Here is a 57,516-nt window from a genome sequence, read left to right on the forward strand (position 1 = left end):
GCGCGGCGGTCGTCTTCGACACCGACGCCGGCGGGCTCGGGATCCTCACCGAGCGCGACATCCTCAACTCCCTCGCCCGCGACCAGGACCCCGACCTCGAGACCGCCGGCTCCCACACCACCCGCGACGTCGTCTTCGCCGCGCCCACCTGGACGCTGGCGGAGGCGGCCGAGGCCATGACGCACGGCGGGTTCCGCCACCTGGTGGTCCTCGACGACCGGGGGCCCGTGGGCATCGTCTCCGTACGCGACATCATCCGCTGCTGGATCCCGGTGCACAGCGTCGCCGGGTGACCGGAACCGACCGCACGAGAGCGGGCCGGGTCTCCGTACGGAGATCCGGCCCGCTCTCTACCTACGACAAGCGCCGTCAGCCACGCAGGGCCTGGACCGCGGCCTCCAGCCGCTTGCCGAAGTCACCGTCCGCCTGGCGGAAGTTGTCGATCGCCCGCTCGGCGATGTCGTCCCGCGAGACCTTGGCGATGAAGCCCGCCAGGTTCCCGACGAGACGGCCCTTCTCGTCCTCCGACATGAGGCGGTAGAGGTTGCCCGCCTGGACGAAGTCGTCGTCCTCGGAGTGCGAGGGGGCGGCGTGGTCGCCGGTGACACCGGTGACGGCGGAGCCGGCCCACAGGGGGCGGTCGATCTGGTGCGGGCCACCGAAGCTGTTCGGCTCGTAGTTCTTCGCGCCCTTGTGGCGGCCGTCGTAGAGGTAGCCGTCACGCGAGTTGGTGCGCGCCTCGGTGGCGTGCGGGCGGTTCACCGGCAGGTGGTCGGCGTTGATGCCGACGCGGTAGCGGTGGGCGTCGCCGTACGCGAAGAGCCGGCCCTGGAGCATCTTGTCCGGGGAGGGGCCGATGCCCGGCACGAAGTGCGCGGGGCTGAAGATCGACTGCTCGACCTCGGCGAAGATGTTCTCCGGGTTGCGGTTGAGCTCCAGCTTGCCGATCTCGATCGGCGGGTAGTCCTCGTGCGGCCACACCTTGGTGAGGTCGAACGGGTTGAAGCGGTAGTTCGCCGCGTCGGCCGCGGGCATGATCTGGACCTGCACGGTCCAGCTCGGGAAGTCGCCGCGCTCGATGGCCTCGCGCAGGTCGCGCTGGTGCGAGTCCGGGTCCTCGCCGGCGAGGCGGTTGGCCTCGTCCTGGGTGAGGTTCTTGATGCCCTGGTCGGTCTTGAAGTGGTACTTGACCCAGAAGACCTCGCCGGCCTCGTTGTTCCACTGGAACGTGTGCGAGCCGTAGCCGTTCATGTGGCGGTACGAGGCGGGGATGCCGCGGTCGCCGAAGAGCCAGGTGACCTGGTGGGTCGACTCCGGGGAGAGGCCCCAGAAGTCCCAGACGTTGTCCGCCTCCTGCGAGCCCGAGTACGGGTCGCGCTTCTGGGTGTGGATGAAGTCGGGGAACTTGATGGCGTCCTTGATGAAGAACACCGGGGTGTTGTTGCCGACGAGGTCGTAGTTGCCCTCCTCGGTGTAGAACTTCAGCGCCCAGCCGCGGGGGTCGCGCACCGCGTCGGCCGCGCCGAGGTTGCCCGCGACGGTGGAGAAGCGGAGGAAGGTCTCGGTCTCCTTGCCGACCTCGGAGAGGAACTTCGCACGCGTCCACCGCGAGACGTCACGGGTGAGCGTGAAGGTGCCGTAGGCGCCCGCGCCGCGCGCGTGGACCACGCGCTCCGGGATGCGCTCACGGTTGAAGTGGGCGAGCTTCTCCAGGAGGAGCTGGTCCTGGACGAGGACCGGACCGCCGACGCCCGCGGTCTCGCTGTTCTGGTTGTCGGCGACCGGCGCGCCGGCCTCCGTGGTGAGCGGTCCCTGCGTCACGTACGCCTCCTGCGTCATTACTGCGAGTCCTGTCCGTCGGCCCGGACCCCTGACGAGGACCTTGGCCAATGCCGGTTTCGATCCTACAATAGACAATGTCTAAGTCAAGTGAACTTCCAAAGTCACACCCGTTCGGGACCCCGCTCCCCCGGCTGTTAGGCTGGCCCTCATGAGTGACCTGTTGGAACGACTGCGCGGACGCGGCTGGCGGATGACCGCGCAGCGGCGTGTCGTGGCCGAAGTCCTCGACGGGGACCATGTGCACCTGACCGCCGACGAGGTCCACGCGCGCGCGGTGACGAGGCTGCCCGAGATCTCGCGCGCGACCGTCTACAACACGCTGGGCGAGATGGTCACCCTCGGTGAGGTCATCGAGGTCGCGACCGACGGACGCGCCAAGCGCTACGACCCCAACGCCCACCGGCCGCACCAGCACCTGGTCTGCGGCCGCTGCGGCGCCATCCGCGACGTCCACCCGGCCGGCGACCCGATGGCCGACCTCCCGGACACCGAGCGCTTCGGCTTCACGATCTCCAACGTCGAGGTCACCTACCGGGGCATCTGCCCGAGCTGCGCCGCCACCGCCTGACCCGTACCCGAGAAGCCCCCGCCGCGGCGGGGGCTTCTTCGTACCCCGACGGGCACGCGGAACATGCGCACATACGACGAAGGCCCGGATCCGATGTGATCGGATCCGGGCCTTCGTTGCTACTGAGTAGCGGGGACAGGATTTGAACCTGCGACCTCTGGGTTATGAGCCCAGCGAGCTACCGAGCTGCTCCACCCCGCGTCGGTGAACCCAACCCTACGGGACCCTTCGGAGCAGGGCAAATCCATTAAGCGGTGAGCTCCTGGTGCAAGGCCTCGCTGAGCCGGGCCGCCCGCTCGGCGACCTCCGCGGGGCCCAGCTCCACCGCACGGGCGCACCAGTGGCGCCCCTCGGTGAGCTCGCCCCGGCGCGCCGCGAGCAGCGCGAGCCGGAGCGCGGCGCGGCCGTGACCGGCCCGGGCGGCCCGGGTCCACCAGAGGGCCGCCTCGCGCTCGCTGCCCTCGCGGGCGAGGAGCAGGCCGAGGTTGAAGGCGCCGTTGCGGCTGCCCGCCTCCGCCGCCTCGCGGTACCAGCGGTCGGCCTCGGCGAGGTCGCCGCGCCCGGCGGCGAGCATCCCGACCCGTACCTGGGCGCGCCGGTGCCCCTGCTGGGCGGCGCGCTCGTACCACTCCTCGCACTCGGACTTCTCCTCGCGGGGCGCGCCGAGCACGGCGGGACCGGGCTCGGGGCGACGCGCGTCGAGTACCGAGGCGAGCCGGAAGGCGGCCTCGGCGCTGCCGCCGCCGGCCGCGCACCGCAGGTGCCGCTCGGCGGTCCGCTCGTCGCCGTCCCGGAGCGCGGCGATGCCGACCTGGAGGGCGGCCTCGGTGTGCCCTGCGGCGGCGGCCCGCTCGTACCAGACCAGCGCCGTACGGTCGTCGTCCCGGCCCGCGTGGAGGATGCCCAGGTTGAAGGCGGCGTCGACGCTGCCGGCCTCGGCGGCCTTGGAGAACCAGGGCTCGGCGCCGTTGGCGTCGCCGGCCTGGAGCAGCAGGACGGCGAGCGCGTTGGCGGCCTCGCGATGGCCCGCGTAGGCGGCCCGGCGGTACCACTGCTCCGCCTGCGGGATGCGGTCCTGGGCGGCGCAGAGCAGTCCGAGGTTGTAGGCGCCGTTCACGTCGCCCGCGTCCATGGCGGCCCGGTACCAGCGCTCGGCGGTCTGCTGCTCGCCGCGGGCCGCGTGGAGGGCGCCCAGGGCGTTGGCGGCGTTGCCGTCGCCGTCCTGGGCGGCACGGAGCCACCACACGGCGGCGCTCTCCTCGTCGCCGGCGTCGCGGAGCAGGAAGCCGAGGGCGCAGGCGGCCTTGGCCTCGCCCTCCTTGGCGGAGCTGAGGTACCAGCGGCCGGCCTCCTTGAGCTCGCCGCGGTGCTCCAGGATCGCGCCGAGGTGGAGCGCGGCCCGCCGGTGTCCGCGCGCGGCGGCCTGGCGGAACCACTGCTCGGCCTCGTTCGGCTCTCCCCCGGGCTCGCCCGCGGCCGGACCGGCCGGCGGGGCACCCGCCACCGCGTCCCGGGTGCCCGCGGGCACCCGGAGACGGGTGCCGGTCTCGTGCGGGCCGCGGACGGTCTCGGTGGCGCGGCGCTCCAGGGCGAGCGCGAGCCGGTAGGCGGCCTCGCGGTGGCCCTGCTCGGCGGCGGCGCGCAGCCAGCGCTCGGCGCCGACGTCGCTGCGGTGCTCCAGGAGGTCCGCGAGGGCGTACGCGCCGAGGGCGTGGCCCTGTTCGGCGGCCTGGCGCAGCCAGTACTCGGCGGCCGGCTCGTCGCCGCGCTCGCGGTGGTGGCGGCCGAGCGCGTGGGCGGCGGGCGCGGAGCCGGCGACGGCGGCGACCCGCCACCAGCCCGCGGCCTCGTCGGCGTACCCGCGCTGGTGCAGCAGGACGCCGAGGTTGTTGGCGGCGGCCCGGTCCCCCTCGGCCGTGGCGCCGCGCAGGTAGGGCTCGGCGCCGTCGAGGTCGCCGCGGCGCAGCAGCAGCGCGCCGAGGGCGCTCATCGCGGCGAGGTCGCCGCGCTCGGCGGCACGCCGGTGCCGGGCCTCGACCTCGGTCTCGGTCTCGTTCTCGGTATCGGTGGCGCCGGTCGTGGCGGTGGTGTCGACGACCGCATCGACGGCCCCTGCTGCCTCGATGATCTCGTCTGCGGCATTTCTGGCGTGCCGCTGCACAAACCGCCCTGTCTCCAACAGAGTTGCCCTGTCCCCCATAAATACCATCGTCGCACCACCCGCAACCCGAGCACACCTGGTATAGCGCAGCCAGTGAGGTCACTCAGCGTTTTGTCGACATGCCCACAGAGAGACAAGTCAAACACGCCTCACCCCAACTCGCCCCTTCCCTACCGCTCTTCGGCACCCCCCGGCACGTCGACACACGACAAGGGCCCGGATCCTTATGGATCCGGGCCCTTGTCCTCTGAGTAGCGGGGACAGGATTTGAACCTGCGACCTCTGGGTTATGAGCCCAGCGAGCTACCGAGCTGCTCCACCCCGCGTCGGTGAACCAACAGTACCACGACGCGGAGTGGAAACCCTCAGGTCAGCCGCCCGACGGGCTCGTCTTGAGCTTCGCCCCGGCGTCCGCGGCCCGCTGGAGGGCCTTCTGGAGGTCCTCCTGGGCCTTGCCGTACGCGGTCCAGTCGCCCTTCTGCAGGGCGGCCTCGCCGGCGTCGTACGCCTTCTGGGCGTCGGAGATCGCCTGCTGGAGCGCGGCGTCGTTCGACGCGGGCGGCGGGGTCGTCCCGGGCGGCGGCGTGGTGCCCGGCGGGGTCGGCGGCGTGCTGGGCGCCTCCACCCCGAAGACCGCGTTCAGCGCCTTGGTGAGGTTGTCCTCGAACACCGTGGTGTCCTTGGTCGTGTCACCGTCCGGCTGGTCGGCGTCCACGTACGACACCGCGACCTTCTTCAGGAGCGGGTAGAGCGCGTTGCGACCCTGGGCGTACACCGGCTCCACGTACAGGAAGCCGCCGTCGAGCGGGACGGTCAGCAGGTTGCCGTACTGGATGTCCGAGTCGGCGCCCTTCATGTCCCGGACGAACTGGGCCACGGACGGCAGGCCGTTGAGCTTGCTCTGCACCTGCGCCGGGCCCGGCACGTCCTCGGTGACCCGCAGCAGTCTCAGCCGGCCGTACTCCTTGCTGGTGGCGTCGGCGTCGACCGCCATGAAGCCGCCCAGGTTGGGCCGCCCGTTCGGCGTGAACGTCGTCGTCAGCGAGAAGCGCTGCGCCGCGTCCCCGGGCATCTTCATGCTCAGGTAGTACGGCGGGACCGCGTTGCCGTCCTTGTTGGTCGGGTCGTCCGGCACCTGCCAGGCGTCCGAGCCGCTGTAGAACTGCGCGGGGTCGGTGACGTGGTAGCGGGTCAGCAGCTCGCGCTGGACCTTGAACATGTCCTGCGGGTAGCGCAGGTGCCCCATCAGGTCTGCCTTGATCTCGGACTTCGGCTTGACCGTGTCCGGGAAGGCCTTCATCCAGGTCTTGAGGACCGGGTCCTGGGTGTCCCACTCGTAGAGGGTCACCGTGCCGTCGTAGGCGTCGACGGTGGCCTTCACCGAGTTGCGGATGTAGTTGACCTGGTTCTGCTGGGCGACGACCGCGCGCTGCTGGTTGCCGACGGTCAGCGAGTCGGCCGTGGTGTCGCCGAGCGTGGTGCGCGAGGCGTACGGGTAGCCGTTGGTCGTCGTGTAGGCGTCGATGATCCACTGGATCCGGCCGTCGACGACCGCCGGGTAGGCGTCGCCGTCGATGGTCAGCCACGGCGCGACGGCCTCGACGCGCTCCTTGGGGGTGCGGTTGTAGAGGATCCGCGAACCCTCGCCGATGGCCCCCGAGTAGAGGATCTGCGGCTCGCTGAAGGCCACCGCGTATGCCGCGCGGTTGAAGGTGCTGGAGAGGCTGACGCCGCTCTTCTCCTTGTAGCTGGTGGTCTTCTCGCCGTTCTCCTCGTAGTCCAGCTCCTTCTGCGGGCCGCCCACGATCGAGTACTGGTCGGTCTTCTCGCCGTAGTAGATCCGCTGCTGGTACGTGCCGAGCGAACCGGTCGTCGGCAGTCCCGCCTCGGTGAAGACCGGGGAGCCGTTGGCGTCCGTCTGCGTGCCCGCGGCCATGATCGCGCCGTAGCCGTGGGTGTAGGTGAAGTGGTCGTTGATCCAGTTCCGCTTCGGGATGCCCTTGATGTTGAGCTCGCGCAGGCCGACGACGGTGTCCTTGCCGTCGTAGCGGTCCACGTCCAGGGTGGTCGGGAACTGGTAGTACTTCCGCTTCTGCTCCAGCTGCTGGAACGTCGGCGACACGATGTTCGGGTCGAGGATGCGGTAGGCGGCCGCCGTGTCGGCGTCCGAGCGGAGCTGGTCCTTGGCCTTGACCGTCGACTTGCCCGAGTAGTTCTCGGGCTTCGTCGAGTCGATCGCGTACGCCTTCCGGGTCGCGTCGATGTTCTTCTGGATGTACTCCGCTTCCTTGGCCTGCTCGTTCGGCTGGACCTGGAACTTCTGCACGATGGCCGGGTACAGGCCGCCGATCAGGATCGCGGAGAGCACCATCAGGCCGAAGCCGATCACCGGCAGCTGCCAGGTGCGGCGCCACAGCGTCGCGAAGAACAGCACGGCGCAGATCGCGGCGATGCAGAACAGGATCGTCTTCGCCGGCAGGTACGCGTTGGCGTCGACGTACCGCAGGCCCGTCCAGTTGCCGGTCGCCTTGAAGTCGCTGGACTTCACGGCCAGGCCGTACCGGTCGAGCCAGTACGCCACGGCCTTCAGCGACACGAAGACGCCGAGCAGCACCGAGAGGTGGCCGGTGGCGGCGGCGGTCGCGCGGGCACCGGGACTGGTGATCCGCAGTCCGCCGTAGAGGTAGTGGGTGAGCGCGGCGGCGATCAGCGACAGGACGGCGGCGGAGAAGCCGAAGGCGAGCAGGAAGCGGTACCAGGGCAGGTCGAACGCGTAGAACGCCACGTCGAGCCCGAACTGCGGGTCCTTCTGGCCGAACTTCACGCCGTTGACCCACATCAGCCAGGTCCGCCACTGCCCCGAGGCGGAGGCGCCGGCGATCAGCGCCACCAGGGTGGTGACCGCGAGCAGCACCCACTTCTTGAACGGGGCGAGACCCATCCGGTACCGGTCGAGGCTCTGCTGTTCCAGGGACATCGCGCTCAGCGGCGGCCGCAACCGGTACGCCAGCCAGATGTTCAGGCCGACGGTGATCCCCATCAGCAGGCCGAAGACCGCGAACAGGCCGATCTTGGTCCACAGCGTGGTCGTGAACACGGACGAGTACTTGACCGAGCGATACCAGAGCCAGTCCGTCCAGAACCCGGCGAACATCACGAACGCCATGGCCAGGACGGCCAGCACGCCGAGCGTCATGAGCAGGGTACGGGCCCGCCGGGACGGCCGGCCGACTCTCATCCTTGGCCCGGACGGGCTCCCGCCGCGGTCCGGCATCTGGAAAGCCAACGTGCGCCCCTCGATGTTGATGCGTCTGAAAGCAGGCCCCGCGATCGTAGAGCCCACTGATTCAACTTACTGAGGCTTTACCTAGTTCCCGTCTTCAGGGGAAGACGAGGCAGGATGTTGGTCATGTCCAACGTTTCCCCCTCCGGCCCGGCTATGGCCGCGAGCCCCCTCACCCGCGCGGTGCTCGAGATCGACGAGTACGCGTCGGGCCTCGGCTGGGATCAGCCGGCCCGCCTCTTCGCCCTGGTCGACACCGCACGGCTGCGCGCCCAGGAACCCAAGCTCGCCACCCAGCTCGGCCTGGGCGACGACGCCACCGCCTACACCCCCATCGAGCAGGACAAGCTGCCGCGCGGAAAGCCGCTCGACGACTTCCTCGGCACGATCGCCTGGCCCGACGCCGTCGTGGGCTGCGCCCTGACCGTGGAGCGGCTCATGCTGCCCCCGTCGGCGGAGGCCCAGGTACCGCAGGGCCTGAGCGAGAAGCAGCTCGCCAAGTGGGTGGCCGGCCACCCCGACCGCCAGGAGGTCCGGATGACCGTCGCGGTGCTGCGCGGCGGCGCCCGCGAGGCGGCGATCCGGCTGCGCGAGAAGGACACCGCGACCGAGGTCCTGACCGGCCCCGACCTGGTGCCCGGCCTCGCCGAGGCACTGGCGGCGACCTTCGAGTCCTGAGCCGCCCGACACGCCGAAGGGGCGCCCGTCCGTCGGACGGGCGCCCCTTCGGCGTAACGCCTGGCCCTCAGCCCTTGGAGCAGCTCGGGAGGGACGCCGTGTCGCCCTTGCGGAGCTTCTCCAGCGACTTCGTGGCGTCGTCGATGGTGTTCACCTTGACGAGGGTGAGGCCCGCGGGCGTGTCGGAGGCGGCGGCCTCGCAGTTGTCGGCCGGGGTGAGGAAGTACTCGGCGCCCGCCTCGCGCGCGCCGACCAGCTTCATCTCGATGCCGCCGATCGGTCCGACCTCGCCCTTGTCGTCGATGGTGCCGGTGCCGGCGACGAAACGGCCGCCGGTGAGGCTCTCCGGGGTCAGCTTGTCGACGATGCCGAGGGCGAACATCAGGCCGGCACTCGGGCCGCCGACGTCGGCGAGGTTGATGTCGATCGTGAACGGGAAGACGTGGTCGGTGCCGGCCTGGATGCCGACGACGGCCCGGTCGCCCTCCTCGGAGGTGGTGGTCGTGATGACGACCTTCTGGGTGACCTTCGGCTCCCGGCGCGCCTTCTCCGCGGCGGCGGCCTCCTTGGCGGGGACGATGGTGAACTCGACGTCCTGGCCGGGCTTGCGCTTCGTCACCTGCTTGGCGACGTCGGTCTGCTCCTTGACCGGCACGCCGTCGACGGCCTTGATCACGTCACCGGCGTGCAGCTTGCCCTCGGCCGGCGAGTCCTTGACGACGGTGGCGACGACGACACGGGCGACCACCGGGATCCCCAGCTCCCCGAGCGCGGCCACCTTGGCGCTCTCCTGGGACTGGCTGAACTCCTCGGCGTTCTCCTGGCTCGACTCCTCCTCCGTCTTCCCGTCGGGGTAGAGGGTGTCGTGCGGCACCACCACGTTGTCGTGGGCGAGCCATCCGTAGACGGCCTCGACGGCGTTCATCTTGTAGTCCGCGCTGGTGACGCGGACCGTCGTCATGTTGAGGTGCCCGTCGGTCGGGTAGGTCTTGCGTCCCGAGATCTGGAGGACCGGCTCTCCCCTGGCCTCGCCGAGGGTGTTGACCGTGGGGCCCGGGCTCATCTCCGCGTACGGCACCGGGATCAGAACGCCCGCGATGAGCAGACAGATCAGGACCAGGGTGGAGGCGAGCATCGTCGCGGTGCGGCGTGGCATGGAACGACAGTACGGGACTCGTCTGTGGGTGCACCCCTGGGGCGGGTCCGTACGAGGCGCCGGGCGTCAGCTCGACGGCGAGGTGCTGACACCACCGGCCGCGGCGGCCGGTTCGCGCTCTGCCGAAGCGGAAGCGGAGGTGGTGGGGTGGGCGCGTTCCATCGCGTCCCGGAAGCGTGCGTAGCCGGCGAGTTCGGCCACGTCACCTATGGTCTTGTTCCTCGAAGCCCAGCTTCCCCATATCGCCGCGCCGACGACTGCGAAAAGCGGAATCAGCAACCAGGCCAGCGCCGCCATCCCGTCCTCCCATCCCCAGTGAGTTGATCAGCAGACTGTCTCATCCGTGAGGTCAACGCTCGCGGCTGGGGGCCGGTTACGCAAATCGGGCGTTCGGCTACGCCCTGTCGGCGCGCCGCCTTGCCCGATCAGCAGGCGCCCACCCACTCCTCCGTGCCGTCCGAGAAGGTCTGGTGCTTCCAGATGGGGACTTCGTGCTTGAGGTCGTCGATGAGCTTGCGGCAGGCCTCGAAGGCCTCGCCGCGGTGGGGGCAGGAGACGGCGACGACGACCGCGATGTCGCCGACGCGCAGGTCGCCGACGCGGTGGACGGCGGCCAGGGCCCGGACCGGGTAGTTCGCGACGACCTTCTCCGCGACGCGGCGCAGCTCCGCCTCGGCGGTGGGGTGGCAGGAGTACCCCAGCGCGTCGACGTCCGCGCCCCCGTCGTGGTTGCGCACGGTGCCGACGAAGAGGGTCGTGCCGCCGGAGGCGTCGTCGCCGACGGCCCGGAAGACCTCGTCGACGGAGAGCGGGGTGTCACGGATCGCGAGCAGCTTGATCGGGTCGTCCGCCGCCTGCTCACCGGGGTGGTCGTGCTTCTGCGCCATGAGCCCATGGTGCCGTACGGCTCCGACATCCGGTAAGAGACCATTCGACCTGTGGACGGGACCCTCCGTAGGAGGGTCCTACAAGCCGCGCCGCTTCCTCATCTGGCGGACCAGCGCCGCCGTGCCGAGCAGGGCCACCGTCGCACCGGCCGCGCCCGCCGCCGTGGCGTCCTTGCGGCCCAGCCTGCGGCCGGCGACCGTGTGACGGCCCTCGGCCTCGGCCAGGAGCGCGGCGAGGACCTCCTCGTTGGTCCACTTCGGCCGCCAGCCGGCGTCGTGCAGCCGTCCGACGCTGACCACCCACGGGTGCATGGTGTACGCGAGGTCGCCCGCCGGGGACGGGGTGAGGCCGATCCGGTGGAGGCGGGCCGCGGCGCCGAGGGCCACGGCGGAGGGGAGCTCCATGCGCCGGATGCCGGAGAGCTCCTCGACCTCCTCCTGTTCCAGCCAGCCCTCGCAGCCGACGGCGAGCTCGCCGTCGACCTTCTCCAGGGCCGCGTACTCCAGGGCGCTCACCAGGTCCTCGACGTGGCAGAACTGCCAGGTCGGGCGGGATCCGGCGACGACGAGCAGTCGGGGCGACTCGAAGTAGCGGGTCAGCGCCGTGTCCGTACCGCCGACGAGGACCGCGGGGCGGACGACGGTGACGTTGAGCCCGGGGTGCGCGCGGGGGGCGCGCCGGCCGAGGCGCTCGATCTCCAGCATGTCGCCGACGCCGGTGGCCTCGGCGGTGGCCCGGAGCTCGGCGTCCTCCGAGAGAGGGATGTCGTTGTCGGGCAGGGCGCCGTAGACCATCGCGGAGGTGCACAGCACCACGCGGCGGACGCCGGCGGCCGCGGCGGCGGTGAGCACGGTCTGCGTGCCGCGCACGTTGTAGGCCGTTCGGGCGGCGGGGTCGGTCTCCAGGTCGAGGTCGACGGCCAGGTGTACGACGACGTCCGCGCCGCGCAGCTTCTCGGCGATGGCCGGATCGCGCACGTCGAGGATGTGCCACTGCGCCTCGTCGACCTCGCCCCGGCGCTCGTCGATGGCGACGACCCGCTTGACCTCGCCGGAGGCGACGAGGCTCCTGATCAGCAGGTCACCGACGCCGGCGGCGGCGCCGGTGACCGCGACGACGGGGCCGCGCGCGGCGGACCGGGTTGAGTGGTTTCGCGCTCCGCGAACCTGAGGATCTGGGGAACTCACCGGGCGTCTCCAGCGGTTGTCTTCAGTACGTACGCCGCATGACGCGTACGGACCAGGTGGCGTCCATCCTGCCGCAGGGCACGGCCCGGCGGAGCACCGAGCCCATTTCCGGCCCGGATGTCTACGCTGGTGGTGTGCGGGTCTGTCTGACAGGCCTGGTCGGGCAGTCGCCGTCGGCAGGAGGCCGGCGGCCCTACGAGCCGAGGAAACCTGTGAGTGACACCCCATTCGGATTCGGCCTTCCGCCGGAGGAGCCGGAGAACGGCGACGAGGGCAAGAAGAAGGACCCCGCCGGAGGTGGCCAGGGGTCCGGCGGCCAGGGCGGCAACCCGTTCGGGGCGAACCCGTTCGGCTTCGGCGGACTGCCGGGCATGGGCGGCCCCGGTGGCGCCGACAACCCGTTCGCCGCGATGTTCGGCTCGCTGAACCCCAACGACCTGGGGGCGGCCTTCCAGCAGCTCGGTCAGATGCTGAGCTACGAGGGCGGTCCCGTGAACTGGGACATGGCCAAGCAGATCGCGCGCCAGGTGGTCGCCCAGGGCACCGCCGACGGCACCAAGGACGCCAGCGTGGGCCCGGCCGAGAAGTCCGCGGTCGAGGAGGCCGTGCGGCTGGCCGACCTGTGGCTCGACCAGGTCACCTCGCTGCCCTCCGGGGCGAACACGGCGGTGGCGTGGAGCCGCGCCGAATGGGTCGAGGCGACGCTGCCGGCGTGGCAGCAGCTGGTGGACCCGGTCGCCGAGCGCGTCGGCTCGGCGATGGGCGACGTCCTGCCGCAGGAGATGCAGGCCATGGCCGGCCCCCTGATCGGCATGATGCGCTCGATGGGCGGCGCCATGTTCGGCCAGCAGATCGGGCAGGCCGTCGGCGCGCTCGCCGGCGAGGTCGTCGGTTCGACCGACGTCGGCCTGCCGCTCGGCCCCGCCGGGCGCGCGGCGCTGCTGCCGCTGAACATCGAGGCCTTCGGCAAGGACCTGGGCGTGCCCTCGGACGAGGTGCGGCTCTACCTGGCCCTGCGCGAGGCCGCCCACCAGCGGCTCTTCGCGCACGTGCCGTGGCTGCGGGCGCACCTGTTCGGCGCGGTCGAGGGGTACGCGCGGGGGATCAAGGTCGACACCTCGAAGCTGGAGGAGGCGGTCGGGCAGCTCGACCCGACGCACCCGGAGCAGCTGCAGGAGGCACTCCAGCAGGGCATGTTCCAGCCGGAGGACACCCCGGAGCAGAAGGCGGCCCTGGCCCGGCTGGAGACGGCGCTCGCGCTGGTCGAGGGCTGGGTGGACGCGGTGGTCCACGAGGCCGCGAAGTCCCGGCTGACCTCGGCGGACGCGCTGCGCGAGACGCTGCGCCGGCGCCGGGCGTCGGGCGGTCCCGCCGAGCAGACGTTCGCGACCCTGATCGGTCTCGAGCTGCGGCCGCGGCGGCTGCGGGACGCGGCGCGCCTGTGGGCCTCGCTGACCGACGCGCGCGGGGTCGACGGCCGGGACGGCCTGTGGGAGCACCCGGACATGCTGCCGACGGCGACGGACCTGGACGACCCCGACGGCTTCGTCCACCGCGAGCACCTCGACTTCTCGGAGCTGGACAAGATGCTCGGCGAGGCCGCCAAGGGTGAGCAGCCGGAGGACGGGGACGCCGAGAAGTGAGCCTGTACGACGACGCGGTCCACGTCCTGAAGGGGTACGAGGGCCAGCGGGAACTGCGCGATGTCTATCTGGACCATCTCGCCGAGCACCCGGACGGCATGTACAAGCCCTGCGAGGCCGGGCATCTGACGTCCAGCGCGCTGGTGATCGACCCCTCGCGGGGCCGGGTGCTGCTCACCCTGCACAAGAAGCTGAACATGTGGCTGCAGATGGGCGGCCACTGCGAGCCGGGTGACGCGACGGTGGAGGCGGCCGCGCTGCGCGAGGCGGCGGAGGAGTCCGGGATCCCGGGCCTGACACTGCTGCCGGGCGGTCCGGTGCGGCTGGACCGCCATCCGATCCCGGCGCCCTGCAACTGGCACCTGGACGTGCAGTACGCGGCGCTCGCGGCGCCGGACGCGGTGGCGGAGATCAGCGACGAGTCGCTGGACCTGCGCTGGTTCGCGTACGACGAGGTGGCGGACGTGGCGGACACGTCGGTGGTCGAGCTGCTGAAGGGCACGCTGGCGCGGCTGGCGTAGGACGGGCGAGGGGCGGCCTCCGGTGGAGGCCGCCCCTCGGCCGTGCGTGCTCGGTTCCGGTTGTCCTGGTCCGGAGCCGTGGGTGCTCAGTTCCAGGCGTTGTTCTGGTTCTGGGCGTGGGACCCGTGCTGTCCGGCGCCGAACTGGGCGGCGATGCCCTGCCCGATGCCGGCGTTCTGCGGGGGCATGACCTCGCTGGGCTGGACCAGGGCGAAGCCCTGGCCGAGGAAGCTGAGCTCCCAGCCCTCGCCGGTGTTGCCCCGGCGGCGCATGACGCTGGAGTTGGTCGTCTGGGCCTGCATCTGGACGCGCAGCCCGGTGGACCAGGCGACGATCGCGTCCGCGTCGACGCTGACGTACTTCTCGGGCGTGACCTGCATCATCAGCGGCTGCCCGGAGGTCATCAGGGCGACCTTCCCGCGACCGGAGATGTTGAGCTGGTACTTGCCGGAACCGGAGATGCCGTACTGGCTGTCGACGGCGATGACCTCGGTGTGGAGGGTCGAGTCGAGCGCCAGGACGTAGGCGCTGTCGACGGTGAGGCCCTCCTGCTCGACCTCGACGATGTGGACGTACTGGGCGAGGTTGGCGAGGTAGACCGTGCCCTGGCCGGAGCAGCGCATCAGGTCGAGGCCCTCGCCGGTGCGGGCCTGGGCCCGGCGCTGGCCGGGGGTCTTGTACTCGCCGTCGAAGTCGACGAGTCCCTGGTACGCGACCATGGCGCCCTTGCGGGCGAGGACGTCGTCCTGCCCGGTCAGGCTGACCCGCAGGAGCTGCGGGTTCTGGATGACGTACCGCTCCTGGCTCTGCTGTTCGGCGTGGTTGAAAAGCGGGCTCTGCATGATGTGTTCTCGCTCCCCCTCAGCCCCGGACCCGAAGGCGGTCGGTGCTGTCCTCGCTCGGCTGTACGACGACGATGCCCTGGCCCGAGAAGGCCATCTGCATGGCCTCGCCGCTGCCCCGCCCGATGAGGGAGGAGGCCTTGAAGCTGCGCTTGGCCTTGACCTTGAGCGCCGGCGACCAGGCGACGAGCGCGTCGGGGTCGACGTACGTCTCGTCCTCGCCGCGGCCGCAGTCGACCACGATCGGCGTGCCGCGCGAGGTGAGCGCGACCCAGCCGGTGCCGGCGATCTCCACGTTGAACAGGCCCTGTCCGGCGAACTTGGCGAGGCCCTTGACCCGCTCGACGCCCCACTGGAGGTGGGCGTCGAAGGCGAGCAGGTTGGTGCCGTTGACCGAGATCGAGTCGTTCTGGAGGTTGATGACGACCACGTCGGCGCCGTAGTCGGCGAGGTAGAGCAGGCCGTCGCCGGAGCACTTCATGATCGGCGCACCCTCGCCGGTGGCCCACTCCCTGGCGACCTGGCGGGCGGCGGGCGGGTTGGGCTCGTAGGTGATGAAGCCCTCGTAGGCGACCATCGAGCCGGCTCGGGCGTACAGGTCCTGGCCGGAGGCCATCGCGACCTTCAGCATGGTGCGGCCGTGGTTCTCCATCCGGGCCGCGACGGGGGTCGGGGCGTAGCCCGCGAGTTGCTGGTTCATGACTTCGGGCTCCCTCAGACCTCGTAGGGCTGGACGACGATGAAGTTGCCGGGGGCGCCCCGGAACTGGAGGTTCACGGTCTCGCCGCTGTGGCCGGGGTAGGCGTTGCGCCGGAGCCTGACCTGGCTGGAGAGGATGACCTGGGACGCGGACGACCAGGCGACGACCGCGTTGCAGTCGGCGAAGGTGGTCGGCGTGACCGGCAGGACGACGGGGACGCCGTGGGTCTTCACGACGACCGTGCCGGTGCCCTGGAACTGCATGGTGAACAGCGCGCCGCCGGGGATGCCGTGGCCCTCGATGCGACGGACCTCGTACTGGAGGGACTCGTCGAACGCGAGAACGCTCTCGGCGGAGACGCAGATGCCGTCGCCCTGGAGCTCGATCGGGTGCAGATGCGCGCCCTGCTCGGCGAGGAAGACCTGGCCGCGGCCGGTGCACTTCATGAGCTGCATCTCCTGGCCAGTGGCGTTGCCGACGATCCGGCCGGCGAAGCCCGCGCTCTTGTAGGAGAAGTCGACCTTGCCCTGGTACATGACCATCGAGCCCTGCCGGGCGAGCACGGGCACCCCGCCCATGGCCAGGTCGACCCGCATGAGTTGCTGGTTCTGCGGCGTCCAGCGGGCGCCGGTGGCGGTCTCCTTGTACGGCGCGAGCGCGGCGGCGAGTCCGGCGCCGGTCGCCGGCACGCCCTGCGGGACGCCGGCGGGCTGGCCGTACGCCGGGGGCTGCTGGCCGTAGGCAGGGGGCTGCTGCCCGTACGGGGCGGCCGGGGCCTGGCCGTACGGGGGCGCCTGGGGCGGCTGGCCCTGACCGGGGTACTGGCCGGGGGGCTGCCCCGGAACCTGACCCGGGTACTGCCCCGGAACCTGGCCGTACTGCGGCTGCTGCGGAGGCTGCCCGTAGGGGGCGGGGGCCGGCGCGGGCGGCGGGACGGGGGCGGGCGCCACCGGCGCCACCATCGTCGGCGCCGTGTGGACCGGCGGCACGGGGGCGGGCGGCACGGGCGCCTGCGGCGCGCCGAACGCGGGCGCCGGAGCCTGCGCGGGGGCACCGAAGGCCGGGGGCGCCGCCGCCTGCGGCGGCGGGGCGAAACCGGGGGCCGCGGCCTGCTGCTGCGGGGCGGCGGGCTGGTCCTCGGCGACCTCGCCGCCGAAGTTCCGCAGGAGCGCGTCCAGGCCGCCGTCGAAGCCCTGGCCGACGGCGGCGAAGCGCCAGACGTCCTTCAGGTAGAAGTCGCCGAGCATCACGGCCCGCTCGGTGGAGAACTCCGCGCCGGTGAACGCGTACCGGGCGACCTCCTCGCCGCCCGCCACGATCCGCAGGTGACCGGGGCCGACCTGGGACATCTGTCCCGCTCCGTCGATCGTCGCGGTGAACGACAGCTTGTGGATGTGCGCGGGGATGCGGTCGAGGGTGACGCGGAAGGACTCGGTGTCACCGGACTGCGCCCCGAGCAGCTGGACGGACTCCTCGGGCGTCTTCGGCTGGTTGAAGAACACGAAGTAGCGGTCGTCCGACAGCCGCTCGTCGGCGTCGAGGCCGAAGCAGCTGATGTCGAAGGTCAATCCGGGCGCCGCGATCTGCACGCCGACGTACAGATCGGTTCCCGCGGTCAGATCACTGATCTTGGCCTTGTGGCCGCGTTGGAATTCCCTGGCCATGCGTAACGACCGTCCCCCATCCCGAATGGCGAATGCTCGCGCCAGGCTAACGGCTGAGTGCGACATTGAGACAGGGCGGGTCGTTTTCGGTACGGAATCGGGAAACACCCTCACGGATGCGTGCCGGTGCCGTCACTCCTCGCGGGTTGCCGGGAGCTGCGGCAGCCGCGCGGCGGCGACGACGCCCTCCAGATAGCCGCGCGCCCGCTCGGTCCTCGGGTACGCCTCGAGGAGCCGCCAGAACCGCGGGCCGTGACCGGGGACGAGCAGATGGGCCAGCTCGTGGAGGAGGACGTAGTCGACGACGTACTCGGGCATGCCCTGGAGCCGGTGGGAGAGCCGGATGCTGCCCTCGGAGGGGGTGCAGGAGCCCCAGCGGGTGTTCTGGTTGGTCACCCAGCGGACCGATCCGGGGCGGGCACGGCCCTCGAAGTACTGCTCCGACAGACGCAGCGCCCGCTCGGTCAGCTCGCGGTCGCCGAGGACGCTCCGGTTCTCCTGGGCGGCGAGCTTGTCGAGCATCACGCCGACCCAGCGCCGCTCCTCCGCCTCCGACATCCGAGCCGGGATGAGCACGATCGTCCGGTCGCCCTCCCGGTACGCCGACACGGTTCTGCTCCGCCGCGGGCTTCTGCGGACCTCGACCGCGCTCGTCCCGGCACCGCGGGTCGGCTTGCTGGTCACGCTGCGCTGTGGGTCGGCGGGCACGGCCCCGACGTTACCCGCTGCCGCCCGGGGAAGTCCCGCCCCGGGAGTGGTTTCGGGAACGTTCCGACCCCACGGCGCACCATTTGAATGACTATTCCCCTGACCTGTGGACAACTTTCGGCGACCGTCACGGCGGCGGGGCATTCTCACCACGGGACGGCGAAAGGGCCGTTGTCGATCATGAATGCGATCACGGGCGGGGGCGGGGAAATGCATCCGATGGTGAAGCCGGCACTGCGCCGGGCCTGGCGGAGTCTCCAGTGCGTGCAGTTCGGGGTCGCCCCCGCGCACGCGGTGGTCCTCGGCCCCGTCGACCAGGACACGGGAGCGGTGCTCGGGCTGCTCGACGGCACCCGCGGGACCGAGCTGCTCCGGGCCGAGGCGCGCGCCCTCGGCCTCCCGGACGGCCGTCTCGAAGCGCTGCTCGGCCGGCTGGAGGCGGCCGGGCTCCTGGCGGACGCCACCACCGGACGGCCCGGCCTGACCGGACCGTCCGCCGGTGCCGTGGACCACGCCCTCGACCCGCTCCGCGCCGACCTGGCCTCCCTCTCGGTGGTCCACCCCGAGCCCGAGCGGGCGGCACGGGCACTGGACGCCCGGCGGTCCCTGCGCGTCCAGGTCAGAGGGGCGGGCCGGGTGGGGACGACGGTGGCGGCCCTCCTCTCCGCCGCCGGCGTGGGCCGGGTCGAGGTACTGGACTCCGGTCGCGTCGAACCCTGGGAGACGGCCCCCGGCGGCCTGCCCGCGGAAACGGTCGGCGAGCGCCGGGCGACGGCGGCCCGGCGCCTCGTCGGCCGCTGGGCCCGCGGTGCCCCCGGCCGACGGGGCGGGCCCGGCGGTTCCGACGGCCCGGGTGAGAGAGCCGGGGACGGCGGACTGTCACTCGTCGTGGTGACGCCGAGGGACGGCCTCGGGGCGTACGTCCCCGATCCGCTCCCCGCCGAGCAGTGGATCTCCACCGGCACCCCCCACCTGTACGCGGGGGTCCTGGAGGCGACCGGGACGGTCGGGCCGCTCGTACTGCCGGGCGGCACGGCCTGCGCGCGGTGCCTCCAGGAGGAGCGGACCGACCGGGAGCCGGTCTGGCCCCGGCTGCTCGCCCAGTGGCGCTCCGGCGCCCCGCATCCGCTGCCCGCCTGCGACCTGGGCCTCGCGACGGCCGTGGCGGGTCTCGCCGCCGCGCACGCGCTCGCCTTCCTGGACGGCGATCTCCCGGCGAGCACGGGCACCCGCTGGGAGACCTCGCTGCCCCTGTTGGAGTGGCGGGCGGAGCGATTGCACCCCCATCCGGCCTGTCCGTGCGGGGCGGCGCGCGGCGAACGGGGGGAGTGCGTCTCGGCAGCCGGAGACACGCACGACACAATGGCGGGGTAACGGCCCTGCGCGGCACGGCAGTCTGGGTTTTGGAGGGGCGTATGTCTGATCTTCCCCGGAAGGCGGTCACCCGGACCGCCAAGTTGGCCGCGTTGCCCCTGGGCTTCGCGGGCCGGGCCACCTGGGGCCTGGGCAAGCGGATCGGCGGGAGATCGGCGGAGATCGTCGCCCGCGAGCTCCAGCAGCGCACGGCCGAGCAGTTGTTCAAGGTGCTCGGCGAGCTCAAGGGCGGGGCCATGAAGTTCGGGCAGGCGCTGTCCGTCTTCGAGTCGGCCCTCCCGGAAGAGGTGGCCGGGCCCTACCGCGCCGCGCTGACGAAGCTTCAGGACGCCGCGCCGCCCATGCCGACCCGCACAGTGCACGCCGTCCTGGAGGAGCGGCTCGGCGCGGAGTGGCGGGAGCTTTTCCTGGAGTTCGAGGACAAGCCGGCGGCGGCCGCCTCCATCGGCCAGGTGCACCGGGCCGTGTGGCACGACGGGCGCGAGGTCGCGGTCAAGGTCCAGTACCCGGGCGCCGGCGAGGCACTGCTCTCGGACCTGGCGCAACTGAGCCGCTTCGCCCGGCTCCTCGGCCCGCTGGTCCCGGGGATGGACATCAAACCGCTCATCACGGAGATGCGGGACCGGGTCTCCGAGGAGCTGGACTACGCCCTGGAGGCGGAGGCCCAGCAGAAGCACGCGGAGGAGTTCGCCGACGACCCCGACGTGGTGGTGCCCGCCGTGGTGCACCGGGCCGAGCAGATCCTCGTCACCGAATGGATGGACGGCATCCCGCTCGCCGAGGTGATCGCGGACGGCACGGAGGCCCAGCGGAACCGGGCCGGTCAGCTCCTCGCCCGCTTCCTCTTCTCCGGCCCCGCCCGCACCGGACTGCTGCACGCCGACCCCCACCCCGGGAACTTCCGGCTGCTGCCCGGCGCCGCAGAGGACGACGACCCGGAGACCTGGCGCCTCGGGGTCCTCGACTTCGGCACCGTCGACCGGTTGCCCGGCGGGCTCCCGGAGACGATCGGCACGTGTCTGCGGATGACACTCGCCGGTGACGCCGAGACGGTCTACGAGCTGCTGCGCGCGGAGGGCTTCGTCAAGGAGTCCGTCACCCTCGATCCGGACGCGGTCCTCGCCTACCTGCTGCCGATCATCGAGCCGGCCGAGGTGGAGGCGTTCGAGTTCAGCCGGGGCTGGATGCGGGCGCAGGCCGCGCGCGTCGCCGACCCTCGCTCCCCCGCCCACCAGCTCGGCAAGCAGCTCAACCTTCCGCCCTCCTACCTGCTGATACACCGTGTGACGCTGAGCACCATCGGGGTGCTGTGCCAGCTCAACGCGACGGTTCGGCTCCGCGACGAACTCCACCACTGGCTCCCCGGCTTCCAACCCCCCACCTAGGGCCTCATCCGCCGGACAGGCCCCAACCCCCGCCTGCTCCTTGCGCCCGCTGCCGTGTGGCCTACGCCCGTGCGGACGTCGCTGCCCCCGCCGCGTGGGCCTGCGCCCGCCGCACCCCCGTGTGGGCCTTCGCCCCCGCCCCGTGCGGGCCCCCGCCCACCGCCCACCCCCGTGTGGGCAATCGTCCCGCTGGGGCGGGACGGGTGGGCACACGGGACGGCGCCCTTGGCGGCGCCTCCGCCCCTGTTGCCCTGACCCGCACCGGTACGGCGTCGCGCAAAGGGCGCGGGTTCAGGCGCGGAAGCCTGGGCCCGGCACGGGGCGCCGTCCGTCGTGCCCACCCGTTCCGCCCCAGCGGAACGACTGCCCACAACGCGGGGGCGGGGCGCGGCCCACAACGCGAGGGGCGCGGGCCCGCGGCCGGGGCGGGCGCAGGCCCACAACGGAGGGGGCGCGGCGCGCGGTGGGGTGGGTTACCACCAGTTGGGGTTGAGGCGGGCTTCGATGGCGCGGAGGTTGTCACGGGCGCATTCATCGCAGATGTACTCGCGGCGACCGTTCTCGACGGAGCAGGTCCAGGTCACGGGGAGAGGATCGGCGGTCCTGCCACAGCGGGCACAGGAGACGGGCTCCTCGGGGACACGTGCGTCGTTCACCCGGCGACGATAGCCCGGCGCACGGCCGCCGTGCAGCCAACGCACCGCGTCGGCCGGGCGGGCCGGCCCGGGGCGGACCCAGCGGCAGCCCGGCCGGGGCCAGGAGCCGTGAGGGACGCGTCGGCCGGCGGGCCGGGAAGGAGGGAACGGCCGCCGGGACCGGCCCGGTTGAACGGCCGCGGGGACCGGCCCGGTTGGAACAGCCGTGGGGGCCGGTTCGGGGGAACGGCCGCGGGGGCCGGTCCGGTTGGATCGGCCCCCGCGGGGAGGTGAGGCGGGCTCACCGGTACGGCACCGTCAGTGCATGACGGCCATGGCGAGCGCGCGACGGGCGCGGAGCGACACGCGCTCGGCGCGGCGCTGCATGCGCCGAGCGGCGACCAGGCGCACGGCCTGGCGTTCCGCGTCGGCCTCGCGATGGCGCTCGTGCATATGGGCACGGGCCAGGGCTTCTGGGATGAGTTGCATTTCACGGGTCCTGTTCTGACGCGCGGTGTGCGCGGCGGCGGGGGAGAAGACTGGGGTAGCGGAGCCGAACGGCTCACCTGCGGACGAGGTCATCGGGGCCTGCTTCTGGGGATCGTGCGTGAGAGGGCGGTCGATGGTTCCGGTGGCGCTCATGCCGCGACCGGGTTCTTGCGCGGACGGCCACGGGGCCGCTTGCGGGCCACGACCACGCCCTGGACGAAGAGCTCGCCACCCCAGACGCCCCAGGGCTCGCGCCGCTCCTTGGCGCCGGCCAGGCAGGCGGCGACCAGCGGACAGGTCTGGCAGAGGGACTTCGCGTACTCGACGTCGGCCGGGGACTCCGCGAAGAAGACCTCGGGGTCATAGGCGCGACAGGGAACCGGTACGCCGAGGTTCTCGATGGCGTCGTCGAGCGCAGTGAGCGCGGTGAGGGGGGTCAAAGCGGGGTCCTCCGTGAGGCCGGGCAGGGGGATCGAATCGGAATTCGGTACGGACGGGGCGTGCGCTTCGAGTTGCACGGTGGTCTTTCCTCGTCTGGTCGTTCCGGCCTGTTGGCCGGGTTTTCGGCTGGTACCGGGTGTTTCTGTCCCGAGGCCCCTTCGCTCCGTCATCCCCGTTCGGGGACAAACAGAAGGGCCGCGGATCCCGGGTGGGGTTCCGCGGCCCTGAAGGCGCCGGTCTGATGCTGGATCAGACTGGATCGCTCCAGGGTTCGAGCCCACGGAAGGCCCACATCGTGTGGTGGTGCATCGTCGTCTGCTGCTGCGTGCCGGCACCGGTCGCCGCAAAGCCATACGCCTTGGCCTTGCCTGCTGCTACTGCTCCCAGTGCCTTGGTCGGTCGCTCATTGCGCCGCTCGACGGCGACCATGCCGAGACCGGAAAGACCGGTGGCGGGCAGGGCGGCGACGGGCAGACCGGTGCCAATGAGAGCCGGGGTGGAGAAGCCGAGCGTGCAGGCGGAGACGACCGAGCGATCGGTCATTTTGGCCGTGCCGAAGATGGCGGCGGTGCTGACGAAGCTGGCGTTGCTGGTCTGAACGGTGCTGCTGATCACTGGAATCGCCTCCTCTCGGCGTCTCGGAGGGCTCGGGTGCGAGCCGGACCCTCGTATGTATTTGGACAAGTACAACACGAAGACAGGGCTTCGAAGAAGCCGCTGTTTCCGTGGTTAAGAACCTATGGGGCTTGACGGGGCAGGCGCAAACTATTTTTTCGACGAGTTTTCCTCAGAGCTCGTCGTCGCCCGCTCCTCCCTCCCCACCTGCGCAGATGGCCAGGACGTCGGCTCCGAAGCGGTCCAGCTTGCGGACGCCGACGCCGGAGATCGAGGAGAGCTCCCCGTCGGTGGTCGGGACCCGCTCGGCGATGGCCATGAGCGTCTTGTCGGTGAAGACGCAGTACGCGGGCTGGGCCAGCTCCCGCGCCTGCTCGGCGCGCCAGTCGCGCAGTCGCTCGTACAGCGCCTCGTCCATGTCCGAAGGGCAGTCCTCGCAGCGCATGAGCTTCATCGCGCCCGCTTCGGTGAGCGTCGCGCCGCAGACCCGGCAGAGCACGGGGCCGCGCACCTTGCGCCGGCCGCCAGGGCCGGCGCCCCGCTCGATGCCGCCGGTCCTGGCGGCCGACGAGGAGCCGAGCTGTCCCGAGCCGGGGCGCAGCCCCTTGAGGAAGTGGCTGGGGCGCCGGGAGGCGCGGCCGCCCGGGGAGCGGGAGAGCGCCCAGGAGAGCGTGAGGTGGAGCCGGGCGCGGGTGACGCCGACGTACAGCAGGCGGCGTTCCTCCTCGACCTGCTCGTCGGTCTTGGCGTAGGTGATCGGCATCATGCCCTCGGTGAGGCCGACGAGGAAGACGGCGTCCCATTCGAGGCCCTTCGCCGCGTGGAGCGAGGCGAGGGTGACGCCCTGGACGGTGGGGGCGTGCTGGGCGGCGGCCCGTTCGTCGAGCTCGGCGACCAGGTCGGAGAGGGTGGCGCCGGGCTTGGCGCGGGCGAAGTCCTCGGCGAGCCGGACGAGGGCGGCCAGCGACTCCCAGCGGTCGCGTGCGGCGCCGGAGCCCGCGGGCGGCTGGGTGGTCCAGCCCTTGGTGGACAGGACGGCCCTGACCTGGGCGGGCAGGTCCTCGGCGTCGTCGAGGAGGGGGTCGTTGCCCCCGGCGCGGGCCGCGCCGCGCAGGGCGACGCCCGCTTCCCGTACTTCCTGGCGCTCGAAGAAGCGCTCGGCGCCGCGGAGCTGGTAGGGCACTCCGGCGTCGGCGAGGGCCTGCTCGTACACCTCGGACTGGGCGTTGATCCGGTAGAGGACGGCGATCTCGCCGGCCGGTACGCCGGCGGCGATGAGGTCGCGGATGCGGCGGGCGGTGCCCTCGGCCTCGGCCGGCTCGTCGGCGTACTCCGTGTAGGCCGGCTCGGGGCCGGGGCCGCGCTGGGAGATCAGCTCCAGGCGGTGCTCGGCGGCCCGGCCGCGGGCCTGGCCGAGCAGGCCGTTGGCGAGGTGGACGACCTGGGGGGTGGAGCGGTAGTCGCGGACCAGTTTGACGACCGTGGCTCCCGGGTGGCGGGTGCGGAAGTTCAGCAGGTGGTCGGGGGTGGCGCCGGTGAAGGAGTAGATGGTCTGGCTGGCGTCGCCGACGACGCAGAGGTTGTCTCGGTCGCCGAGCCAGAGGTCGAGCAGGCGCTGCTGGAGCGGGGAGACGTCCTGGTACTCGTCGACGACGAAGTGCTGGTACTGGCGGCGGATCTGGTCGGCGATGTCGTGCCGGTCCTGGAGGATGCCGACGGTGAGCAGCAGCACGTCCTCGAAGTCGATCACCGAGCGGTCGCGCTTCAGCTGCTCGTACATGGCATAGATCTGGCCAATCTCGGCCGGGTCGCGGGGAGCGTCCCGGACGGATTTGGCGACGACGGCCGGGTAGTCGGCGGGGACCGTCTGGGTGACCTTGGCCCATTCGATCTCGCCGGTGACGTCCCTGAGCTCGTTCCTGTCGAGGCGGACGCGGCAGCGGGCCGCGGCCTCGGCGACGAGCTGGACCTTCCGCTCCAGGAGCCGGGGCAGGTCGCCACCGACCGCTTTCGGCCAGAAGAACTGGAGCTGGCGGAGGGCCGCGGAGTGGAAGGTGCGGGCCTGGACGCCGCCGGCGCCGAGCTGCCGGAGCCGGCCGCGCATCTCGCCCGCGGCCCGGTTGGTGAACGTGACGGCCAGCACACTGGCGGGCTGGAGTATGCCCGCCCGCACCCCGTACGCGATCCGGTGCGTGATGGCCCGCGTCTTGCCCGTGCCGGCGCCCGCGAGGACGCACACCGGACCGTTCAGGGCCAGCGCGACCTCGCGCTGCTCGGGGTCGAGCCCGTCGAGCACCGCGTCGGCCGTCTCCGGGACCTGCGGGAAGAGAGTGGAGTGCGTTGCTGCTGTCACTCCGCCATGCTGCCAGGTTCGGCGGGGTCGGTGCGGAGCACTGTCCACAGGCGGGTGGCTCCGGTCATACGAATTCCGGGAATGGGGCGGTCGGGGCGTACGTTCTCCTTCTCGGCACCCGTCAGCGAACAAGAGGAGCGCCTCGCCATGCAGGGCACTGTGACGATGTACAGCACCGAGTGGTGCGGCTACTGCCGTCGGCTGAAGAGCCAGATGGACCGCGAGGGCATCGCGTACACCGAGATCAACATCGAGCTGGACCCTGACTCGGCCGCGTTCGTCGAGAAGGCCAACGGTGGCAACCAGACCGTCCCGACCGTCCTCTTCCCGGACGGCTCGACGCTGACGAACCCCTCGCTCGCGCAGGTCAAGCAGAAGATCGGCGCCTGAGCACGGCTGCCCGCAGCGCATCCGAACCCCCGACCGGCGAACCGTCCGGCCGGGGGTTCGTCGTCCCACGGCCCCGCGGCCCGGCATGGTCCGGAAGGCGGGGCCCGGCGGTCAGGGGGCGGTGACGACCACCAGGTCGTAGCGCTCGTCGACGGGGACCGGACCGGTGGCGAGTTCGCGGCGGGCGTCGGCCGCCAGGTGGTGCAGCCCGTCCTCGAACTCCTCGGGGGTGAGGTGGCCGAACTTGGACTGGGGGCGGGTGATCAGCCGCGCGTGGTAGGTCCGCAGGTCCTCGGCGACCGGGCGGGCGAAGGACGTGACCTTCAGCACGGTGAAACCGGCGGCGGTGAAGTCCCCGAGGACGTCGTCCGCCGAGGGGAAGCGCTCCCGGTCGAGCTCGCGCAGCCGCGGCCAGTAGTCGTAGACCAGCGCGTCCAGGCGCTCCCGGAAGGTCGTACGGACGACCGCCGCTCCCCCGGGCCGCAGGACCCGGGCCAGTTCGCGGGCCGCACGGGGACGGTCGGGCAGGTGGTGGATCACCCGGGACAGCAGCGCGAGGTCGAAGGTGCCGGAGCGCACGGGCAGGGCCTCGGCGGCGCCGCGCACGTAGTGCACCCGGGGGTGGGCGTGGTGGCGCGCGGCCTCGGCGAGCATCGCCGCGGAGGGGTCGACCCCGACGACGGACGAAGGCGCGAGCCAGCGGGCCGCCGCGGCGCAGAACATGCCGGTGCCCGCGCCGACCTCCACGATCGCGGGGGCCGGCCGGTCCGCGAAGGAGCCGACCAGCCGGGTCCAGTCACGGAGCGACTCCTCGGGCATCTCGTTGCCCCGCTGGTAGGCGCCCGCGAGCCGCTCGTCGTCGTGCGCCCTGTCCCGCGTCATGTCCGGCATCGTGCCAGAGCCGTCAGACCACGTCACCGGGCTTGGGCAGCGGCTTGCCGTACCAGCGCTCGACCAGTCGGGAGGCGATCGAGATGCCGTACGGGGGCACCACCTCGCCCGACTCGAAGGCGGCGGTCAGGTCGTCGCGGGAGAACCAGCGGGCCTCGTGTATCTCCTCGCCGTCCACGTCGATCTCCGAGGAGGTGGCGCGGGCGAAGAAGCCCAGCATGAGGCTGGACGGGAACGGCCAGGGCTGGCTGGCGATGTACTCGACCTCGCCGATCGTGACGCCGGCCTCCTCGAAGACCTCGCGGACGACCGCCTGCTCGATGGACTCGCCGGGCTCGACGAAGCCGGCGAGGGTGGAGAAGCGCCCCTCGGGCCAGTGGACCTGGCGGCCGAGCAGGGCACGGTCCTGGTCGTCGGTGACGAGCATGATCACCGCGGGGTCGGTGCGCGGGTAGTGCTCGGCGCCGCAGGCCTGACAGCGGCGGACGTGCCCGGCGGCGGCGATGACCGTCCGCTCGCCGCAGCGCGAGCAGAAGCGGTGGAGGCGCTGCCAGTTCTCCAGGGCGACGGCGTGCACCATGAGGCCCGCGTCCCGGTCCGACAGCAGCAGCCCGGCCTCGCGCAGTCCGGCGGGGCGGGCCGACTGGTCCATGCGGCCCGGCAGGGAGTCCTTCTGGAGGGCGAAGTAGGAGACGCCGTCGGCGTCCGTGCCCAGGAAGTAGCGGTGGGTCTCGGTGACGGGCGCCTCGAACGCCGGGGTCATGACGAGCTCGGTCGTGCCGTCGGGCCGGTCGTCGATCAGCACCTGGCCGCCGGAGACCACGAAGACCCGGGTCGTCGGGTGGCTCCAGGCCGCCGCGAGCCATGCCTCGTCGAGGCGGTGGTGGGCGGCCCGGTCGATGCCGCTCGGGGCGGTGAGCGAGATCGGGCGGTCCGCGGACGCGTTGTTCAAGGTGCTCACAGGTGCTTCCAACTCCCCCGGATCGGTGTGTGGGTTCAGCGCTCGGCGACGAGGGCGGCGGGCAGGTCGCCCCACAGGTGCGCGGTCGTCTCGACGCCCTTCATGAGGAGATCGAGCTCGATCTTCTCGTTGGGGGCGTGCCAGCCGTCGGACGGGACGGAGATGCCGAGGAACAGGACGGGTGCGTCCAGGACGTCCTGGAGGTCGGCGGCCGGTCCGGAGCCGCCCTCACGGGTGTAGCGGACCTCGGCGCCGTCGAAGGCCCGGCTCATGGCCCCGGCGACCGCCTTGAGCGCGGGGTGCCCGAGGGGGGTGAGGCAGGGTCGGGTCGGGGCGCCGAAGACGATCTCGTACCGGATGCCTGCCGGGACGAGTCCGGCGAGCCAGTCCCGTACGGTGAGCTCGATCTTGGCCGGGTCCTGGCCGGCGACCAGCCGGAACGACAGCTTGAGCTGGGCGGAGGCGGGGACGATCGTCTTGCCGCCGGGGCCCTGGTAGCCGCCTCCGATGCCGTTGACCTCGGCGGTGGGGCGGGCCCAGACGCGCTCCAGGGTGGAGAAGCCGGCCTCGCCGAGGGTGCCGTGGGACTTGGCGGTCCGCAGCCAGGCCGCCTCGTCGAAGGGCAGCTCGGCGACGAGGGCCCGCTCGGCGTCGGAGAGCTCGGTGACCCCGTCGTAGAAGCCGGGGATCGCCACGTGCTCGTGCTCGTCGTGGAGGGCGGCGACGATCCGGCCCGCGACGGTGGCCGGGTTCGGGACGGCGCCGCCGAAGGAACCGGAGTGGATGTCCTGGTCGGGGCCGTACAGCTCGATCTCGCAGTCGGCGACCCCGCGCATGCCGGTGCACACGGTGGGGGTCGTCTCGGACCACATGCCGGTGTCGGAGACGATCACGGCGTCGGCGGCGAGGCGTTCGGCCCGCTCCTCGACCAGGGCGCGGAAGTGCGGGGAGCCGGACTCCTCCTCGCCCTCGACGAGCAGCTTCAGGTTGACGGCGGGCGTCGTGCGGCCGGTGACGGCGAGGTGGGCGCGGACGCCGAGCGTGTGGAAGAACACCTGGCCCTTGTCGTCGGCCGCCCCGCGCGCGTACATCCGGCCGTCCACCACGGTCGGCTCGAAGGGGTCGGTGTGCCAGCCGTCCTCACGGGCCGCGGGCTGGACGTCGTGGTGGCCGTAGACGAGGACGGTCGGGGCGTCCGGGTCCTCGGAGGGCCACTCGGCGAAGACCGCCGGGGCGCCGTCCGTCTCCCACACCTCGACGGTGGTGAATCCGGTCTCGCCGAGCTTGGCGGCGAGCCACTCGGCGCTGCGCCGGACGTCACCGGCCCGGTTCGGCTGTGCCGACACCGACGGGATGCGCAGCCACTCGGCGAGGTCGTCGAGGAAGGCGGCACGGTGCTGGTCGATGTACGTGCGTACGGCGTGGACGGCGCTGTCCGGGGTCTCGCTCATGTCTCCGAGCCTATCCGGCGTCCGGGGGTGCCCCACCCAGCAGGATGGCCTCCAGCTCGGCCCGGCCCGGCAGACGGGCGGGACGGGCCACCTCACCCGTACGGACGTACACGAAGGCGGCGGCCACCTCCTCGGGCGGGAGGCCGTGCTGCTCGGCCCACGCGAGCCGGTACAGCGCGAGCTGCAGCGGGTCGGCGGTGCGGTGCCGGCTGGTCTTCCAGTCGACGATCTCGTACGCGCCGGTGTCCGGGTCCCGGTAGACGGCGTCGATCCTGCCCCGGACGACCCGGCCGCCGAGCGAGAGGTGCACGGGGACCTCGACGCGGTACGGGGTGCGGTGCCCGTACGGGGTACGGGCGAAGGCCTCCTTCAGCTCGTCGAGGTCCCGCTCGTCGAGGATCTCGGGCTCGCCCGCGAAGTCCTCGCCGCCGGGGAGGTCCTCCGGGCCGAGGAACGGCAGCGGCAGCTCCTCGAAGCGGGACTCCACCCACGCGTGGAAGCGGGTGCCCCGGCGCGCGGCCGGCTGCGGGGGCTTCGGCATCGGGCGTGCCAGTTCCTGGGCGAAGCCGTCCGGGTCCTCGGCGAGGCGGAGGACCTGGGAGGCGGAGAGGTACGCCGGGAGGAGGACGTCGCGGGTGGTGGCGCGGGCGCGGCGGAGTTCGGTGGTGAGGGAGGTGAGGTCGCGGTCCCAGGAGGCGATGGTTCTGGCGTCCTCGGGGGTGAGTTCCGCGTACGGCTCCGGGGACGGGGCCTCCGGCTCCCTCGGGGCCGGGATCGCGTCCGCGTGGGTGTCCTCGGGGAGGGCCTCTTCGTCCCAGACGGGCTCCTCCTCGTCGGGCCAGGGGTCCTCCGGGTGCGGGTCCTGGGGGCCGGGTGCCGTGCGCGGGGGGTTGTGCCCGCCCGTTCCGTCCTGCGGAACGATGGCCCACAGCCGGGTCGTCACGGCCTTCGCCGCGTCCCTGCGCCTCCGCAGCGCCTCCTCGTCCAGCGGCAGCGGCCATGCCTGATCGCCGTCCGCGTCCGTGAGGGACGGGTTCTCGGCGTCCTTCTCCGGTTCGTCGGCCCAGGATTCGATGTCGCCGTTGCCGAGGGCGCAGTGGTCGTACAGGGCCTGGAGGAAGTCCGAGGGGCCGCGGGGCTTCTTCTGGGAGGGGCCCCACCAGTGGGCGGAGCCGAGGAGGAGGGAGCGGGGGCGGGTGAAGGTGACGTAGCCGAGGCGGAGCTCCTCGGTGTGCTGGTGGTCCCGCATCTCGTTCTTGAAGGCGGTGAGGGACTTGGCGTCCCAGGTGTCGATCCGCGGCAGCGTGGGGGCGTCGCCGCGCAGGGCGTGCGGGAGGACCTGGGGCTGGGAGGTCCAGGACTCGCGGGCGCGGGTGCTGGGGAACTGGCCGGTGACCAGGCCGGGGACGGCGACGACGTCCCATTCGAGGCCCTTGGACTTGTGGGCGGTGAGGACCTTGACGGTGTTGTCGCCGCCGGGGAGTGCGCTGTCGAGGCCCTTCTCGAACTGGACGGCGGTGCGCAGGAAGCCGAGGAAGGCGAGCAGGCTGGCCTCGCCGTCGAGGGAGGCGAAGCCGGCGGCGACGTCGAGGAACTGTCCGAGGGTCTCGCGGCGGCGGGCGGCCAGCGCGTGCGGGGAGGCGGACAGTTCGACCTCGAGGCCGGTGGCGGCGAGGACCCGGTGCAGGACGTCCATGAGGGGGTCGGCGAGCGATGTGCGCAGGGAGCGCAGCTCGGTGGCGAGGCGCGCGAAGCGGACCCGGGCCTCGGCGGAGAAGGCGAGGCCGTCGTCGTCGGCGCCGCCGGAGCCGAGGAAGGTGTCGAGGGCGTCGGCGAGGGAGACGACCTCGGCCGGGTCCACGCCTTCGACGGCGGCGGCGAGTCGCTGCTCGGCGTCGGGTTCGTCGCCGCCCCGGTGGACCAGGAGGCGGGCGCGGCGGCCGAGGAGGGCGAGGTCGCGGGGTCCGATGCGCCAGCGGGGGCCGGTGAGGAGGCGGACCAGGGCGGCGTTGGCCCCGGGGTCCTGGAGGACCTCGCAGACGGCGATGAGGTCGGCGATCTCGGGCAGGTGGAGGAGGCCGGAGAGGCCGACGACCTCGACGGGGACGTCGCGGGCGACGAGGGCCGCGTGGATGGCGGGGAAGTCGGTGGCCGTCCGGCACAGGACGGCGATCTCGCCGGGCTCGCGGCCGGTGCGGACGAGGTGGGCGAGGGAGTCGGCCAGCCAGTCGATCTCCTCGGCGTGGGTGGGGAGCAGCGCGATGCGCACGCTGCCGTCCCGCTCGGCTCCCGGTGCGGGCCGCAGTGCCTCCACGCCCGCGTGCATGGCGCGCAGGGGTGCGGCGAGGCCGTTGGCGAGTGCGAGGAGGCGGCCGCCGCTGCGCCGGTTCTCGGAGAGGGAGTAGCGGTCGGCGGGGCGGCCGTCGGCGTGCGGGAAGTGCTCGGGGAAGTCGTCCAGGTTGGCGACGGAGGCGCCGCGCCAGCCGTAGATGGCCTGGCAGGGGTCGCCGACGGCGGTGACGGCGTGCCCGGTGGGCCGGCCCGCGGCGCCCTGGCCGAAGAGTCCGGAGAGGAGGAGCCGCTGGGCGACGGAGGTGTCCTGGTACTCGTCGAGGAGGACGACCCGGAACTCCTCGCGCAGGATCTCGCCGACCTCGGGCCGGGTGGTGGCGAGCTCGGCGGAGCGGGCGATCTGGTCGCCGAAGTCGAGGAGGTCGCGGGAGCGCTTGGCGGCGCGGTAGCGGACGACGAGGTCGAGGAGCTCGCGGCGGGCGGCGGAGGCCTCGGGGATCTTGCGGAGCTCGGCGTTGCTGAGCCTGGCGCCGGCGAGGGCGGTGAGCAGCTCGGAGTCGTACGCGTGGAGCGTCTCGGGCCGTACGAGGTGCTCGGCGAGCTCGGCGTCGAGGGCGAGGAGGTCGGTGATGAGGGTCGGGAAGGACCGGGTGAGGGCGGGGTACGGGCCGGGGGCCTCGCGGAGCACGCGTGCGGCGAGCTGGTAGCGGGTGGCGTCGGCGAGGAGCCGGGAGGTGGGCTCGAGGCCGATGCGCAGGCCGTGGTCGGTGAGGAGCTGTCCGGCGAAGGCGTGGTACGTGGAGATGCGGGGTTCGCCCGGGGGGTCGTCGGGGTCGATGACGTCGGGGTCGGTGACGCCGGCGCGGACGAGGGCGGTGCGGACGCGCTCGGCGAGTTCGCCGGCGGCCTTGTTCGTGAAGGTGAGGCCGAGGACCTGCTCGGGGGCGACCTGGCCCGTGCCGACCAGCCATACCACCCGGGCGGCCATCACCGTCGTCTTGCCGGAGCCGGCTCCGGCCACGACGACGTGCGGGGCGAGCGGCGCGGTGATGCAGGCCGTCTGCTCCGGGGTGAACGGGATGCCGAGGAGCTCCTTGAGCTGCTCGGGGTCGGTGATGCGTGCGGTCATCCCGAAGAGGCTAACGGGGCCGGCTGACATTCCGGCCCCGGACCGTTCCCACCTGGGGGTTCTCGCGGACGGTCAGGCGGACGTGCCCTGGTCGAGCCGCGACAGGTCCACCGTCTCGTCGGCGGGCGGGACCTTCACCTCGACCGGCTTGTCGTAGTCGGAGAGGACTACCGAGCCGGGTTCGTCGCCACCCGTGCTGACCATCTTCCGGATGTACGGCTTGCCCTCCTGGGAGACGGACACGGTGGTGGTCTCGTCGCCCTCCTTCTTCACCAGGGTGGCGACGGGGGTGCCGTCGACCTCGGCGTCCGGTCCGCGGGTCAGTCCGCGGGGTTCCCCGTCGTCCTCGCCGAGGTCGGCGAGGAGCGACTTGAGGTCGCAGACGCCGCCGAGGTCGTCGCTGCCGGCCTGGCCGGGGGCGATCTTCAGCCAGCGGCCCTTGAGCAGTTCGATCGTGGCGTCGATCTGCGGTTCGGGCATGTCCTGGGAGGTCAGGGACGCCCGCCAGAAGGCCTCGTCGCCCTTCAGGTACGTGATGTCGTCGCTCTTGCGGAGTTCGGCGGTGCCGCCCTGGATCCGCATCCGGCCGGTGCACTGCTCCTGGTCGTCGACGGCGAAGTCGACGTCGACGGGCTGTCCGTCCGTGACGACCCGGCCGGTCATGCGGAGCGAGGTCGCGGACTGCGTCGCGGTGACGGCCCGGTCGCCGATCTCGTCGGCGGGGACTCCGGCGAAGGGGTCGGGCGAGGGGGCGACGGCGGCGGCGCTCGGCGGGCCGCCGGCGGTCGCCCAGGCCGCCGCCGGCGCGGGACCCGCGACGACGGCGACCGCGCAGACGACGGCCGCGGCGCGGAGCTTTCGGTGGGAGTGGGACGTCATGCGAGCCTCCTCGCTGATTCCCCCGGGCCGTCTCACCAGGGTCGCCCCGCGCTCGCGTGCCCGCTACTCCTGGGGTGCGGGCCGGTGCGTCAGGAGGCGCCCTTCATGAGCTCCGCCATGTCCACGGTCTGGTCGGCCGGCGGGACGGTGACGGTGACGGGCTTGTCGAAGTCGCCGAGGTCGACGGTGCCCGGGTCGTCGCCGCCGGTGGTCACGACGCGGAGGATGTACGGCTTGGCTGCGTCCTTGGCGACGTAGAAGGTCGTGGTCTCGGCCTTGTCCTTCTTGCTGAGCACGGCGGCGGGCTTGCCGTCGACGTCGGCGTCGGCCTCGCGGGTCATGCCCTTGCGCGGCGTCTCCTCGTCCATGTCCTTGACGATCTGCTTGAGGTCGCAGAACGCGCCGGCGCCGCCCTCGCCCGCGCCGCTCTCGTTCGGCATCTTCAGCCAGCGGCCCTTGAGGAGCGCGGACATGGAGTCGGACTCCTCAGCGGAGGCGCCCTCCTCGCCGCCGCTGGACTTCCAGAAGGCGTCGTCGCCCTTCATGTAGCTGGTGCCGCCGGTGCCGACGATCTCGGCGCTGCCGCCCTTGGGGGCCTTCATCGTGCCCTGGCAGTTGCCCTTGTCGTCGACGGAGAACTCGACGGTCATCTCCTCGCCGTCGGTCTTGCCGGTGCCGTGCATGCGGAAGGCGGTGGCGCCCTTGGTGGTCTCGACCGCCTTGTCGGCGATGGCGTCGGCGGTGAGTCCCGCGAACGGGTCGGCGGCCTTGTCCTCGCCCTTGGAACAGCCGGTGGCACCCGCGATCACGGCCACGCAGACCGTCGCCGCAGCCCAGAGCTTCCTGTTGGCCCTCATTGCGCGTTCTCCTCACAGCCGTCCCGGACGGCGGTTTTCACAGCTTGTCTTCACGACGCCTTTACGCGGAGTCGCGAAGACATTGACGGGTGAGGCTGAACAATGGATGCACGGAGAGGAACGTGACGCTCCGCACAAAGCACCGGGAGGGTGTCAGTCGACGACCTGGCGGCCTTCCGGCCGGGCGCTGCACGAGGCCCGGAAGGCGCAGGTCGTGCAGTGCTGGCCGGTGCTCGGGGTGAACCGTTCGTCGAGGACCCGGCCGGCCGCGGTGGCGAGCAGCTCGCCGACCCACTCCCCCGCCAGGGGCTGCTGGGCCTGCACCTTCGGCAGGGCGTCCCCGCCCTCCTTCTGCGGGGCGCCCTGCCGCAGCTGGACGAGTTCGGCGCCGCCGGGTTCGGGGCGCCGCCCGTCGAAGACCTCGTCGAGGGCGCCTTCCCGGACCGCGAGCTGGTAGACGGCGAGCTGCGGGTGGTGGGCGACCTCGTCGCGGGTGGGGGCCGACTTGCCGGTCTTGAAGTCGACGACGTACGCGCGCCCGTGCTCGTCGGTCTCGACGCGGTCCATGGAGCCGCGGATGCGGACCTCGTACTCCCCCGCCTCCAGGGTGACGTCGAAGCCGTGCTCGGAGGCGGCGGGGGTGCGGCCGCCGCGGTCCATGACGTGCCAGCTCAGGAAGCGTTCGAGGGCCGCGCGCGCGTTGCCCTTCTCCTGCGCCGACTTCCAGGGCGCGTCGAAGGCGAGGGCGTCCCAGACGGAGTCGAGGCGGGCCATGAGGACGTCGAGGTCGGCGGGGGTGCGGCCGGTGGCGACCTCGTCGGCGAGCACGTGGACGACGTTGCCGAAGCCCTGGGCGGCGGTGGCCGGCGCCGCGGCCTTGACCTCACGGCCCAGGAACCACTGGAGGGAGCAGGTGCCGACCAGGTTCTCCAGGGAGCTCGGCGAGAGCGCCACGGGCCGGTCGCGCTCGCGCAGCGGCTCGGGGCCGCGCGTCGGCTCGAACAGGCCCCACCAGCGGTCCGGGTGCGCGGCCGGGACGAGCGGCTGCCCCTCGTCGTCGGCGAGCGAGGCGAGGGAGGCGAGCCGCTGGGCCGCCGCGTCGCGGAGGGCGGGCGAGGCGTCCGGGTCGACGGTGGTGGCGCGCAGCTCGGCGACCAGGGCGGAGACGGCGAGGGGGCGGCGGGGGCGGCCGGGGACGTCCTTCGGTTCGGCGCCGAGCTCGGCGAGGAAGCGGGACGGCTGGTCGCCGTCCTCGGCGGCGGCCTTCACCGCGGTGACGACGAGCCGGTCACGCGCGCGCGTGGCGGCCACGTAGAAGAGGCGGCGTTCCTCGGCGAGGAGGGCGCCAGGGGTGAGGGGTTCGGCGAGGCCGTCGCGGCCGATGCGGTCCGCCTCCAGGAGGGAGCCGCGCCTGCGCAGGTCCGGCCAGAGGCCGTCCTGCAGGCCGGCGACGACGACGAGGCCCCATTCGAGGCCCTTGGAACGGTGGGCGGTCATGAGGCGGACGGCGTCCGGCCGGGTGTGGCGGCGGGTGAGGGTGTCCGCGGCGATGTCCTGGGCGTCGAGCTCCTCCAGGAAGTTGAGGACGCCGCGGCCGCCGACGCGTTCCTCGGCGCGGGCGGCCGTCTCGAAGAGGGCGCAGACGGCGTCGAGGTCACGGTCGGCGTTGCGCCCGGCGGGGCCGCCGCGGAGGGCGGCGCGCTCCAGGCGGCCGGGCCAGGGGGTGCCGTTCCAGAGCACCCAGAGGGCCTCCTCGGCGGTGCCGCCGGCGTCGAGCAGCGCACGGGTCTCCTGGAGCAGGTCGCCGAGCCGCTTGGCGCCGCGGGCGTAGGCCGGGTCGTGGGCGGCGAGGCGCTCGGGTTCGGCGAGGGCGCGGGCGAGGAGGACGTCGGAGGGGGGCGGGACCTTGTTGCCGGCGGCGCGTTCCTCGTCGCGGAGGGCACGGCCGAGCCTCCGCAGATCCGCCGGGTCGACACCCGCGAGGGGTGACGCGAGGAGTTCCAGGGCGGTCTCCACCGGGAGCCGGCCGGTGGCGTCGGCGCCGGGGGCGCCCGGGGTCCCCGCCTCGGCGGCGTCGGTTCCGGCGGGCGCCGGGCCCTCGGCGTCCTCGGCCGAGGCGTCCTGCGCGGGCGCGGCGTCCCGCGCGGGCACGGCGTCCCGCGGCTCGCCGTCCGGGGCGGGTGCGGCGCCGTCGTCGGTCGTGCCCACCCGTTCCGCCCCTGCGGAACGCATGCCCGCGCCCCGCTCGGAGGAGACCGCGCGGAGGGCGAGGAGCAGCGGGGCGACGGCGGGCTCGTGGCGGAGGGGGGTGTCGGCGGTGTCGGTCTCGACGGGGACGCCGGCGGAGGTGAGGGCGCGGCGGAGGGAGGGGAGGGCGACGGCGGCGCGGGTGAGGACGGCCATGTCCTGCCAGGGGACGCCGTCCTCGAGGTGGGCGCGGCGGAGGAGGTCGGCGATGTTCTCGGCCTCCGCGGAGGCGGTGGGGTAGGTGTACGCCTCCGCCCGGCCGCCGTCCCGGACGGGTGCGAGGTCGCGGTGGGCGCGGACCTTGTCGGCGGGGAGCCGGGGCATCGGCATCCGCTGGGCGAGCTGCCGGGTCGCGTCGAGGAGCCGGGCGCCGGAGCGGCGGGAGGTGCGGAGGACGCGGACGGGGGCGCCGCCGAAGGCGGCGGGGAAGTCGAGGATGCCGTTCACGTCGGCACCGCGGAAGGCGTAGATGGACTGGTCGGGGTCGCCGAAGGCGACGACGTCGCCGCGGCCGCCGCCCGCGAGCGCGTGCAGGAGGCGGACCTGCGCCGGGTCGGTGTCCTGGTATTCGTCGACGTACACGGCGTCGTAGGCGGGCAGGGTGACGCTCGCGGCGAGCGGGACGGCCCGGTGGACGAGCTCCGTGTAGTCGAGGACGCCCTGGAGGTCGAGGACGTCGAGGTACTCGGCGAGGAAGCCCGCGGCTGCCTTCCAGTCGGGGCGGCCGACCCGGTCCGCGAAGCGGGCGAGGGCGTCGGGGCCGAGGCCGAGTTCGCGGGAGCGTGCGAGGACGGCCCGCACCTCGTCGGCGAAGCCGCGGGTGGTGAGGCAGGCGCGCAGTTCGTCGGGCCAGCGGACCCGCCCGAGGCCGGTCTTCTCCAGGTCGATCTGGCCGGCGAGCAGCTCGCGGACGGCGAGGTCCTGCTCGGGGCCGGAGAGCAGCCGGAGGGGTTCGGCGAAGAGTTCGGCGTCCTGGTGGGCGCGGATCAGCGCGTAACAGTAGGAGTGGAAGGTGGTCGCCTGGGGCGGGCGACGGCCGCCGAGCCGGGCGGCCATGCGGTCGCGGAGTTCGACGGCGGCCTTGCGGCTGAAGGTGAGGACGAGGAGGCGTTCGGGGTCGGCGCCGGCTTCCATGCGGGCGGCGACGGCCTCGACCAACGTCGTCGTCTTGCCGGTGCCGGGTCCGGCGAGGACGAGAAGCGGTCCGCCGCGGTGGTCAACCACGTGCCGCTGGGCTGCGTCCAGCTGAGGGGGATCCTGCGGGGCCGGCGTGGTGCGCACCAGTCGGTACGCGCCCGGGGTCCGCTGCCGGCCCGAACCCGGGTACGGCTGTCCCTGGTGCGGCGGCGTACGCCGGGTGGTGGAGGAGGTGCTCACGTGGATCGCCGGTCCTGGTGGGTGTGGTGGTGCGGGTGAGGCGGCCGTGTGCCGTGGCCACCGCCTCGGGGGGCGCCTCGGACGCCGGCCGGCAGGCCGCCCCACGAGTCGTCCCGGGAGTCGGCCGTGCGGCCGCCCCGCGAGTCGCGCACGTCGACGTTACGCGAAGCGGACCGCCCGCGAGCCGTACTCCCGACGGCGTCCACCCCTGCGGGGCCGTCCCGCCCGTGCCTTCCGGGGCCGCGCCCTCAGGTGTGAGTTCCGGCACCCCCGCCGGTCTCCGGGTCGGCACCCGGTGCGGGATCCGGGCTGCCGTCCCAGCGGGCCCGTCGCATGTCGATCCGGGGTACGTGTCCCTCGGCAGCGGGGCCGGCCGCGCGCAGCGGGGTGCCCTCGTCGCGGTAGTGGCCGAGGGCCCGCAGCTCGTGACCGGGGAGGAGGGCGCCGTCCGCACGGACGACCCGCCACCACGGTGCGGAACCTCCGTAGAGGGCCATCACCCGGCCCACCTGTCGCGGCCCGCCCTCGCCCAGCCACTCGGCCACGTCGCCGTAGGTCATGACCCGGCCGGGCGGGATCCCGTCGGCGACGTCGAGCACCCGCTCCGCGTACTCGGGCAGTTCTCCGGTCTCCCCCACGGGTTCCTCCATGCTCATCCGCCCCATCCTGCCTCACCCCACCGACATGGCCCTGATGCCTCCGCGTGGCGGCTCTTCGTGCCACCATCGTCCGGGCGGTGACTGGTGATACGAGATCAAGAGCGACAAGTACAAGAAAAAGAACGTGATCGACGAGAAGCGCACGAAGAGACGGACAGGGTGATGGGGCAGGACAGGCAGCCTCCTGAGGAGGGCGAGGCCGACGTGCCCGAGCGGGTGTCCGGGGACGAGCCGCTGCTCGCCGCCCGCGTCCACCGGCCCTCCGATCTGATGCGGCTGCTCGTCGGGCTGCTCGCCATCGGGCTCGTCATCGCCATCGCGGCGTTCGCCCACGCCACGACCTCCGGCCTGGAACAGGACATCAACAAGGGCGCCGTCGGCGCTCCCGACGTCTTCGTCAAGATCGCCGGTCTCGTCTCCTCTATCGCCGTCCTGCTCGTCCCGGTCGCCTTCGCCATCGAGCGGCTGATCAAGCGCGACGGGCTGCGCATCGCGGACGGCGTCCTCGCCGCCGTCCTCGCCCACGGCGTCACCCTCGCCACCGACCTCTGGGTCGCCCAGGCCGCGCCCGGCACCATCCAGGACGCGCTGACCCAGCCGCAGTCCGGCGGCGGCCTCACCGACCCGGTGCACAACTACCTCGCGCCCGTCATCGCGTACATGACCGCCGTCGGCATGGCCCGCAGGCCGCGCTGGCGGGTGTCGCTGTGGGTGGTGCTGCTGCTCGACGCGTTCACGATGCTGGTGGCCGGCTACACCACCGCCCTGTCGATCATCCTGACCGTCCTGATCGGCTGGACGGTGGCCTACGGCACGCTGTACGCGGTCGGCTGCCCCAACGTCAGGCCCACCGGGCAGACGCTCCTCGCCGGCCTTCGCCGGGTCGGCTTCCGGCCGGTGACGGCGCTGCGCGCGGAGGGCGTGCCGGACTCGGCCGACAGCGGGGACCGCGGACGCCGGTACATCGTGACGCTGGAGGACGGGCCGCCGCTGGACGTCACCGTCGTCGACCGGGAGCAGCAGGCGCACGGCTTCTTCTACCGGGCGTGGCGGCGGATCACCCTGCGGACGATCACCACCCGCCGGTCGATCGTGTCGCTGCGCCAGGCTCTGGAGCAGGAGGCGCTCCTCGCGTACGCGGCGATCGCCGCCGGGGCGAACGCGCCGAAGCTGATCGCGACCTCGGAGCTCGGTCCGGACGCGGTGATGCTCGTGTACGAGCACATCGGCGGCCGGAGCCTGGACTCGCTGGACGACGACGAGATCACCGACGAGCTGGTCAGCAGCGCCTGGCGGCAGGTACGGGCGCTGCAGTCGCGCCGGATCGCGCACCGCAGGCTGACGGGCGACGCGATATTGGTGGATCGTTCCGGCAAGGTGATCCTCACCGATCTGCGCGGCGGCGAGATCGCGGCGGGCGATCTGATCCTGCGGATGGACATCGCCCAGCTGCTCACCACCCTCGGCCTGCGTGTCGGTGCCGAGCGGGCGGTCACCGCGGCCGTCGGCGTCCTCGGCCCTGACACCGTCGCCGACTGTCTGCCGCTGCTCCAGCCGATCGCGCTGAGCCGCTCCACGCGCGCGACGCTGCGGAAGCTGGCGCGCGAGCGGTCGGGCCGCGAGCGGGAGGCCGTGCTCGCGGCCTCCGAGGCGGCCAAGCACGAGCGGGAGCTCGCCAAGGCGGCCGCGGCGGACCAGAAGGACGTGCGGGCCGAGACGAAGGCCGAGAAGAAGGCGGACAAGAAGGCCGAGAAGCGGGCCCTCGACACGGCGCTCGACGAGGCCCGCGAAGAGGACCTGCTCGCCCAGATCCGGCAGCAGGTGCTGCTGATCCGCCCGCAGGCCCCGGTGGAGCCGGTCCGTCTGGAGCGGATCAAGCCGCGGACCCTGGTCAGCCTCATCGCGGGCGCGGTCGCCGCGTACTTCCTGCTCTCGCAGATCGCCCGGACGCCGCTGTCGACGATCAGCGAGGCGGACTGGCGCTGGGTGGCGGCCGCCGTGCTGTTCTCGGCGGTCAGCTATGTGGCGGCGGCGATGAGCCTGCTCGGCTTCGTGCCCGAGCGGGTCGGCTTCTGGCGGACGGTGGTGGCGCAGGTCGCCGGCTCGTTCGTGAAGATCGTCGCCCCGGCGGCGGTCGGCGGTGTCGCCCTGAACACCCGCTTCCTCCAGCGCGCGGGCGTACGCCCGGGGCTCGCGGTGGCGAGCGTCGGCGCCTCGCAGCTGTTCGGGCTCGGGGCGCACATCCTGCTCCTGCTGTCCTTCGGCTATCTGACGGGCACGGAGAAGTCGCAGTCCTTCACCCCGTCGAGGACGGTCATCGCCGGACTCCTGACGGTCGCGGTGCTCGTCCTGGTGGTGACGGCGATCCCGTTCATGCGCAAGTTCGTGTCGACGCGGCTGCGCTCGCTCTTCGCCGGTGTGGTGCCGCGCATGCTGGACGTGCTCCAGCGGCCCATGAAGCTGGCGACGGGCATCGGCGGGATGCTGCTCCTGACCATCGTGTTCGTCCTCTGTCTGGACGCCTCGATCCGGGCGTTCAGCCACGGGAACCAGACGATCAGCTACGCGACCGTGGCCGTCGTCTTCCTCGCGGGCAACGCGCTCGGTTCGGCGGCGCCCACCCCGGGCGGTGTCGGCGCGGTCGAGGGCGCGCTCACCTTCGGTCTGGTCACCGTCGGCGGCCTGCCGCTGGAGGTCGCCACCCCGGCGGTGCTGCTGTACCGCCTGCTCACCCTGTGGATCCCGGTCCTGCCGGGCTGGCTCTGCTTCAACTGGCTGACGAAGCGCGAGGCGCTCTAGGAAGCCTGCCGGGGCACCCGGTTGGACCTCCGTCCCGCGCGGGCGGGCGGGCGGCGGCCCACGATGGGCGTATGCCGATCTCCGCCGCCCAGCGCGCCGCTCTGCTCACCGCCGCCACCGTGCTGCTCGCCGCCGGGTGCTCGGACGGGGGCGACGGGGCGGCGGACGCGACGAAGCCGAGCGGCTCCGGGGTCTCGGCGCTGACGTCGCAGAAGCTGTCCTGGGCGCCCTGCCCGCCGCCGTCGGCCGCCGAGGGCGGCGGGGCGGCGCCCTCCCCGCTCCCGGGCAACACTGCCTGGGAGTGCTCCTTCCTCCAGACGCCCCTCGACTGGTCGGTGCCGGAGGGCGAGACCATCGAGCTCGCCCTCATCCGGGCCAGGGCCAAGGACTCCTCCCGCCGGATCGGCTCGCTCATCTTCAACTTCGGCGGGCCCGGCGGTTCCGGGGTCACGGCCCTGCCGGGCTTCGCCGGCGACTACGAGACCCTGCGGGGCCGCTACGACCTGGTGTCGTTCGATCCGCGCGGGGTGGGCCGCAGCGATCCGGTCGAGTGCGCCACGGACAAGGAGCTCGACGCGTACTACGCCCTGGACTTCACGCCCGACGACGAGGCCGAGGAGCGGACCCTCTCGGACGCGCAGAAGAGGTACGCGACCGGGTGCGAGAAGGACGCGGGCACGGCGCTGCCGCACGTCGGGACCGAGAACGCGGCCCGGGACATGGACCTGATGCGGCAGGTGCTCGGCGACGAGAAGCTCCACTACTTCGGCATCTCGTACGGCACCGAGCTCGGCGGCGTGTACGCCCACCTGTTCCCGTCGAACGTCGGCCGGGCCGTCTTCGACGCGGTCGTCGACCCGGACGCGGGTGTCGAGGACGGCGCCCTCGGCCAGGCGAAGGGCTTCCAGCTCGCCCTGGACAACTTCGCCCAGGACTGCGTCGACCGCGGCGACGAGTGCACCCTGCCGGGCTCCACGGTCGCCGAGATCGAGTCCTTCGTCACCGACCTCCTGGCTGAGCTGGACAAGCAGCCGATCCCGGGCATCGGCAACCGGAAGCTCACCCAGACTCAGGCCACCAACGGCATCGCGCAGGCGCTGTACTCGAAGGAGTACTGGACGTATCTGGAGCAGGGCCTCGACGCGGCGGACGGCGGCGACGGCGCACTGCTCCTGAGCCTGTCCGACTCGATGAACGGGCGGAGCGAGAACGGCTCCTACAGCAACATCCAGGCCGCGAACGCCGCCATCAACTGCGTCGACTTCAAGGAGCGCTACACCCTCGGCCAGGCGAAGGAGCGGCTCCCGCAGTTCCGCGAGGCCTCCCCCGTCTTCGGCGACTTCATGGGATGGGCGCTCGCGAGCTGCTCGCAGTGGCCGGTGCCCGGACTCTGGGAGCACCCGGACGTGTCCGCGTCCGGCTCGGCGCCGATCCTGGTGGTCGGCAACACCGGCGACCCGGCGACGCCGTACGAGGGCGCCCGGTCGATGGTCAACGCGCTCGGCAAGGGCGTCGGCGTGGAGCTGACGTACGAGGGCGAGGGCCACGGCGCCTACAACAGCGGCGACAAGTGCGTGAAGAAGGCGGTGGACGGCTACCTCCTGGACGGCAAGGTGCCGGCCTCCGGAACCGTCTGCAAGTAGGGCGGCCGCCGCCGGGACCGTCTGCACGGAGGGCCGCCGCCGGGACCGTCCGCGGGTGGGGCCCCGGAGCGGGCCCCCTAGGATGGCCGCCTTGCCGGATCCTGGGGGAACACATGTCCATACGTGTACGCATGACCGTGCTGGCCGTGACGGGGATGCTGGTCGCGGGATGCACGGGCGCGGAGGGCGGCGCGACCGGCCCGACGACGGCCCCGCCGACCACCGCCGACGCCGGGACCCCGGCCCCGGCCACCGCCTCCGCGACCCCCGCGCTGCCCGCCGCCCTCACCGGCCAGCGCCCCGACTGGAAGTCCTGCGAGGCACCGGAGGGCGGGCCGCGCCCCGGTGCGGAGTGGCGCTGCGCCACGGTGAAGGTGCCGCTCGACCACGCGAAGCCCGGCGGGGAGACGATCCCGGTCGCGCTGATCCGCAAGGAGGCCCGGCGGAAGGGCGAGCGCATCGGGTCGCTGCTCTTCGACTTCGGCGGGCCCGGCGCCTCCGGGGTCGACATCCTGCCGCGGGCGGCGGAGGAGTACGGGAGCCTGAACGAGCGCTACGATCTGGTCGGCTTCGACCCGCGGGGCGTGGGCCGCAGCGCGGGGGTGGTCTGCCGGGACGACGCCGAACTGGCAGCCGCCGAGGCGTCGGTCGACCTCGTCCCGGACACGGCCGCCGAAGAGGCCGCCTATCTGGAGGACGGCGCCGCCTTCGCCGCCGGCTGCGCCCGCCGCTCCGGGAAGGTCCTGCCGTTCACCACGACCAGCGCCACCGCCCGCGACATGGACCTGATCCGGCAGGTCCTGGGGGACGACAGGCTCCACTACTTCGGCATCTCGTACGGGACTCAGCTCGGCGGCACGTACGCGCACCTGTTCCCCGCGCGCGTGGGCCGGATCGTCCTCGACGCGGTCGTCGACCCGACGGCCGACTCCACCGGGCACGCCCGCAACCAGACGATCGGTTTCCAGCGGGCCCTGGACAACTACCTGAAGAGCACCGGCCAGGAACCCGGGGCGGGGACCGAGCGGATCGCGCGCCTGCTGCGGAAGCTGGACCGTGAGCCGCTGCCCGTCGGCGGGCGCCGGCTCACCGAGGGCCTGGCCCTCACGGGCATCGCGGTCACGCTGTACGGCAAGGCCAACTGGCCGCTGCTGACCCAGGCGCTCGACGAGGCCGAGCGCGGTGACGGCGGCGCCCTGCTCGACCTCGCCGACTACTACAACGACCGTGACGCGCAGGGTCGTTACGCCACCCAGTCGCACTCCCAGCGCGCGATCTCCTGCGCGGACTCCAGCGAGCGGCCGACCGCGGCGCAGGCGAAGGCGCTGCTGCCGGAGTTCCGCCGGCTCTCCCCCGTCTTCGGCGCGTTCCTCGCCTGGGACACGGCGGGCTGGTGCGCGAAGTGGCCGGTGGCGGGCGAGCGGCGGACGCCGGAGGCGAGCGCCCCGGGCGCGGCCCCGATCCTGGTCGTCGGCACGACGGGCGACCCGGCGACTCCGTACGAGGGCGCGGAGAAGATGGCGAAGGAGCTCGGGGACGGCGTCGGGATCCTGGTCACGAACAAGGGCGAGGGCCACGGTGCCTACGGCACCTCGTCGTGCGTGACGCGCAAGGTCGACGCGTACCTCCTGGACGGCAAGGTCCCGGCGTACGGCACGACCTGCTAGCGAGTGTGGCACCGGACGGCCGGAAGGGCCCGGACCTCGTGGTGAGGTCCGGGCCCTTCCGGATGTCGTGGGCCGGGGGGCCCGGTGACTAGTAGACCGGCTTCTCGGGCTCGATCTGGTGGACCCAGCCGATCACGCCGCCGCCGACGTGGACCGCGTCCGCGAAGCCCGCGGACTTGAGCACCGCGAGGACCTCGGCGCTGCGGACACCCGTCTTGCAGTGCAGGACGATCCGCTTGTCCTGCGGGAGGTCCTGGAGGGCGGTGCCCATCAGGAACTCGTTCTTCGGGATCAGACGCGCGCCCGGGATCGAGACGATCTCGTACTCGTTCGGCTCGCGGACGTCGATGATGTCGATGTTCTCGCCCTCGTCGATCCACTCCTTGAGCTGCTTGGGAGTGATCGTCGAGCCGAGCGCCGCCTCCTGGGCCTCCTCGGACACGACGCCACAGAAGGCCTCGTAGTCGATGAGCTCGGTGACGGTCGGGTTCTCGCCGCAGACCGCGCAGTTGGGGTCCTTGCGGACCTTGACCTGGCGGTACTGCATCTCCAGGGCGTCGTAGATCATCAGGCGGCCGACCAGCGGGTCGCCCACGCCGGCCAGGACCTTGATGGCCTCGGTGACCTGGATGGAGCCGATGGACGCGCACAGCACGCCCAGGACGCCGCCCTCGGCGCAGGACGGGACCATGCCCGGCGGCGGGGGCTCCGGGTAGAGGCAGCGGTAGCAGGGGCCGTACTCGGACCAGAAGACCGAGGCCTGGCCGTCGAAGCGGTAGATCGAGCCCCAGACGTACGGCTTGTTCAGCAGCACGCAGGCGTCGTTCACCAGGTAGCGCGTGGCGAAGTTGTCCGTGCCGTCGACGATCAGGTCGTACTGGCTGAAGATGTCCATCACGTTCTCGGCTTCGAGCCGCTCTTCGTGGAGGATCACGTTCACGTACGGGTTGATGCCGAGCACGCTGTCGCGCGCCGACGCGGCCTTCGAGCGGCCGATGTCGGCCTGGCTGTGGATGATCTGGCGCTGGAGGTTCGACTCGTCGACCTCGTCGAACTCCACGATGCCGAGCGTGCCCACGCCGGCGGCGGCCAGGTACATCAGCGCCGGCGAGCCGAGGCCACCGGCGCCGACACAGAGCACCTTGGCGTTCTTCAGCCGCTTCTGCCCGTCCATCCCGACGTCCGGGATGATCAGGTGGCGGGAGTACCTGCGGACCTCGTCTACGGTGAGCTCGGCAGCCGGCTCGACCAGGGGTGGCAGCGACACGGGGACTCCGGTTGTCGGTATGTCAGTACGGTTGTTCTCCCCGTAACACTGCCACGCCCCTTCTCATTCCGAGACACCCGGTCCGATCCGCGAGACGATTTCGTCCCAGTAGCCGGGCAGCGTGTGAAATTGGTCGCTTTGTCCCGGGCGGCCGGGGCGGTCCGTGAAGAAGATCGTTCCCGCCCCCTGCCAGCGCGCGATCCGCAGGGCCTCGTCCAGGTGCGTGCGCGGGACCCCGTGCACGAGGTGGACGAACTTCGCCTCCGCGTGGTCGGCGGTCCACTCGGCCACCTGCGACCAGCGGTAGTCCACCCAGGAGCCGGAGAAGGTCACCAGCTGGTCGGCGACCTCGGCGTACCCCGGGTGCGGGTGGGTGCCGTGGCCGAGGACGAGATGGGCCTCGCCGCCGAGGACCGCCTCCAGGGTCGCCGTGACCCGCCTCGTCCCGGCCAGGTCGGCCCGGTCCGCGGGGGCGCGGTCCAGGTAGAAGCCGTCCACCTTGTACCAGTCGAGGAAGCGGTGGGCGTCCGAGACGATCTCGCCGAACGGCCGGCGGCCGTGGTCGGCGTCCAGGTGCCCGAGGACCCTGACCCCGGCGTTGCGGAGCTTTCCCGCCGCCTCCAGACAGTGCGGGTCGGGCCGGCTCCCCGGGCCCTCCGCCACGTTGAGCACCGCCCAGTGCACCGGGGTCCCGGGCCGCGTCAGCTCGGCCCACTCGACCGGGGCGAGCAGCGGGTGGGCGTAACCGGGGACGCCCACGCCGAGCGCCTGCACGGCCCCCGTGGCCGTGGTCGTCAGATGCGACACGCCGCCTCCATCCAGATGTCGGCGAGCGACTCCTCCAGATTGATCCGGGGCCGCCAGCCGAGCCGGTCGCGGGCGGTGCGGACGTCGGCCTGCTGCCAGGGGCCGCAGCCGTCGGGGTACGGGTAGGGCGCGGCGGCCAGTTGGTCGGCGATGGTCCCCTCGGTGCGGGGGGCGCCGATCATCGGGCGCTGCGCCAGACCGTGCGGGGCGTCCAGCTCGTGCAGGTTGCCGGAGTAGCCCGCGACCCGGGCGAGGACGGCGGCCGCGTCCCGCAGCCGGACCGCGCGGCCGGTGCCGATGTTGACGACGCCCTGGGCGGCGGAGAGCGAGGCCGCGTGCACGGCCCGGGCCACGTCCCGTACGTCGACGAAGTCCCGCTGCACGCCGAGGCCGCTGAGCTTGAGCTCGCCGTCCCCGGCCTGCATCGCCCGGCGCATCGCCTCGGCGAGCCGGCCGAGCGGGGAGCCCGCGGGCGTGCCGGGGCCGACGGGCGAGAACACCCGCAGGACGACGGCGTCGAGTCCCGAGCCGAGGACGAGTTCGGTGGCGGCCAGCTTCGACACCCCGTACGGGCCGCCGGGGCGGGGCACGGCGTCCTCGGCGGTGGAGGAACCGGGCTGGCTCGGCCCGTACTCCGACGCGCAGCCGACCTGGACGAGGCGGGCGCCGCAGCCGCTGCGCCGCAGTGCCTCGCAGACGGTGGCGACGGCGACCGTGTTGTGCCGGGTGAGATCGCGCGCGCCGCCGCGGGTGGCGCCCGCGCAGTTGACGACGACCCCGGGGTGGACGGCGTCCAGGAAGCGGGTCAGCGCACCGGGGCTGCCGGACGCGAGGTCGAAGCGGACGTCGGCGTCGTCGCCCCGGCCGAGGGCGGTGAGGTGGACGGCCGGGTCGGCGAGCAGCCGGTCGGCGACGAAGCGTCCGATGAAGCCGTTGGCTCCGAGCAGTAGCACCCTCATCGTGCGGCCCCTTCGTGCCGACCGGCCGGTCCTTGGGATCGAGGGGTCATGGTCTTCGTTCTCCTTGCCAGGTGATGAGAGAGGTGACGGGGGGCGCCCGCGGCGTCGGCTCCGCGGGTGCCGGGGGTGGGTCGGCGGAAGTGTCCGAGGGGTGCCCGCCGCCGCGGTGGTCGCCAGGCGTGCGCGCGGGCGGCCCGCGGCGGGGGTCTCACGGGGTGGCGTGGGCCGAGGCCCGGGCGAGGGCGCCGGTCGCGTGGGCCAGCAGGCCGAGCGCGGCGGCACCGCAGACGAGGGTGGGTACGGCCCCGGCGCCCCAGGCCCCGACGAGGGCGCGCACCGGGGTGGCGAGTCCGTCGAAGCCGGGCAGCGGGACGCGGGCGGCGAGGACGCTCGCGAGGGCGAGGGCCTCGGCGGCGCAGGCGGCGGCGAGTGCCGAGGAGGCGGTCTCGGCGAAGCCGTGCACGGTGAGCAGTCGGGCGAGCAGCAGCAGCGCGCCGAGGGCCAGGGCGCCCGGGCTGAACGCGGTGGCGGCGAGCAGTGCGGTGAGGGCGAGCAGTTGGAGGGTCACGGTGCCGAGGAGCAGCGGCCGGGTCGCGGCGGCGAAGTCGGCCAGGCCCCGGCTGTCGGCGATGCGGCGGCGCGCGCGGCGTGCGAAGAGGTGTGCGCACCAGGCGGCGGGGGCCACGGCGAGGGCGAGCCCGAGGAGGGGGCCGGGCGTGAGGTCCCAGGCACCGTCCGGGCCGCCGCTGAGCACCTGCGTGAGCAGTCCGTCGCCGCCGAGCGCGTACGCGAGGAGCCACAGCGTCCAGAGCCGGGCGGCGGGTACGGCTCCGCCGTCGGGCACCCGGAACGGCCCCTGCCGGACGGCGAGGACCAGCGCCGCGCCGAGCGCGAGGACCGCGGTCGCCCCGACGGCGACCCGTGCCGCCCCGTACGCGAACGTCAGTCCCAGTCCCGCGAGTCCGGCGACGGCCCCGGGGGCGAGCACGGCGAGTGCCCAGGGGGCGGGGTCCCGCTCCGGGTCCGCCGCGGGCGCGGCCTTCTCGTGTCCGCGCGGCACGCGCGCGTACAGCTCCTCGGCGAGCGAGAAGACGTCCCGGTGCCGGAACCGCGCTGCGGTCCGGTCCGTGAACCCCTGCGCCTCCAGGCCGGCGGCGATCTCCAGTGGGTCCACGGCCCGCTCGCAGAGCTCCCGGTGGCGGTGCATCAGCACCTTGACGGGGTCGGCGTTGCCGCGCCGGGGGCGGGGGGCCGCGGCGCGTCCGCCCGGGGCCTCGGCGCCCGCCGCCCGCCCCCGCCACGCGACTCCCGGCAGCGGGGCGCCGGGCCGGTCGGCCGGTGGGGCGGTGAGCCGGTCGGGGCCACGCTCCGGGAGCGGTGTGACGGCCGCTTCCGGGGCGGCGGCTATCCCGGACGGCGCGGGGCCTTCGGGGGCCGGCGGACCGGCGGGGCCGGCCGGGTGGGCGGGTTCCGTCCGGTCCTCGTGGTCCGTGGGGCCGGCGTCGTCCCCGTGGTACGGGTCCGTCGGGGGCGGGGGTGCCGGGCTCTCGGGGGCGCGCAGGTCGAGGCCTGGCGGCGGGGTCGGGGCGGGCGTGCCGAGGAGGGCCTCGGAGCGGGCGTCCCAGGCTCCGGGGCTCGTCGGGGCGGCGGGGCCGCGCATGGGGGTGTCTCCTTCAGGCATCGGGACCTCCTGAGCCCGCGGTCACGGCCTTGTGCGTCCAGCTGCCCGGCACATGGGCCTCGGCCGGATGGGCGAAGGGCACGCCGTCCCCGGGGCGGTGGCGCACCGGCGCGTGGGAGAGGAGTTCGAGGTAGATGCCGCGGAACGCGGCGAGGTTCTGTTCGACGGTGAAGAGTTCGAGCGCGCGGGCGCGGGCGGCGGCGCCGAGCCGGTGGCGGCGCTCGGGGTCGCGGAGCAGCGCGAGGCAGGCGTCGGCGAGCGCCCGGGGGTTGCGCGGGGGGACGACGAGGCCGGTGCCGCCGATGATCTCGACGACCGCGCCGACGTCGGTGGAGACGGTGGCCCGCGCGCAGAACATGGCCTCGACGAGGCTGGCGGGGAAGCCCTCGACGACGCTGGAGAGGACGACGACGGCGCCGGAGGCGTAGGTGTCCTCCAGGGTGGGCGCCTCGGGGCCGCCGAGTTCCTCGAAGGTGACGGGGTTCTCGCCGACGGCGTGCGCGCCCGCGGCCTCGTCGGGGAAGAGCTGGGCGGCGAGCCCCTTGCAGTGCGCCAGGTACGCGCCGCCGCCGGGCTCGCGCACGGGCACGGCGACGATCCGCAGCCGTGCGTCGGGCTGCCGGGCCCGGATCTCCGCGAAGGCGTGGAGGAGGGCGATGAGGTCCTTGGCGGGCTCGACGCGGCCGACCCAGACCAGGGTGGCCGGGTCGCCGCTCTCCTCGTCCTCGCCGACCTCGGCGAAGCGGCCGGCGGCCATGCCGGGGTGGACGGTGCGGATGCGGTCCCGGTCGGCGCCGCACTTCTCCTGCCAGCGGCGGGCGTGGGCGTTGCCCGGGGTGAGGAGGGCGGCCTGCCGGTACGTCTCCGAGGCGAGGCGGCCGTGGAGCGCGGCGAGCAGGGCCCGCAGGGGTGCGGAGCGTTCGGCGCCGGCGGTCGAGAGGTAGTGGGAGCGGAGCCGGACGCCGTACTCGGTGACGAGGAGCGGGGTGCCGAAGAAGCGTTTGGCCAGCAGGCCGGGCAGCGCGGTGGTGCCGCCGGCGGCGGCGTGGCAGAGGTCGGCCGCGCCGAGTGCGTCCTCGGTGTACCAGTCGAGCGAGAGGGGGCGCAGGGCCCGCTCCAGGTGGTCGGCGAAGGCGAGGTGGTCGCGGAGTCCGGCGGCGGCCGCGCCCCGGCGCGCGCCCGGCGCGCGGCAGGCGGTCTCGAGGGTGCGGACGGCGTCGTCGGAGCGGAGCGCGCCGGGCAGTCCGCCCCGCTCGCGGGCGAGTTCGGCGAGCGCGTAGAGCCCGTCGGCGAAGGAGGCCGCGGCCGGATCGGCCGTGAGCGTCCGCGGCGCGGAGACGGACGAGGACGCGGATCCGGGCGCGGACGTCGACGCGCTTTCGGCAGCGACTGCGGCAGCGACTGCGGAGCCGGCCTCCTGGCAGAGGCCGGTGGCGAGGGCGTGGAAGGCCTCGGTGAAGCGGCGCCGCTCGCGCCGGCCATAGGCGCGGCGGATGGTGCGGCCGTCGCCGAAGGCGGCTCTGTCGAGGCGGCTCTTCGGCGTGCGGTCCCCGTCGGGGCCCTCCAGGTCGGCGGTGCGCACGACGCGGGCGTTCGGGGGGAGCGGCAGCGGGGTGCCGGGGCGGCCGAGGGCGTAGAGGTCGAACTCGTGCCGGCCGAGCCCGCGCACGAGCCGGTCGCACCAGGGTCCGGACTCACCGGTGGCGTACGGGTAGCCACCCTCCGTCAGCAATCCGATCCGCACGAGCACACCCCCGATCTCCCTTGACGGCGGCCACCGTTGGTCCGGCGACTCGCAGCGGGAAGAACGTAAGCGGAGAGACCGGTGGCGCGACGGACGGTTGTCCGTCGCACCACCGGAAGGGGTGAATGCACGTAACTTTCCCACCCCGGTCGCGTTCTGTCGCGCTACGCGGCGGAACGGTCACGGAGGGTCAGGCAGCGGCCTCTTCTGTGCGCGGGCGACGCCACTCCCGCTCAGCGGTCGGACGGCCCGGGCGCCGCTCCCGCTCGCCCCGCTCAGGCGGCGGCCGGCTCCCGGCGCCTTCCCCGGCGCTCCGCCGCGAGGACCGGGTCGAGCGACGGGACGGCGGCGAGCAGCTGCCGGGTGTACGGGTCCTGGGGCGCGCCGTACACCTCGTCGACCGTGCCCTGCTCGACGATCCGGCCGTCGCGCATGACGGCGACCCGGTCGCTGACCTGCCGGACGACCGCGAGGTCGTGGGCGATGAAGACGAGCCCGAGGCCGAGTTCCGCCTGGAGCTCGGCGAGCAGGGCGGTGACCTGTGCCTGGGTGGTGACGTCGAGCGCGGAGACGGGTTCGTCGCAGACGATCAGCCGGGGTTCGGCGGCGAGCGCGCGGGCGATGCCGACGCGCTGGCGCTGGCCGCCGCTGAACTCGTGCGGATAGGCCTCGTAGCGGTCGGGGTCGAGGCCCACGCGGTCGAGCAGCTCCCGCACCCGCCGCCGTATCCGGGTCTCGTCGCGCTCCCCCGCCACCCGCAGCGGGTCGGCGATCGACTCGCCGACGGAGCGGCGCGGGTTGAGGGAGGCGACCGGGTCCTGGAAGACCATCTGGAGCTCGCGGCGGCAGGAGCGCAGTTCCCGCTCCGAGAGTGCGCCGATCTCCGCGCCCCGGTAGCGGAGCCGGCCGCCCGTCGGGTCGAGGAGCCGCACCAGCATGCGGCCGAGGGTGGTCTTGCCGCTGCCGGACTCCCCGACGACGCCCAACGTCTCGCCCGCGCGGACGGTGAGGGACACTCCGTCGACGGCGGTCACGGCGGCCTTGCCCCGGCCGAACTCCCGTCGCAGTTCGACGGCTTCGAGCAGCGGCTCGTCCGCGACGCCCGCGAGGAGCCCGCCGCGATCATGCGCGAAGTCCGCGTCGGCCGCGTCGACCGTGCCGAGGCCGTGCGCGCGGGCGGTCCGCGCCGGGCCGTCGAGCCGGGGCACGGCGGCGAGCAGCGCGCGGGTGTACGACTCCGCGGGGGCGCCCAGCACCGCCGTCACCGGGCCTCGTTCGACCTCGCGTCCACCCCGCATGACGAGGACGTCGTCGACGCTCTCGGCGGCCACGCCCACGTCGTGGGTGACCAGGAGCAGCGCGGTGCCCGTCTCGCGCCGCAACTCGTGCAGCAGGTCGAGGATCTGGGCCTGCACGGTGACGTCGAGGGCTGTGGTGGGTTCGTCGGCGACGAGCAGCCGGGGCTCGCAGGCGAGGGCCATCGCGAGGAGGGCGCGCTGTCGCATGCCGCCGCTGAACTCGTGCGGACGGGAGCGGGAGCGGCGTACCGCGTCGGGGATGCCGACCCGGTCGAGGACCTCCACGGCCCGCGCGCGGGCGGCCTTCCGCGGTCCGGGGTGGTGGACGCGGTACACCTCGGCGATCTGGTCGCCGACGGCGTAGTAGGGGTCGAGGGCGGACAGCGGGTCCTGGAAGACCATGGCGGCGACGCCTCCGCGCAGCCGGCGCAGTTCGTCCGGTCCGGCGGCGCCGACGTCGATCCCGCCGACCCGTACGGTGCCGCCGGTCCTGGCGCCCGTGCCCCGGTGGAGACCGAGGAGGGCGCCGGCGACGGTGGACTTGCCGCTGCCGGACTCGCCGACGAGGGCCAGGGCGCGGCCGGCCTCCAGGGTGAAGGAGAGGTCGTCGACGGCCCGCACCCCGCCGCCGAACTCGACGGTGAGGCGGTCGACTTCCACGAGCGGGGCCTTGGTGCCGGGGCCGGGGTTCGGGAGCGTCATGTCAGGGCGACCCTTCGGTCGGCGAGGGCGTACAGGAGGTCGGCGACGACGTTCGCGAGGACCACGGCGACCCCGGTGAGGAGCACGATGCCGACGACGACCGGCAGGTCGACGTGGCGGACGCCGTCGATGAGCGTCTTGCCGAGCCCGGGGATGCCGAAGAGCGACTCGGTCAGCACGGCCCCGCCGAACATGGTGCCGAGGTCGATGGCGCTGAGCGCGATGACCGGCGGCACGGCGCCGCGCAGTGCGTGCCGGGTGACGACGGACCGCTCCCCCACCCCGTAGGCGCGGAAGGTGCGGATGTGGTCCTCGGCGAGCGTCTCCAGGGTGGAACTGCGGGTGAGCCGCGCGTACTTGGCGGATTCGAAGAAGCCGAGGGTGAGCCAGGGCAGCAGCATGTTCCAGGCCCACTGCTCGGGGTCCTCGCCGAGCGGCACGTAGGTCGGGAAGGGCAGCCACTGGAGGTAGGCGCAGACCGCCATGAGCAGCAGCAGGCCCAGGATGAAGACGGGGGTGCCGGTGCCGGCGAGGGTGAGGACGGTGAGAGTCCGCTCGGTGAGGCCGCCGCGGCGGAGGGCGGAGAGCAGTCCGGTGCCGATGCCGACGACGAGCCAGATCACCATGGCGCCGAGGGCGAGCGAGGCGGTGGCGCCGAGCCGTTCCAGGACGAGTTCGGTGACCTGCTGGTCGTTCTGGTACGAGAGGCCGAGGCAGGGTGCCTCGCAGTGCAGGACGCCGGTGCCGGTGGAGTAGTCGCGGCCGGCGAAGACGCCTTGGAGGAAGTGCAGGAACTGGGTGAACACGCTCTCGTTCAAGCCGAGTTGTTCGCGGACCTGGGCGATCTGCTCCGGGTTGCAGCGTTCGCCGCAGGCGAGCCGGGCGGGGTCGCCGGGGGCGATGTAGAACAGCGCGTAGACGAGGACGGACAGCGCGAGGAGGACGAGGGCGGCGCCCGCGAGCCGCTTCAGGACGTAGCGGGTCATCGGGAGGTCTCCTTTCGCGTGCCCACCCCGAGCCGGCCGGCCTCGCGCGGGTCGAGGGCGGTGCGGACGGCGTCGCCGAGCACGGTGAAGGCGAGCACGGTCGTGAAGAGCAGTCCCGCCGGGAGCAGCACGTACGCCGGGTCGGCCCGGAACCAGGTCTGCGCGGTGGACAGCATCTGCCCCCAGGAGGGGGTGGGCGGGGTGACGCCCACGCCGAGGAAGGAGAGCGAGGCCTCGACGACGATGTTGGTGGGGACGAGGATCGCCGCGTAGGTGATGACGGGCGCGGCGAGCGAGGGCAGCAGCTCGCGCCGGGCGGTGCGCCACCGCCCCGAGCCGGCGAGCCGTGAGGCGGCGACGAAGTCGAGGCCCTTCAGGGTGAGGGTCTGGGCTCGGACGATCCTGGAGGTGCCGGCCCAGCCGAGGAGTCCGATGACCAGGATGAGCAGCAGCGGGCGCGGGAAGTCGCGGGGGACGACGGCGGTGAGCGCGATGGCGAGGACGAGGAAGGGCAGGGCGAGGAAGACGTCGGTGATCCGGCCGAGGGTGGCGTCGATCCAGCGGTTGCCGAGTCCGGCGGCGAGTCCGACGAGCAGTCCGAGCAGGACCTGGACGACGGTGGCGCCGACGGCGACGAGCAGCGAGATCCGGGCCCCGTAGAGGAGGCGGACGAACAGGTCGCGTCCGGTGCCGGGTTCGACGCCGAGCCAGTGGTCGGTGCTCGCCCCGCCGAAGGCGCCGTACGGGACGCCGCCGCGGGCCGAGTCGACGAGGTCGTCGTGGTACGTGTTCGGGTCCTGGCCCGCGAGGGCTGCGAGCAGCGGGGCGGCGAGGGCGAGCGCGACGAGCAGCAGGAGGACGGCGGCGGAGGCGAGCGCGGCCGGGCGGGTGCGCAGCCGCCGCCAGGCCTGCCGGGCCGGGCCCGTGGCGGGGGTGCCCGCCACGGGCGCCGGCGTGTCGGTCAGCGTGGTCACTTGACCGCGACCTGCGAGATGTCGAGGACGCCGGTCCAGTCGCTGATGACGACGTTCTTGATGTCCTTGCCGACGAGCCGCTTGTAGACCGGGTGGAAGAGGGGTACGTCGAGCGCCTGCTCGCCGATCCTGCTGTCGAGGGCGCCCCAGCGGGCGGCGGCGGCCTTGAGGTCGGTCAGCTTGTTGATCTCGTCGATCTCCTTGTTGACCGACGGGTCGTTCAGCTGGGCGTGGTTGTAGTTGGAGCCGTCGGTGACGATCTGGCGGCCGTCGAAGATCGGCGCGAGGAACGGGCCGCCGGCGGGCCAGTCGGCGCCCCAGCGGGAGAGGAAGAAGCCCGGGGCGTCCTTGACGCTCCAGCGCTTCTCGTTGAAGGAGTTGGGCTCCTGGCCGTCGAGCTTGACGGTGATGCCGGCCTTGCCGAGGGCCTCCTGGACGGCGGTGGCGATCTCGGGGCTGGTGGCGCGGTTCTGGGCGGTGGAGTGCAGCAGGGTGACGGTCAGCCCGTTCGGGTAGCCGGCTTCCTTGAGCAGCTCCTTGGCCTTCGCCGGGTCGCCGGTCTTCCCGGCCGGGAAGTGGTCGTACGGCGTGAAGCCGAAGGCCTTCTGCTCGGGCAGGAAGGTGGTGGCGGGCTCGGCGAGGGCGGAGCCGCCGGCCGCGTTGACGACGCTGGTGCGGTTGACCGCGTACGAGATGGCCTGGCGGACCTTCGGGTTGTCGAAGGGCTTCACCTTGGGGTTGAAGGCGAGGTAGTTGGTGAAGCCGAAGTGGCCGGTGCCGACGCGGGCGGCGAGCGCCTTGTCGGAGCCGATCTGGGCGAGTTCGGCCGGGCCGAGGTTGGTGTCGGTGGTGACGGCGGCGGAGTCGGCGCCGGAGGAGGTGGCGAGCCTCTGGTTGATGACGGCCTCGTCGAGCCCGGACCTGACGTCGACCCGGTCGGGGTAGGCCTTGCGCTCCTCGTCGGTCTTCGGGTCCCAGTGCTCGTTGCGCTCCAGGACGAGGCGCTCGCCGTCGTTCTTGTTCTCGACGACCTTGTACGGGCCGGAGGAGACGGGGTGCTCCTCGTACTTGGCGCCGGTGTCCTTGGCCTTCGGGACGGGCGCGAACTGGGTCTGGGTGGCGACGAAGGGGAACTCGCCCTCGGCCTTCTTCAGCTTGAAGACGATGGTCCTGGCGTCGGGGGTGACGATCGACGCGAGGCCCTTGGGGTCCTTGTACGGCCCCTGGTACGTGTCGCCGCCGATCAGCCAGTCCCGCAGGTAGGGGGCGCCGCCGGAGAGCTCGGCCGCGAAGGACCGCTCGATGCCGTACTTGACGTCGGCGCTGGTGATGGGCGTGCCGTCCTCGAACTTCAGGCCCTCCTTCAGCGTGTACGTCCACTCCGTGGCGTCCTTGTTGGGGCGGCCGGTGTCGGTGGCGAGGTCGGGGACGACCTGGGTGCCGGCGGCGCCCGCCTCGCGGTTGCGGGTGGTGAGCGTGCGGAAGACGAGCGAGGGGACGTTGCCGCCGCCGGAGGTGTAGAGGCGGGCCGGGTCGAAGTCGCTCTGGGCCTCGCTGTTGAGGACGGTCAGCGTGCCGCCCTTCTGCGGGGCGCCGTCGGCCTTGCCGGAGGCGCCTCCCTTGGCGCCCGCGTCCTCGGGACCGCAGGCGACGGCGCCCGAGGCCAGGACGACACTGACGGCGGCCGCTGCCACGCGGCGCGAAACGAGGGACGGTTGACGCATCGGAGAAGACCTCTCGGAGAACTGCGGGAAGGGAAAGGGGAATTCCACGCAGGCAGCGGCGAGCGGAGTCGTCCGGGAAAGTCACTCGGAGATGGCGAAATCCGCGCCTGCGGGGAGGGAACACCCGGGCGCGGTGAATCGTCGGCACATGGGGGAAATGCAGAAATCCGACGAACGCTCGGGCGGATTTCAGCTACAGAGAATGTCGGACACGGTGTGTGCGGTCACGCCGATGAGCGCCAGCTCGATGGCGGCGCGATCGGATACGACGTGACGGTGCGACATGCCGAGAAATATGGACGAACACGCGAGCGATGTCAACGCGGCCGGCGGCCGCGGTGAGACGACGGTCTCGGAATGTGATCATCCCGCCATCGGACGGAACGTCAACTTCCGGGATGTACCCACGGGTTGGGGCGGCACGGGATCCCGTCCACGTTCAGGGACTTCGTCTGCTGCTGCATCACGGGGGCGAGCGACCCGGCCGTACGGCAGCTCACATGACTGTGCCCGAGCCGGTGGCCGACCTCGTGGTTGATGAGCATCTGGCGATAGGCGTACATGGCCTTCGGTCCGAAGGTCTCCGATCCCTGCGCCCAGCGGAACGCGTTGATCATCACGCGTTCGGTGGAGGCGGAGTCGCAGGAGACGTTGTCGACCGTGGTGTCGAGACCGGACTTCCTGCACCACGCGCCGGTGGTGCCGGGACTGGCGAGCGTGATGACGAACTCGGGTTCCCCACTGGAAATCCGCTCGAACTTCATCTCGCCGTTGCCGGCCCAGCTCCGCTTGTCGTTGAGGGTCTTCTGCACGGCGTCGGCGAAGAGCTTCGCGTCGAGGCCGATGCCCTTCTCCACGTCGATCCGATAGCGGATCAGACGCCCCTTGCCGGGCGCCTTGTCGAAGCCCGGCACCGCGGCGAAGGAACCCGAGCCCTTCAGCTTCGGGTCGATCGGGAACTGCCGGGTCATCAGCTGCTCGTACGTCGCCGGGGTGACC

At 73.0% G+C, this 57,516-nt stretch carries 46 protein-coding genes and 2 tRNA genes (2 of these 48 running past the window's edge); 11 read left to right on the top strand and 37 right to left on the bottom strand.

Annotation, left to right across the window (positions count from 1 at the left end):
• A protein-coding gene (locus tag OO54_RS02665; RefSeq protein WP_017236289.1) for a CBS domain-containing protein crosses the window boundary here: on the top strand, positions 1–293 show its 3' portion. It extends 97 nt beyond the left edge of the window; 293 of the gene's 390 nt are visible here — the last part of the coding sequence; its start codon lies beyond the left edge, outside the window; the stop codon is at positions 291–293.
• A 76-nt stretch (positions 294–369) separates the two neighbouring features.
• On the opposite strand, the gene OO54_RS02670 is transcribed toward OO54_RS02665, so the two are convergent.
• Positions 370–1,839, bottom strand: coding sequence for a catalase (locus OO54_RS02670; RefSeq protein ID WP_033201248.1), 1,470 nt, complete (start codon positions 1,837–1,839; stop codon positions 370–372).
• A 151-nt stretch (positions 1,840–1,990) separates the two neighbouring features.
• Here OO54_RS02670 and OO54_RS02675 point away from each other — a divergent pair, with 151 nt between their 5' ends.
• A complete protein-coding gene (locus OO54_RS02675) occupies positions 1,991–2,410 on the top strand; it encodes a Fur family transcriptional regulator (RefSeq protein WP_033201249.1) in 420 nt (139 codons plus the stop codon).
• 127 nt (positions 2,411–2,537) lie between these two features.
• Here the strand turns inward: OO54_RS02675 and OO54_RS02680 are convergent.
• The 4 genes from OO54_RS02680 to OO54_RS02695 all read right to left on the bottom strand — a co-directional run bounded on the left by OO54_RS02680 (position 2,538) and on the right by OO54_RS02695 (position 7,845).
• Positions 2,538–2,611: transfer RNA gene (locus OO54_RS02680), tRNA-Met, on the bottom strand.
• A 46-nt stretch (positions 2,612–2,657) separates the two neighbouring features.
• Entirely contained in the window at positions 2,658–4,619 is a 1,962-nt protein-coding gene (locus OO54_RS02685; RefSeq protein ID WP_033201250.1) for a tetratricopeptide repeat protein, read from the bottom strand.
• A gap of 204 nt (positions 4,620–4,823) precedes the next feature.
• Positions 4,824–4,897 (bottom strand) — tRNA-Met (locus OO54_RS02690).
• Between the two features lie 44 nt (positions 4,898–4,941).
• A complete protein-coding gene (locus OO54_RS02695) occupies positions 4,942–7,845 on the bottom strand; it encodes a UPF0182 family membrane protein (RefSeq protein WP_051786666.1) in 2,904 nt (967 codons plus the stop codon).
• Positions 7,846–7,980: 135 nt separating this feature from the next.
• On the opposite strand from OO54_RS02695, the gene OO54_RS02700 reads away from it, so the two are divergent.
• Positions 7,981–8,532, top strand: a complete 552-nt coding sequence (locus OO54_RS02700) for a PPA1309 family protein (protein WP_033201252.1) — start codon at positions 7,981–7,983, stop codon at positions 8,530–8,532.
• Between the two features lie 67 nt (positions 8,533–8,599).
• Here OO54_RS02700 and OO54_RS02705 read toward each other — a convergent pair whose 3' ends face one another.
• The 4 genes from OO54_RS02705 to OO54_RS02715 all read right to left on the bottom strand — a co-directional run bounded on the left by OO54_RS02705 (position 8,600) and on the right by OO54_RS02715 (position 11,763).
• A complete protein-coding gene (locus tag OO54_RS02705) occupies positions 8,600–9,688 on the bottom strand; it encodes a YlbL family protein (protein ID WP_033201253.1) in 1,089 nt (362 codons plus the stop codon).
• A gap of 66 nt (positions 9,689–9,754) precedes the next feature.
• Positions 9,755–9,985 carry a hypothetical protein gene (locus OO54_RS43185; RefSeq protein WP_078905018.1) on the bottom strand — a complete coding sequence of 77 codons (231 nt, stop codon included), beginning with the start codon at positions 9,983–9,985 and terminating at the stop codon, positions 9,755–9,757.
• A 128-nt stretch (positions 9,986–10,113) separates the two neighbouring features.
• Positions 10,114–10,575, bottom strand: a complete 462-nt coding sequence (locus tag OO54_RS02710) for a molybdenum cofactor biosynthesis protein MoaE (RefSeq protein ID WP_017239996.1) — start codon at positions 10,573–10,575, stop codon at positions 10,114–10,116.
• A 78-nt stretch (positions 10,576–10,653) separates the two neighbouring features.
• Positions 10,654–11,763, bottom strand: coding sequence for an SDR family oxidoreductase (locus tag OO54_RS02715; RefSeq protein WP_033201254.1), 1,110 nt, complete (start codon positions 11,761–11,763; stop codon positions 10,654–10,656).
• Between the two features lie 212 nt (positions 11,764–11,975).
• Between OO54_RS02715 and OO54_RS02720 the strand changes: the two genes are divergently transcribed.
• Positions 11,976–13,406 (top strand): zinc-dependent metalloprotease, encoded by a 1,431-nt coding sequence (locus OO54_RS02720; RefSeq protein ID WP_033201255.1) that lies wholly within the window; start codon positions 11,976–11,978, stop codon positions 13,404–13,406.
• Positions 13,403–13,927 carry an NUDIX hydrolase gene (locus OO54_RS02725; RefSeq protein ID WP_033201256.1) on the top strand — a complete coding sequence of 175 codons (525 nt, stop codon included), beginning with the start codon at positions 13,403–13,405 and terminating at the stop codon, positions 13,925–13,927. The genes OO54_RS02720 and OO54_RS02725 overlap by 4 nt, the downstream gene beginning before the upstream one ends.
• A gap of 86 nt (positions 13,928–14,013) precedes the next feature.
• Here the strand turns inward: OO54_RS02725 and OO54_RS02730 are convergent, their stop codons facing one another.
• From OO54_RS02730 to OO54_RS02745, 4 genes are all read right to left on the bottom strand, one after another.
• On the bottom strand, positions 14,014–14,769 hold the full coding sequence (locus OO54_RS02730; protein ID WP_033201257.1) for an AIM24 family protein: 756 nt from the start codon (positions 14,767–14,769) through the stop codon (positions 14,014–14,016).
• A 19-nt stretch (positions 14,770–14,788) separates the two neighbouring features.
• Positions 14,789–15,469 (bottom strand): AIM24 family protein, encoded by a 681-nt coding sequence (locus OO54_RS02735; RefSeq protein ID WP_033201258.1) that lies wholly within the window; start codon positions 15,467–15,469, stop codon positions 14,789–14,791.
• A gap of 14 nt (positions 15,470–15,483) precedes the next feature.
• Positions 15,484–17,133: a TerD family protein gene (locus tag OO54_RS02740; RefSeq protein ID WP_033201259.1), complete on the bottom strand. Its 1,650-nt coding sequence runs from the start codon at positions 17,131–17,133 to the stop codon at positions 15,484–15,486.
• A gap of 132 nt (positions 17,134–17,265) precedes the next feature.
• Positions 17,266–17,841 (bottom strand): M48 metallopeptidase family protein, encoded by a 576-nt coding sequence (locus OO54_RS02745; RefSeq protein ID WP_033201260.1) that lies wholly within the window; start codon positions 17,839–17,841, stop codon positions 17,266–17,268.
• Between the two features lie 210 nt (positions 17,842–18,051).
• Here OO54_RS02745 and OO54_RS02750 point away from each other — a divergent pair, with 210 nt between their 5' ends.
• Both OO54_RS02750 and OO54_RS02755 read left to right on the top strand, forming a co-directional pair.
• Positions 18,052–19,215: a ThiF family adenylyltransferase gene (locus OO54_RS02750; protein ID WP_033201261.1), complete on the top strand. Its 1,164-nt coding sequence runs from the start codon at positions 18,052–18,054 to the stop codon at positions 19,213–19,215.
• 41 nt (positions 19,216–19,256) lie between these two features.
• Positions 19,257–20,600: an ABC1 kinase family protein gene (locus tag OO54_RS02755; protein WP_033201262.1), complete on the top strand. Its 1,344-nt coding sequence runs from the start codon at positions 19,257–19,259 to the stop codon at positions 20,598–20,600.
• Between the two features lie 473 nt (positions 20,601–21,073).
• On the opposite strand, the gene OO54_RS02760 is transcribed toward OO54_RS02755, so the two are convergent.
• The 5 genes from OO54_RS02760 to OO54_RS02780 all read right to left on the bottom strand — a co-directional run bounded on the left by OO54_RS02760 (position 21,074) and on the right by OO54_RS02780 (position 25,133).
• Positions 21,074–21,256, bottom strand: a complete 183-nt coding sequence (locus tag OO54_RS02760) for a hypothetical protein (RefSeq protein ID WP_017239986.1) — start codon at positions 21,254–21,256, stop codon at positions 21,074–21,076.
• Between the two features lie 297 nt (positions 21,257–21,553).
• Positions 21,554–21,877, bottom strand: coding sequence for a hypothetical protein (locus OO54_RS02765; RefSeq protein WP_017239985.1), 324 nt, complete (start codon positions 21,875–21,877; stop codon positions 21,554–21,556).
• Positions 21,874–22,242, bottom strand: a complete 369-nt coding sequence (locus OO54_RS02770) for a WhiB family transcriptional regulator (protein WP_033201263.1) — start codon at positions 22,240–22,242, stop codon at positions 21,874–21,876. The genes OO54_RS02765 and OO54_RS02770 overlap by 4 nt, the downstream gene beginning before the upstream one ends.
• Positions 22,243–22,414: 172 nt before the next feature.
• Complete coding sequence (locus OO54_RS02775) at positions 22,415–22,780, bottom strand: hypothetical protein (RefSeq protein WP_033201264.1); 366 nt, start codon at positions 22,778–22,780, stop codon at positions 22,415–22,417.
• Between the two features lie 172 nt (positions 22,781–22,952).
• Positions 22,953–25,133, bottom strand: a complete 2,181-nt coding sequence (locus OO54_RS02780; protein ID WP_167348116.1) for an ATP-dependent DNA helicase UvrD2 — start codon at positions 25,131–25,133, stop codon at positions 22,953–22,955.
• Between the two features lie 147 nt (positions 25,134–25,280).
• On the opposite strand from OO54_RS02780, the gene OO54_RS02785 reads away from it, so the two are divergent.
• Positions 25,281–25,523 carry a mycoredoxin gene (locus tag OO54_RS02785; protein WP_033201266.1) on the top strand — a complete coding sequence of 81 codons (243 nt, stop codon included), beginning with the start codon at positions 25,281–25,283 and terminating at the stop codon, positions 25,521–25,523.
• A 111-nt stretch (positions 25,524–25,634) separates the two neighbouring features.
• Here OO54_RS02785 and OO54_RS02790 read toward each other — a convergent pair whose 3' ends face one another.
• The 8 genes from OO54_RS02790 to OO54_RS02825 form a co-directional block, all read right to left on the bottom strand.
• Complete coding sequence (locus OO54_RS02790) at positions 25,635–26,405, bottom strand: class I SAM-dependent methyltransferase (RefSeq protein ID WP_033201267.1); 771 nt, start codon at positions 26,403–26,405, stop codon at positions 25,635–25,637.
• Positions 26,406–26,427: 22 nt separating this feature from the next.
• Positions 26,428–27,375 carry an NAD(+) diphosphatase gene (nudC, locus tag OO54_RS02795; protein WP_033201268.1) on the bottom strand — a complete coding sequence of 316 codons (948 nt, stop codon included), beginning with the start codon at positions 27,373–27,375 and terminating at the stop codon, positions 26,428–26,430.
• 35 nt (positions 27,376–27,410) lie between these two features.
• Positions 27,411–28,826, bottom strand: a complete 1,416-nt coding sequence (locus OO54_RS02800) for a dipeptidase (RefSeq protein WP_033201269.1) — start codon at positions 28,824–28,826, stop codon at positions 27,411–27,413.
• Positions 28,827–28,836: 10 nt separating this feature from the next.
• Positions 28,837–32,247: an ATP-dependent helicase gene (locus OO54_RS02805; RefSeq protein ID WP_033201270.1), complete on the bottom strand. Its 3,411-nt coding sequence runs from the start codon at positions 32,245–32,247 to the stop codon at positions 28,837–28,839.
• Between the two features lie 72 nt (positions 32,248–32,319).
• Positions 32,320–33,126: a hypothetical protein gene (locus OO54_RS02810; RefSeq protein ID WP_033201271.1), complete on the bottom strand. Its 807-nt coding sequence runs from the start codon at positions 33,124–33,126 to the stop codon at positions 32,320–32,322.
• Positions 33,127–33,215: 89 nt separating this feature from the next.
• The gene (locus OO54_RS02815; RefSeq protein WP_033201272.1) at positions 33,216–33,983 is read right to left on the bottom strand and encodes a hypothetical protein; all 768 of its coding nucleotides are present in this window, start codon (positions 33,981–33,983) and stop codon (positions 33,216–33,218) included.
• A 153-nt stretch (positions 33,984–34,136) separates the two neighbouring features.
• Entirely contained in the window at positions 34,137–37,607 is a 3,471-nt protein-coding gene (locus OO54_RS02820; protein WP_033201273.1) for an ATP-dependent helicase, read from the bottom strand.
• 248 nt (positions 37,608–37,855) lie between these two features.
• The gene (locus OO54_RS02825) at positions 37,856–38,272 is read right to left on the bottom strand and encodes an MGMT family protein (protein ID WP_051786667.1); all 417 of its coding nucleotides are present in this window, start codon (positions 38,270–38,272) and stop codon (positions 37,856–37,858) included.
• Between the two features lie 156 nt (positions 38,273–38,428).
• On the opposite strand from OO54_RS02825, the gene OO54_RS02830 reads away from it, so the two are divergent.
• The 3 genes from OO54_RS02830 (at position 38,429) to OO54_RS02840 (ending at position 44,375) form a co-directional block, all read left to right on the top strand.
• Positions 38,429–41,065, top strand: coding sequence for a lysylphosphatidylglycerol synthase transmembrane domain-containing protein (locus OO54_RS02830; RefSeq protein ID WP_033201275.1), 2,637 nt, complete (start codon positions 38,429–38,431; stop codon positions 41,063–41,065).
• Between the two features lie 71 nt (positions 41,066–41,136).
• Positions 41,137–42,708: an alpha/beta hydrolase gene (locus OO54_RS02835; RefSeq protein ID WP_033201276.1), complete on the top strand. Its 1,572-nt coding sequence runs from the start codon at positions 41,137–41,139 to the stop codon at positions 42,706–42,708.
• Positions 42,709–42,821: 113 nt separating this feature from the next.
• Positions 42,822–44,375 (top strand): alpha/beta hydrolase, encoded by a 1,554-nt coding sequence (locus tag OO54_RS02840; protein WP_033201277.1) that lies wholly within the window; start codon positions 42,822–42,824, stop codon positions 44,373–44,375.
• 88 nt (positions 44,376–44,463) lie between these two features.
• Here OO54_RS02840 and moeZ read toward each other — a convergent pair whose 3' ends face one another.
• The 11 genes from moeZ to OO54_RS02890 form a co-directional block, all read right to left on the bottom strand.
• Complete coding sequence (moeZ, locus tag OO54_RS02845; RefSeq protein ID WP_033201278.1) at positions 44,464–45,642, bottom strand: adenylyltransferase/sulfurtransferase MoeZ; 1,179 nt, start codon at positions 45,640–45,642, stop codon at positions 44,464–44,466.
• A 63-nt stretch (positions 45,643–45,705) separates the two neighbouring features.
• Positions 45,706–46,449 carry a spherulation-specific family 4 protein gene (locus OO54_RS02850; RefSeq protein ID WP_033201279.1) on the bottom strand — a complete coding sequence of 248 codons (744 nt, stop codon included), beginning with the start codon at positions 46,447–46,449 and terminating at the stop codon, positions 45,706–45,708.
• Positions 46,437–47,408, bottom strand: a complete 972-nt coding sequence (locus OO54_RS02855) for an NAD-dependent epimerase/dehydratase family protein (RefSeq protein ID WP_017239967.1) — start codon at positions 47,406–47,408, stop codon at positions 46,437–46,439. Before OO54_RS02855 ends, OO54_RS02850 begins: the two co-directional genes overlap by 13 nt.
• 208 nt (positions 47,409–47,616) lie before the next feature.
• Positions 47,617–49,089, bottom strand: a complete 1,473-nt coding sequence (locus OO54_RS02860; protein WP_234439468.1) for a hypothetical protein — start codon at positions 49,087–49,089, stop codon at positions 47,617–47,619.
• On the bottom strand, positions 49,082–50,833 hold the full coding sequence (locus tag OO54_RS02865) for a glycosyltransferase (RefSeq protein WP_033201378.1): 1,752 nt from the start codon (positions 50,831–50,833) through the stop codon (positions 49,082–49,084). The genes OO54_RS02860 and OO54_RS02865 overlap by 8 nt, the downstream gene beginning before the upstream one ends.
• Before the next feature lie 275 nt (positions 50,834–51,108).
• The gene (locus tag OO54_RS02870; protein ID WP_051786669.1) at positions 51,109–52,833 is read right to left on the bottom strand and encodes a dipeptide ABC transporter ATP-binding protein; all 1,725 of its coding nucleotides are present in this window, start codon (positions 52,831–52,833) and stop codon (positions 51,109–51,111) included.
• Positions 52,830–53,819, bottom strand: a complete 990-nt coding sequence (locus tag OO54_RS02875) for an ABC transporter permease (RefSeq protein ID WP_017239963.1) — start codon at positions 53,817–53,819, stop codon at positions 52,830–52,832. Before OO54_RS02875 ends, OO54_RS02870 begins: the two co-directional genes overlap by 4 nt.
• Complete coding sequence (locus OO54_RS02880) at positions 53,816–54,793, bottom strand: ABC transporter permease (protein ID WP_017239962.1); 978 nt, start codon at positions 54,791–54,793, stop codon at positions 53,816–53,818. Before OO54_RS02880 ends, OO54_RS02875 begins: the two co-directional genes overlap by 4 nt.
• Positions 54,790–56,517, bottom strand: a complete 1,728-nt coding sequence (locus OO54_RS02885) for an ABC transporter substrate-binding protein (RefSeq protein ID WP_033201280.1) — start codon at positions 56,515–56,517, stop codon at positions 54,790–54,792. Before OO54_RS02885 ends, OO54_RS02880 begins: the two co-directional genes overlap by 4 nt.
• Before the next feature lie 189 nt (positions 56,518–56,706).
• Positions 56,707–56,802, bottom strand: a complete 96-nt coding sequence (locus OO54_RS48505) for an Ms4533A family Cys-rich leader peptide (protein WP_324611690.1) — start codon at positions 56,800–56,802, stop codon at positions 56,707–56,709.
• Positions 56,803–56,903: 101 nt separating this feature from the next.
• On the bottom strand, positions 56,904–57,516 hold the 3' portion of the coding sequence (locus OO54_RS02890; RefSeq protein WP_033201281.1) for a DUF3152 domain-containing protein. It continues 839 nt past the right edge of the window; 613 of the gene's 1,452 nt are visible here — the last part of the coding sequence; its start codon lies off the right edge, out of view; its stop codon occupies positions 56,904–56,906.

This window comes from Streptomyces wedmorensis (genome assembly GCF_000716445.1).
Classification (GTDB): Bacteria; Actinomycetota; Actinomycetes; order Streptomycetales; family Streptomycetaceae; genus Streptomyces; species Streptomyces wedmorensis.

What these genes read in the sequence shown, in the direction of transcription:
- OO54_RS02670 (WP_033201248.1), bottom strand. Translation starts at nt 1,839, where the DNA reads ATGACGCAGGAGGCGTACGTGACGCAGGGACCGCTCACCACGGAGGCC.
- OO54_RS02675 (WP_033201249.1), top strand. Translation starts at nt 1,991, where the DNA reads ATGAGTGACCTGTTGGAACGACTGCGCGGACGCGGCTGGCGGATGACC.
- OO54_RS02685 (WP_033201250.1), bottom strand. Translation starts at nt 4,619, where the DNA reads ATGGTATTTATGGGGGACAGGGCAACTCTGTTGGAGACAGGGCGGTTT.
- OO54_RS02695 (WP_051786666.1), bottom strand. Translation starts at nt 7,845, where the DNA reads ATGCCGGACCGCGGCGGGAGCCCGTCCGGGCCAAGGATGAGAGTCGGC.
- OO54_RS02700 (WP_033201252.1), top strand. Translation starts at nt 7,981, where the DNA reads ATGTCCAACGTTTCCCCCTCCGGCCCGGCTATGGCCGCGAGCCCCCTC.
- OO54_RS02705 (WP_033201253.1), bottom strand. Translation starts at nt 9,688, where the DNA reads ATGCCACGCCGCACCGCGACGATGCTCGCCTCCACCCTGGTCCTGATC.
- OO54_RS43185 (WP_078905018.1), bottom strand. Translation starts at nt 9,985, where the DNA reads ATGGCGGCGCTGGCCTGGTTGCTGATTCCGCTTTTCGCAGTCGTCGGC.
- OO54_RS02710 (WP_017239996.1), bottom strand. Translation starts at nt 10,575, where the DNA reads ATGGCGCAGAAGCACGACCACCCCGGTGAGCAGGCGGCGGACGACCCG.
- OO54_RS02730 (WP_033201257.1), bottom strand. Translation starts at nt 14,769, where the DNA reads ATGCAGAGCCCGCTTTTCAACCACGCCGAACAGCAGAGCCAGGAGCGG.
- OO54_RS02735 (WP_033201258.1), bottom strand. Translation starts at nt 15,469, where the DNA reads ATGAACCAGCAACTCGCGGGCTACGCCCCGACCCCCGTCGCGGCCCGG.
- OO54_RS02740 (WP_033201259.1), bottom strand. Translation starts at nt 17,133, where the DNA reads ATGGCCAGGGAATTCCAACGCGGCCACAAGGCCAAGATCAGTGATCTG.
- OO54_RS02750 (WP_033201261.1), top strand. Translation starts at nt 18,052, where the DNA reads ATGCATCCGATGGTGAAGCCGGCACTGCGCCGGGCCTGGCGGAGTCTC.
- OO54_RS02755 (WP_033201262.1), top strand. Translation starts at nt 19,257, where the DNA reads ATGTCTGATCTTCCCCGGAAGGCGGTCACCCGGACCGCCAAGTTGGCC.
- OO54_RS02765 (WP_017239985.1), bottom strand. Translation starts at nt 21,877, where the DNA reads ATGAGCGCCACCGGAACCATCGACCGCCCTCTCACGCACGATCCCCAG.
- OO54_RS02785 (WP_033201266.1), top strand. Translation starts at nt 25,281, where the DNA reads ATGCAGGGCACTGTGACGATGTACAGCACCGAGTGGTGCGGCTACTGC.
- OO54_RS02790 (WP_033201267.1), bottom strand. Translation starts at nt 26,405, where the DNA reads ATGACGCGGGACAGGGCGCACGACGACGAGCGGCTCGCGGGCGCCTAC.
- OO54_RS02800 (WP_033201269.1), bottom strand. Translation starts at nt 28,826, where the DNA reads ATGAGCGAGACCCCGGACAGCGCCGTCCACGCCGTACGCACGTACATC.
- OO54_RS02805 (WP_033201270.1), bottom strand. Translation starts at nt 32,247, where the DNA reads ATGACCGCACGCATCACCGACCCCGAGCAGCTCAAGGAGCTCCTCGGC.
- OO54_RS02810 (WP_033201271.1), bottom strand. Translation starts at nt 33,126, where the DNA reads ATGACGTCCCACTCCCACCGAAAGCTCCGCGCCGCGGCCGTCGTCTGC.
- OO54_RS02815 (WP_033201272.1), bottom strand. Translation starts at nt 33,983, where the DNA reads ATGAGGGCCAACAGGAAGCTCTGGGCTGCGGCGACGGTCTGCGTGGCC.
- OO54_RS02825 (WP_051786667.1), bottom strand. Translation starts at nt 38,272, where the DNA reads ATGGGGCGGATGAGCATGGAGGAACCCGTGGGGGAGACCGGAGAACTG.
- OO54_RS02830 (WP_033201275.1), top strand. Translation starts at nt 38,429, where the DNA reads ATGGGGCAGGACAGGCAGCCTCCTGAGGAGGGCGAGGCCGACGTGCCC.
- OO54_RS02835 (WP_033201276.1), top strand. Translation starts at nt 41,137, where the DNA reads ATGCCGATCTCCGCCGCCCAGCGCGCCGCTCTGCTCACCGCCGCCACC.
- OO54_RS02840 (WP_033201277.1), top strand. Translation starts at nt 42,822, where the DNA reads ATGTCCATACGTGTACGCATGACCGTGCTGGCCGTGACGGGGATGCTG.
- OO54_RS02855 (WP_017239967.1), bottom strand. Translation starts at nt 47,408, where the DNA reads ATGAGGGTGCTACTGCTCGGAGCCAACGGCTTCATCGGACGCTTCGTC.
- OO54_RS02860 (WP_234439468.1), bottom strand. Translation starts at nt 49,089, where the DNA reads ATGCCTGAAGGAGACACCCCCATGCGCGGCCCCGCCGCCCCGACGAGC.
- OO54_RS02870 (WP_051786669.1), bottom strand. Translation starts at nt 52,833, where the DNA reads ATGACGCTCCCGAACCCCGGCCCCGGCACCAAGGCCCCGCTCGTGGAA.
- OO54_RS02875 (WP_017239963.1), bottom strand. Translation starts at nt 53,819, where the DNA reads ATGACCCGCTACGTCCTGAAGCGGCTCGCGGGCGCCGCCCTCGTCCTC.
- OO54_RS02885 (WP_033201280.1), bottom strand. Translation starts at nt 56,517, where the DNA reads ATGCGTCAACCGTCCCTCGTTTCGCGCCGCGTGGCAGCGGCCGCCGTC.
- OO54_RS48505 (WP_324611690.1), bottom strand. Translation starts at nt 56,802, where the DNA reads ATGTCGCACCGTCACGTCGTATCCGATCGCGCCGCCATCGAGCTGGCG.